This window comes from Streptococcus infantis (assembly GCF_047463655.1).
Classification (GTDB): Bacteria; Bacillota; Bacilli; order Lactobacillales; family Streptococcaceae; genus Streptococcus; species Streptococcus infantis_Z.
Genome location: NZ_JASHDM010000006.1, coordinates 57672 through 108806 on the forward strand (window position 1 = coordinate 57672; position 51135 = coordinate 108806).

The 51135-nt window shown below is 40.2% G+C and carries 50 protein-coding genes, 1 tRNA gene and 1 pseudogene (1 of these 52 cut by a window edge); 14 read left to right on the plus strand and 38 right to left on the minus strand.

All coding sequences use genetic code 11. From position 1 onward, the window contains the following. The 4 genes in view from queC to queF are tightly spaced (at most 17 nt apart) and all read left to right on the plus strand, a layout consistent with a single transcriptional unit that may run on beyond the window. Positions 1-254: the end of a 7-cyano-7-deazaguanine synthase QueC gene (queC, locus tag QM877_RS06200; RefSeq protein ID WP_414317884.1), read on the plus strand. It extends 400 nt beyond the left edge of the window; the window shows 254 of its 654 coding nt (coding positions 401-654); the start codon falls outside the window, past its left edge; it ends in the stop codon at positions 252-254. Then, positions 254-697 (plus strand): 6-carboxytetrahydropterin synthase QueD, encoded by a 444-nt coding sequence (gene queD / locus QM877_RS06205; RefSeq protein ID WP_414317885.1) that lies wholly within the window; start codon positions 254-256, stop codon positions 695-697. Before queC ends, queD begins: the two co-directional genes overlap by 1 nt. Further along, positions 690-1406: a 7-carboxy-7-deazaguanine synthase QueE gene (gene queE, locus QM877_RS06210; RefSeq protein ID WP_414317886.1), complete on the plus strand. Its 717-nt coding sequence runs from the start codon at positions 690-692 to the stop codon at positions 1404-1406. The genes queD and queE overlap by 8 nt, the downstream gene beginning before the upstream one ends. A gap of 17 nt (positions 1407-1423) precedes the next feature. Continuing rightward, on the plus strand, positions 1424-1915 hold the full coding sequence (gene queF, locus QM877_RS06215) for a preQ(1) synthase (RefSeq protein WP_414317887.1): 492 nt from the start codon (positions 1424-1426) through the stop codon (positions 1913-1915). Between the two features lie 217 nt (positions 1916-2132). Here queF and QM877_RS06220 read toward each other — a convergent pair whose 3' ends face one another. From QM877_RS06220 to QM877_RS06230, 3 genes are all read right to left on the minus strand, one after another. Beyond that, the gene (locus QM877_RS06220) at positions 2133-2801 is read right to left on the minus strand and encodes an MIP/aquaporin family protein (protein ID WP_315640473.1); all 669 of its coding nucleotides are present in this window, start codon (positions 2799-2801) and stop codon (positions 2133-2135) included. Between the two features lie 109 nt (positions 2802-2910). After that, positions 2911-3702 carry a DUF2785 domain-containing protein gene (locus QM877_RS06225; protein ID WP_414317888.1) on the minus strand — a complete coding sequence of 264 codons (792 nt, stop codon included), beginning with the start codon at positions 3700-3702 and terminating at the stop codon, positions 2911-2913. Positions 3703-3713: 11 nt separating this feature from the next. After that, positions 3714-4046 carry a winged helix-turn-helix transcriptional regulator gene (locus QM877_RS06230; protein WP_000182730.1) on the minus strand — a complete coding sequence of 111 codons (333 nt, stop codon included), beginning with the start codon at positions 4044-4046 and terminating at the stop codon, positions 3714-3716. A gap of 149 nt (positions 4047-4195) precedes the next feature. On the opposite strand from QM877_RS06230, the gene QM877_RS06235 reads away from it, so the two are divergent. Then, positions 4196-4585 carry a nuclear transport factor 2 family protein gene (locus tag QM877_RS06235; RefSeq protein ID WP_414317889.1) on the plus strand — a complete coding sequence of 130 codons (390 nt, stop codon included), beginning with the start codon at positions 4196-4198 and terminating at the stop codon, positions 4583-4585. A gap of 165 nt (positions 4586-4750) precedes the next feature. Here QM877_RS06235 and pepF read toward each other — a convergent pair whose 3' ends face one another. The 7 genes from pepF to QM877_RS06270 are packed head-to-tail and all read right to left on the minus strand — an operon-like array spanning position 4751 to position 11150. Then, entirely contained in the window at positions 4751-6547 is a 1797-nt protein-coding gene (gene pepF, locus QM877_RS06240; protein WP_414317890.1) for an oligoendopeptidase F, read from the minus strand. 10 nt (positions 6548-6557) lie between these two features. Beyond that, positions 6558-7301 carry a 16S rRNA (uracil(1498)-N(3))-methyltransferase gene (locus QM877_RS06245; protein WP_414311481.1) on the minus strand — a complete coding sequence of 248 codons (744 nt, stop codon included), beginning with the start codon at positions 7299-7301 and terminating at the stop codon, positions 6558-6560. Between the two features lies 1 nt (position 7302). Further along, positions 7303-8253: a 50S ribosomal protein L11 methyltransferase gene (gene prmA, locus QM877_RS06250; RefSeq protein WP_414311480.1), complete on the minus strand. Its 951-nt coding sequence runs from the start codon at positions 8251-8253 to the stop codon at positions 7303-7305. Positions 8254-8263: 10 nt separating this feature from the next. Beyond that, a complete protein-coding gene (locus tag QM877_RS06255; RefSeq protein WP_414317891.1) occupies positions 8264-9163 on the minus strand; it encodes a GIY-YIG nuclease family protein in 900 nt (299 codons plus the stop codon). Next, complete coding sequence (locus QM877_RS06260) at positions 9164-9592, minus strand: NUDIX hydrolase (protein ID WP_414317892.1); 429 nt, start codon at positions 9590-9592, stop codon at positions 9164-9166. 1 nt (position 9593) lies between these two features. Continuing rightward, positions 9594-10661 carry a site-2 protease family protein gene (locus tag QM877_RS06265; RefSeq protein WP_414317893.1) on the minus strand — a complete coding sequence of 356 codons (1068 nt, stop codon included), beginning with the start codon at positions 10659-10661 and terminating at the stop codon, positions 9594-9596. A gap of 18 nt (positions 10662-10679) precedes the next feature. Then, a complete protein-coding gene (locus tag QM877_RS06270; RefSeq protein ID WP_414317894.1) occupies positions 10680-11150 on the minus strand; it encodes a DUF3013 family protein in 471 nt (156 codons plus the stop codon). 115 nt (positions 11151-11265) lie between these two features. On the opposite strand from QM877_RS06270, the gene QM877_RS06275 reads away from it, so the two are divergent. Beyond that, on the plus strand, positions 11266-12537 hold the full coding sequence (locus QM877_RS06275; protein ID WP_414317913.1) for a replication-associated recombination protein A: 1272 nt from the start codon (positions 11266-11268) through the stop codon (positions 12535-12537). A 260-nt stretch (positions 12538-12797) separates the two neighbouring features. Then, positions 12798-12870, plus strand: a tRNA-Lys gene (locus tag QM877_RS06280). A 51-nt stretch (positions 12871-12921) separates the two neighbouring features. On the opposite strand, the gene QM877_RS06285 is transcribed toward QM877_RS06280, so the two are convergent. The 6 genes from QM877_RS06285 to QM877_RS06310 all read right to left on the minus strand — a co-directional run bounded on the left by QM877_RS06285 (position 12922) and on the right by QM877_RS06310 (position 17644). Further along, positions 12922-14064, minus strand: coding sequence for a tyrosine-type recombinase/integrase (locus QM877_RS06285; RefSeq protein WP_414317895.1), 1143 nt, complete (start codon positions 14062-14064; stop codon positions 12922-12924). Positions 14065-14107: 43 nt separating this feature from the next. Then, positions 14108-14449, minus strand: coding sequence for a DUF771 domain-containing protein (locus QM877_RS06290; RefSeq protein WP_414317896.1), 342 nt, complete (start codon positions 14447-14449; stop codon positions 14108-14110). Positions 14450-14523: 74 nt separating this feature from the next. Beyond that, positions 14524-15756 (minus strand): replication initiation factor domain-containing protein, encoded by a 1233-nt coding sequence (locus tag QM877_RS06295; protein WP_414317897.1) that lies wholly within the window; start codon positions 15754-15756, stop codon positions 14524-14526. Positions 15757-16064: 308 nt separating this feature from the next. Continuing rightward, positions 16065-16817, minus strand: coding sequence for a cell division protein FtsK (locus QM877_RS06300; protein ID WP_261079686.1), 753 nt, complete (start codon positions 16815-16817; stop codon positions 16065-16067). Positions 16818-16829: 12 nt separating this feature from the next. After that, positions 16830-17300 (minus strand): RNA-binding protein, encoded by a 471-nt coding sequence (locus QM877_RS06305; protein ID WP_258864233.1) that lies wholly within the window; start codon positions 17298-17300, stop codon positions 16830-16832. 47 nt (positions 17301-17347) lie between these two features. Continuing rightward, positions 17348-17644, minus strand: coding sequence for a hypothetical protein (locus QM877_RS06310; protein ID WP_101776919.1), 297 nt, complete (start codon positions 17642-17644; stop codon positions 17348-17350). A 412-nt stretch (positions 17645-18056) separates the two neighbouring features. Here QM877_RS06310 and QM877_RS06315 point away from each other — a divergent pair, with 412 nt between their 5' ends. Beyond that, the gene (locus tag QM877_RS06315; protein ID WP_414317898.1) at positions 18057-18971 is read left to right on the plus strand and encodes a hypothetical protein; all 915 of its coding nucleotides are present in this window, start codon (positions 18057-18059) and stop codon (positions 18969-18971) included. 40 nt (positions 18972-19011) lie between these two features. Here QM877_RS06315 and QM877_RS06320 read toward each other — a convergent pair whose 3' ends face one another. Beyond that, positions 19012-19347: a helix-turn-helix domain-containing protein gene (locus QM877_RS06320; RefSeq protein ID WP_047206714.1), complete on the minus strand. Its 336-nt coding sequence runs from the start codon at positions 19345-19347 to the stop codon at positions 19012-19014. A 154-nt stretch (positions 19348-19501) separates the two neighbouring features. On the opposite strand from QM877_RS06320, the gene QM877_RS06325 reads away from it, so the two are divergent. After that, on the plus strand, positions 19502-22120 hold the full coding sequence (locus tag QM877_RS06325) for an SEC10/PgrA surface exclusion domain-containing protein (RefSeq protein ID WP_414317914.1): 2619 nt from the start codon (positions 19502-19504) through the stop codon (positions 22118-22120). A gap of 264 nt (positions 22121-22384) precedes the next feature. Here the strand turns inward: QM877_RS06325 and QM877_RS06330 are convergent, their stop codons facing one another. Next, entirely contained in the window at positions 22385-23041 is a 657-nt protein-coding gene (locus QM877_RS06330) for a hypothetical protein (protein WP_414317899.1), read from the minus strand. Between the two features lie 238 nt (positions 23042-23279). Between QM877_RS06330 and QM877_RS06335 the strand changes: the two genes are divergently transcribed. Continuing rightward, complete coding sequence (locus tag QM877_RS06335) at positions 23280-23813, plus strand: hypothetical protein (protein WP_414317900.1); 534 nt, start codon at positions 23280-23282, stop codon at positions 23811-23813. A 184-nt stretch (positions 23814-23997) separates the two neighbouring features. Here the strand turns inward: QM877_RS06335 and QM877_RS06340 are convergent, their stop codons facing one another. From QM877_RS06340 to rpsL, 11 genes are all read right to left on the minus strand, one after another. After that, on the minus strand, positions 23998-24552 hold the full coding sequence (locus QM877_RS06340; protein ID WP_414317901.1) for an ABC transporter substrate-binding protein: 555 nt from the start codon (positions 24550-24552) through the stop codon (positions 23998-24000). A 179-nt stretch (positions 24553-24731) separates the two neighbouring features. Next, the gene (gene queA, locus QM877_RS06345; RefSeq protein ID WP_414317902.1) at positions 24732-25760 is read right to left on the minus strand and encodes a tRNA preQ1(34) S-adenosylmethionine ribosyltransferase-isomerase QueA; all 1029 of its coding nucleotides are present in this window, start codon (positions 25758-25760) and stop codon (positions 24732-24734) included. 39 nt (positions 25761-25799) lie between these two features. Continuing rightward, the gene (locus QM877_RS06350) at positions 25800-26708 is read right to left on the minus strand and encodes a LysR family transcriptional regulator (RefSeq protein WP_075229761.1); all 909 of its coding nucleotides are present in this window, start codon (positions 26706-26708) and stop codon (positions 25800-25802) included. A gap of 171 nt (positions 26709-26879) precedes the next feature. After that, a complete protein-coding gene (locus tag QM877_RS06355) occupies positions 26880-27110 on the minus strand; it encodes a GlsB/YeaQ/YmgE family stress response membrane protein (RefSeq protein WP_000580439.1) in 231 nt (76 codons plus the stop codon). Between the two features lie 9 nt (positions 27111-27119). Next, on the minus strand, positions 27120-28361 hold the full coding sequence (locus tag QM877_RS06360; protein ID WP_414258471.1) for an aminopeptidase: 1242 nt from the start codon (positions 28359-28361) through the stop codon (positions 27120-27122). Between the two features lie 21 nt (positions 28362-28382). After that, on the minus strand, positions 28383-28535 hold the full coding sequence (locus QM877_RS06365) for a hypothetical protein (RefSeq protein ID WP_033687279.1): 153 nt from the start codon (positions 28533-28535) through the stop codon (positions 28383-28385). 13 nt (positions 28536-28548) lie between these two features. Next, the gene (locus tag QM877_RS06370) at positions 28549-29223 is read right to left on the minus strand and encodes a hypothetical protein (protein WP_414317903.1); all 675 of its coding nucleotides are present in this window, start codon (positions 29221-29223) and stop codon (positions 28549-28551) included. Between the two features lie 40 nt (positions 29224-29263). After that, complete coding sequence (locus QM877_RS06375; protein WP_414317904.1) at positions 29264-33658, minus strand: PolC-type DNA polymerase III; 4395 nt, start codon at positions 33656-33658, stop codon at positions 29264-29266. Positions 33659-33771: 113 nt separating this feature from the next. Then, positions 33772-35853, minus strand: coding sequence for an elongation factor G (gene fusA / locus QM877_RS06380; RefSeq protein ID WP_373115081.1), 2082 nt, complete (start codon positions 35851-35853; stop codon positions 33772-33774). Positions 35854-36284: 431 nt separating this feature from the next. After that, positions 36285-36755, minus strand: coding sequence for a 30S ribosomal protein S7 (gene rpsG / locus QM877_RS06385; RefSeq protein ID WP_000087876.1), 471 nt, complete (start codon positions 36753-36755; stop codon positions 36285-36287). A 19-nt stretch (positions 36756-36774) separates the two neighbouring features. Next, positions 36775-37191, minus strand: a complete 417-nt coding sequence (gene rpsL / locus QM877_RS06390; RefSeq protein ID WP_001142333.1) for a 30S ribosomal protein S12 — start codon at positions 37189-37191, stop codon at positions 36775-36777. A 342-nt stretch (positions 37192-37533) separates the two neighbouring features. Between rpsL and QM877_RS06395 the strand changes: the two genes are divergently transcribed. Both QM877_RS06395 and QM877_RS06400 read left to right on the plus strand, forming a co-directional pair. Next, entirely contained in the window at positions 37534-37974 is a 441-nt protein-coding gene (locus QM877_RS06395; protein ID WP_414311490.1) for a LytTR family DNA-binding domain-containing protein, read from the plus strand. Then, entirely contained in the window at positions 37971-38429 is a 459-nt protein-coding gene (locus QM877_RS06400) for a DUF3021 domain-containing protein (protein WP_414311489.1), read from the plus strand. Before QM877_RS06395 ends, QM877_RS06400 begins: the two co-directional genes overlap by 4 nt. Before the next feature lie 41 nt (positions 38430-38470). Here the strand turns inward: QM877_RS06400 and mutS are convergent, their stop codons facing one another. Together mutS and argR are read right to left on the minus strand one after the other, a co-directional pair. Beyond that, complete coding sequence (gene mutS, locus QM877_RS06405) at positions 38471-41002, minus strand: DNA mismatch repair protein MutS (protein WP_414317905.1); 2532 nt, start codon at positions 41000-41002, stop codon at positions 38471-38473. A 47-nt stretch (positions 41003-41049) separates the two neighbouring features. After that, the gene (argR, locus tag QM877_RS06410; protein WP_001231485.1) at positions 41050-41496 is read right to left on the minus strand and encodes an arginine repressor; all 447 of its coding nucleotides are present in this window, start codon (positions 41494-41496) and stop codon (positions 41050-41052) included. A gap of 142 nt (positions 41497-41638) precedes the next feature. Between argR and argS the strand changes: the two genes are divergently transcribed. Together argS and QM877_RS06420 are read left to right on the plus strand one after the other, a co-directional pair. Then, complete coding sequence (argS, locus tag QM877_RS06415) at positions 41639-43330, plus strand: arginine--tRNA ligase (RefSeq protein ID WP_414317906.1); 1692 nt, start codon at positions 41639-41641, stop codon at positions 43328-43330. Between the two features lie 537 nt (positions 43331-43867). After that, a complete protein-coding gene (locus QM877_RS06420) occupies positions 43868-44116 on the plus strand; it encodes a hypothetical protein (protein ID WP_000084856.1) in 249 nt (82 codons plus the stop codon). 316 nt (positions 44117-44432) lie between these two features. On the opposite strand, the gene nrdI is transcribed toward QM877_RS06420, so the two are convergent. From nrdI to QM877_RS06455, 7 genes and pseudogenes are all read right to left on the minus strand, one after another. Next, positions 44433-44900, minus strand: a complete 468-nt coding sequence (nrdI, locus tag QM877_RS06425; RefSeq protein WP_414317907.1) for a class Ib ribonucleoside-diphosphate reductase assembly flavoprotein NrdI — start codon at positions 44898-44900, stop codon at positions 44433-44435. Positions 44901-44971: 71 nt separating this feature from the next. Then, the gene (locus QM877_RS06430; RefSeq protein ID WP_414317908.1) at positions 44972-45505 is read right to left on the minus strand and encodes an ABC transporter permease; all 534 of its coding nucleotides are present in this window, start codon (positions 45503-45505) and stop codon (positions 44972-44974) included. Between the two features lie 61 nt (positions 45506-45566). Then, positions 45567-46853: a response regulator gene (locus tag QM877_RS06435; RefSeq protein ID WP_414317909.1), complete on the minus strand. Its 1287-nt coding sequence runs from the start codon at positions 46851-46853 to the stop codon at positions 45567-45569. A 2-nt stretch (positions 46854-46855) separates the two neighbouring features. Next, positions 46856-48529: a sensor histidine kinase gene (locus QM877_RS06440; RefSeq protein WP_414317910.1), complete on the minus strand. Its 1674-nt coding sequence runs from the start codon at positions 48527-48529 to the stop codon at positions 46856-46858. Then, the gene (locus QM877_RS06445) at positions 48507-49121 is read right to left on the minus strand and encodes a YesL family protein (protein WP_414317911.1); all 615 of its coding nucleotides are present in this window, start codon (positions 49119-49121) and stop codon (positions 48507-48509) included. The genes QM877_RS06440 and QM877_RS06445 overlap by 23 nt, the downstream gene beginning before the upstream one ends. 1093 nt (positions 49122-50214) lie before the next feature. Beyond that, entirely contained in the window at positions 50215-50799 is a 585-nt protein-coding gene (locus QM877_RS06450; protein ID WP_414317912.1) for a DUF2625 family protein, read from the minus strand. A gap of 66 nt (positions 50800-50865) precedes the next feature. Further along, positions 50866-51135 (minus strand): annotated as a pseudogene (locus tag QM877_RS06455) (hypothetical protein); the annotation flags it as partial.

Sequence of the window (51135 nt, forward strand, 5' to 3'; positions counted from 1 at the left end):
TCTTTGTCAAATCACTCAATGTCACGCTCAACCTTGCTATGAATTACGACTTTGTGATCCAAACGCCTCTCATGTGGCTAGACAAGGCTGAAACTTGGGAATTAGCTGACCAACTTGGTGCTTTTGACTACGTTCGTGAGAAGACCTTGACCTGCTACAATGGGATTATTGGTACTGGTTGTGGAGATTGTCCTGCCTGCCATCTACGCCAACATGGTTTAGAGGTTTATCTCTCACAGAAAGGAGAGAGCTAATGTTTTTTGCTCCCAAAGAAATCAAACAAGAAACTGGGGAGTCCCTTGTCTACAATCCTCACAGAACCTTGGTATCAAAAGAGTTCACTTTCGACGCTGCCCACCACCTCTTTCACTATGAGGGAAAGTGCAAATCACTGCACGGCCACACTTATCATCTGCAAATCGCTGTCAGTGGATTTTTAGATGAACGTGGTATGACCTACGATTTTGGGGATATCAAACAAATCTACAAGGACTACTTAGAACCCCGCTTGGATCATCGCTATCTCAATGAAACCCTGCCCTACATGAATACGACTGCTGAAAATATGATTTACTGGATTTTCCAAACCATGAACCAAGAGTTGCCAGATGAACGCGGTCTTCGTTTGGAATACGTTCGCCTCTATGAAACTCCGACTGCCTTTGCGGAGTTTAGACGGGAGTGGTTAGATGACTAGGGAACGTGTACTTAAACTACCAGTTCTAGAAATTTTTGGCCCAACCTTTCAAGGTGAAGGCCGTGCTATCGGCCAGAAAACCATGTTTGTCCGCACTGCAGGTTGCGACTACCACTGCGACTGGTGCGATTCTGCCTTTACTTGGGATGGTTCTGAAAAACCAACTCGCATGACAGCTGATGAAGTGATCACTGAGTTAGACAAACTAGGAAGCTACGACTATGTAACCCTGTCTGGAGGAAATCCTGCCATCCTAGCAGCCAACATGGCCGAGTTAGTCACCAAACTCAAGGAACGTGGGGTCACTCTGGCTGTTGAAACCCAAGGCTCCCGCTGGCAACATTGGTTGAAAGACATCGACCAGGTCACCTTGAGTCCCAAACCTCCTTCTTCCAAGATGGAAGTCAACTTTGAGACCTTGGACTTTATCGTTTCCCAATTGGATCCAGACAAAGTCACCTTTAAAATCCCTGTCTTTGATGATACAGACCTAGCCTTTGCCAAAGGCATTCAAGAACGCTACCAACCAGATGTCCTCTTCTTATCGGCTGGAAATCCTGAGCCCAAGGCTACAGGCAATATTGTCCAAGACCAACTGGACCGCCTCAAAGAACTCTGGGAACGAGTCGCTGCTGACGATAGCTGGGGCAATGTCCGCGTCCTTCCTCAACTCCATACCCTTCTCTACGATAACCAACGTGGTGTTTAAATTAGAAAGAAAAAATCATGTCACAACAAGAAGAAATGAAAAACCTCAGCCTACTGGGCAATAAAGAAACAACCTACATCTTTGACTATCAACCAGAAGTCCTCGAATCCTTTGACAATCGTCATGTGGAAAATGACTATTTCATCAAATTCAACTGTCCTGAATTTACCTCACTGTGCCCAATCACTGCGCAGCCAGACTTTGCAACGATTTATATTTCCTACATTCCTGACAAGCTCTGTGTCGAGTCAAAATCCCTTAAACTCTACCTCTTTAGTTACCGAAACCATGGAGATTTTCATGAAAACTGTATCAACACTATCGGGAAAGACTTGGTCAACTTGCTAGACCCTCGCTATTTAGAAGTCTGGGGAAAATTTACACCTCGCGGTGGTATTTCAATCGACCCTTACTACAACTACGGTAGACCTGGAACCAAGTATGAAGGATTGGCAGAACAACGCCTCTTCAAACACGACCTTTATCCAGAGAAAATTGACAACCGCTAAACTCATACTCAATGAAAATCAAAGAGCAAACTAGGAAGCTAGCCGCAGGTTGCCCAAAGCACTGCTTTGAGGTTGTAGATAGAACTGACGAAGTCAGCTCAAAACACTGTTTTGAGGTTGCAGATGGACGCTGACGTGGTTTGAAGAGATTTTCGAAGAGTATCATACGAAAAAGCCCTGTTCCTCATCATGAGGAGCAAGGCTTTTTGAGTTTCAATTATTCTTCAGTTCCAAGGAAGTTTTTAGCAACAAGAGCTGCAAGAACTCCACCAACGATTGGTGCAAGAATGAAAATCCAAACTTGTTGAAGGGCTGCGCCACCTACCAAGACAGCAGGAGCCAAGCTACGAGCTGGGTTTACTGAAAGTCCAGTGATGTTCAAGCCAGCTAGAATCAAAGCTGTCAATGATAAACCAATTACCAAACCAGCGATTGCACCATTACCTTTGCTTGCTGAAGTGACAGTCATGATGACCAAAACAAACAAGAATGTTGCGATTGTTTCAAATAAGAAACCACCAAAGACAGTTACACCGTTTGCCAAGGCATTTTCACCAAGACTTGCAGTTGACATACCTGAATTTGCCAAGAGGAACAATACAGATCCAGATGCAAGGAAAGCACCAACTACTTGACCAAGAATGTAGTTTACAAGCTCTGAAGATGACAAACGTTTGTTAACAAACATAGCGATAGAAACAGCTGGGTTCAAGTGAGCACCTGAAACAGTTCCGATTGAGAAAGCTGCGACTACGATTGCCAAACCAAAAGCAAGAGCAATCCCAAGGTGTCCAAGGCCTTCAACACCATTTCCAAAAACAACAGCTCCTGTTCCGATGAACACAAGCATAAAAGTACCGATTAATTCAGCAACAAATTTTTTCATGTTAAATCTCCTTTTTTCAAACTATGTATTAGTCTATCAGAAGAAGGAAAGGGTTTCAAGAAATGTGCTTGGAAATTTTGTGTAAGTTTTCACATTAAATAGTCGAAATCTAATATTGAAAAGATTGAATAGCTTCTTTCAAGTCATCTTGTAAACTATTTCTCTGGTCGAGTTGAACATAGACTTCTAAGAGACAGGATCTAAAATTGGAAAATTTATAAAAATCTTCCGTCGCTTCTATCGGGAAATCAAGTGACTTTATCCAAGAGGCTAGTGTCGCTTGATTCACCTTACCTTGCAAAATAGGTTCGTAAAGCACTCTGGCTAAGCGCCATTCCTCATCATCTATAAATCGAATCGAAATTCTTTTAAACAGTTGACCAAGTATGTCAAATACTTCATGAACTCTGTTTATAGAAAAGTCTGGATGACAAACGACTTCAGTCAAGAGATCCGCTCCATGCGCAAAAGCATGTACCCAACCATACTGGCTTGAAAAACCAGTCGTATCCTCTTCTTTTTCAAGGTAGTGCAACCCTTGATCGAGCATCGTATTTCTGATATCAGTTTTAAGCACTTGATAATAAAGAGAGTGTTGGTTGCCATCGGCAGATAAGAGATTGGCATAAATAAGGGCCCTAAAAGAACGTTCAAGCGTTGAAGTTCCTAGCTTATCGAGCTCTTTATCTAGTCCACCATTAGAAACAATCATAGCAGATATAAATTGAAATTGCTCCTTTGTAAATAACTCTTCTTGAATCCCTCTAGCCAAACTGGTAAAAACTAGATCATCGCGAATTTCTGGAGAAGGATCTCCCAAATGGTCAAGCAACCATTGGATTTCTTCCTCATGATAACTTGGTTTTTCTTCTGCGATTTTTCTTAGTAACTCTTGATACATGATCAATACCTCTACATTTCTAGCAACTTGATATAATCCAGACCCCATTTCTCGACAGCATCTAAAACAACTCTGAATTCCTGCCCCATTTCGGTTAAGCTGTACTCAACTCGTGGTGGAACTTCGGCATAGACCTTTCGTTGAACAATCTTATCCTTTTCTAATTGACGGAGATGACGGGTCAAAATAGTTTGAGTAATCCCAGGCAATAATCTCTGCAATTCTTTAAATCGTTTGGTACCCGTACTCAACTGATAAATGATTACCAGGGCCCATTTCCCCGTTAAAACCCTCTGCGTTGTCGCAAATGGACAAATACCATACTCACTCACTTTATTTGTCATAAAATATCTTCTTTCTATTTTTTAAAAAAATTTATCTTTTAGTATCAATAAAAGTACTACTTTTGATACTAGCTATCGAAAAAGTGTCTACTTGTTTTTTCGATTGTAACTGTTATAATTATATCATAAAAAAGAAATGGAGAATAGATATGTCAACAAACTTAGAAATTTTCAATGCTTATAACCAAGCTTTAATTGCTGGTGACTTTCCTGGTGTCTTTGAAACGATGGCAGACGATATTGTCTGGCATCAACCTGGTACTCATAGTATATCTGGTACAGTTGTTGGTAAGGACAAGCTAGGAACTCACCTGGCTACATTTGCTGAGAAAACTAATGGAACCTTTAAGGTGGTAACAAATTGGGTTTCTGACAATAAGAATTTAATCGCAGCCAATGTTACTTTTCTTGGAACACGTGCTGATGGTACTGAACTCAATATGAACGGGATTGACCTCTTCCGTATTGAAGACGGAAAAATCAAAGAAGTTTGGCTCTTCTCTTCAGATCAAGCAGAAGAAGATAGCTTTTGGGGATAATTTAAGAGGCCAGGACAAAAAATTTTGATTTTAGAATTCTTTATTATAAATTTTTAAAATCGATAGATTAGAAAAAAGCGAACAAGACAGAATTCTGAGTGTCAGATAACTCGTTTTGTTCGTTTTTTATATTTAAATTAATCTTTTGTCCTAGACTCTTTTAATTTACTCGCCCAACTGGGCACTGTAGGAGATGATCTGGTCAACTGTGTCTGACAAGAATTGAATGGTATCACGGAGTGGTTTATCTGTTGAAATATCGGCTCCGATAATCATTGCTGACTCAAGTGGTGTTTTGCTACCTCCTGACTTGAGGAGATTGAGCCAGTCTTCAGCTCCAGTTTCTGATTGTTTCAGATGGAGGTAACCTGCAGTCGAGATGACAAGACCAGCAGAGTAAGTGTAACTATACAAGCCCATGTAGTAGTGAGCTTGGCGCATCCAAGTCAGAGCTGCATCATCATCAATCTCAATGGCATCTCCCCAGAAATCCGTCAAGACTTCTTTCATAATGCTGTTGAGCTTGCTTGCTCCGAAAGTTTCTCCTTCTTCAATCAATGTATAAACCTTGCGTTGAAAGGCCGCTTCCAAAAGGTGAGTGATAAAATTATGGAAGTAGGTATCTGTCAAGCGGTGGGCAAGGGCGAAGCGTTTTTGACGTGTATCGTCAGATTGGTGCTCCAAGTAATCACTGAGAAGTAATTCATTGAAGGTTGAAGGTGCTTCGACATAGTAGGTCGACATGTGGGCATTGAAGTAGCTTTGGTGATTGTCCGAAAAGATGAATTGACCAGAATGCCCAATCTCATGAATCAAGGTATAGACATCACTCAAACGGCCTGTCCAGCTCATGAGGACATATGGATGCACGCGATATGGATCAGCCGCATAACCGCCAGAATCCTTGCCACTATTAGCAGCAAAGTCAACCCAGCGTTCTTCTTGATAACGAGCAACTTCCTGACAATATTCCTGCCCCAAAGGTTCTACTGACTTCATAACCAAATCATAGGCATCATCAATGGTCACCTCAGGATTGAGGGCGCTGTCCAAGTCCAATTTCCAGTCTGCAAAGGTCATCTTTTCAAGACCATTCACCTTGGCAACATGCTTGAGGTATCTCTGGGCAACTGGCGCAAAATCCTTCATGATGAGGTCAATCTGGCGGTCAAACATGGCACGGTCCACTTCTTGCTCAGCTAGAAGATAATCAAAAACTGAGTCGTAGCCCTTCATATCTGCCAAGAGTTTTTCAGACTTAACTTGGGCTAGATAGGCAGCAGCAGCCGTATTTTGGTGCTTACGAAGTCCCTCTGAGAAGGAACGGAAAGATTTCTCACGAACCTCAGCATCCTCATGGTTTTGGTAGAAATTCTCATAAGTCACAAAGCTGTTTTTGTAGATCTTGCCATGGGCTTCAAAGTCGGCCATTTCAAAGTCCCCAGCTCGCATCTTAGTGTAAATGTCCTGTGGACTATAGAAAACTTCACCCAGATTGGTCAAGGCCTTCTCCACATCAGCCCCAAGATAGTGGGCTTTTTTGATTTTTGCCTGACGAATAGCTGCCGTTAAGTGAGGCAATTCACCCAAACGCTCCAAGACTTCCTCGTCTGCTTCCACCAAGGCATCGTCAAAGAAGGTCAAGGCTACGCTAGCATCTGTTTCAAATTCCATCCCAGCTTGGGAAATATTGGCAAATTCTTCATTGCTATAGTCTGTCGTCTGAGGCATAAAACCATAGTTTCCAATATGGCTCATCTGAATGTAGATTTGCTCCAATTCTGCAAAGGCCTTCTCGAAATCCTCAAAAGTATGAAGATTACCCTTGTAATCACGGCTAAATTGGTTGATATCTTCGCGAGCCTTTTCGATTGCACGCAAGAAATCCTCACGGTCTTGGTATAGGGCTGTTAAATCCCAAAGTTCCTTCTCTGGAAATTCTGAACGGTGTTTTTGTTCCATTTTCTTCCTCTTATTTCTCTAATTCTAATAAAACGCTAAGGGCTGATAAGGCATAAAGCGGCGCTGTTTCTGCTCTTAGGATCCGAGGTCCAAGTCCTGCCAGAACAGCTCCTTTAGCTTCAAAACTTTCAATTTCTGCGGGTGAAAGACCACCTTCTGGACCAAAGATAAAGAGCAATTTAGCTCCTTTTTCAAGACCAGCGACTACTTGCAAGAGCGCAGCTGCCTCTCCCTCTTTAGCCGACTCTTCATAGGCCACCACGATGCGGTCAAACTGGTCCAGTTGTGCTAGAAAATCTGCCTTTTTCTCAAAAAGGGTGATGCTTGGAACGAAGTTACGCTTGCTTTGCTCGGCTGCTCCAAGGGCGATTTTTTCTAGTTTTTCAATCTTTTTGCCCAATTTTTTGCCATCCCACTTGGCAACGGACCAGTCAGCAGGGAAGGCCCATATCTGGCTAGCACCTAGCTCTGTCACTTTCTGGGAGATAAACTCCAGCTTGTCTCCCTTGGGAAAGCCTGATGCGATGGTCACTTGGACTGGCAGTTCCACATTGTCATCTAATTCTTCGATTAACTCCAACTGACGGGCTTCTACATTTACCACGCGCGCCAAGTGCTTGATCCCATCATCAAAAACTAAGGTCACTTCATCATCTTCTTTCAGGCGCATGACCTGAAACATATGCTTGCTGGTTTCCTTGTCCTCGATGGTGACTGGTGATGTGGCAAGACCTTTTACAAAATATTGCTGCATGCTAGCCTCCAATCACACCGGAGATATCCTTGGTCTTCTTAAAGACGCAGGCATTCCACTCCCCTTGGATCATGTGGGTTTCAAGGAAAAATCCAGCTGACTCAGCCGACTCACGCACCATGTCCCACTTGTCCTTGATAATCCCACTCATGATGAGGTAGCCTTCATCCTTGACCAAACGATAAGCATCCTCTGTCAGATGGATAAGGATATCCGCCAAAATATTGGCCACGATGACGTCTGCCTCAATCTCCACGCCCTTAAGCAAATCTCCTGGTGCTACATGGATGTTTTCCATGCCCGGGTTGAGCTCAATATTTTCCTGAGCGACGCGAACCGCTACATCATCCAAGTCATAGGCAAAGATTTCCTTAGCGCCAAGAAGTGAGCTAGCAATGGAAAGGACCCCTGAACCAGTCCCCACATCCAGCACTGTTTCCCCACCACGAAGAACCTGCTCCAAGGCAAAGAGACTCATCTTGGTGGTCGGGTGGGTTCCTGTCCCAAAGGCCATCCCTGGATCTAGCTTGATAATCTTTTCTCCAACAGTCGCCTCGTAGTCTGTCCATGACGGTACGATGGTTAGGTCATGGGTGATACGAGCTGGTTCATAGTATTTCTTCCAGTTGTCTGCCCAGTCTTCCTCAGCCAAGGCTGTGGTGCCCATCTTGACTTCGCCCAGATCCATAAAGTCGGTCAATTCTGCCAGACGAGCCTGCAAATCAGTCCCCACTGTCGCTACATCAACCGTATCAGGATAGTAGGCGGTCACCACAATTTCTTCTTGTTGCTCGACTTCTGGGAAAATCTCACCGAAGCGGTCCACATTTCCCACATAGTCCATGCTGTCTTCGATTGCCACCCCTTGGGCACCTAGTTCAATCAAGAGGTTAGAGACTAGCTCCTCACCCTCTCGCTTCACTGTAACTTTTAACTCTTGCCATGTTTCCATCTGATTCTCCTTAACAATCCATTGTTTCTTCTAATTCTTTTAAAGTCTTGCCGTCCTTGTTTCTCCAATCCGTTCGTCCATTCGTATTCATTCCTAGCACAAAAGCAGCTGCATAAGATGGATTGGAAAACAGTTGTTTTTCTTGTAAAACACCATCTTTAATCACATTTGATTTGATTAACTCCTCACGCAATTCTTTTAGACTTGCTGGTATTGCGGGTGAATCAACTTCATCAACTTGACTGCCTTCTAAAACAACAAAACCCTCCGAAGTCTGTTCACAGATAGCTTCGATCGTTCTATTTGATTTCTTGGTTTTTCGCTTTAGATAGAGATAAGTTGAATTTTCATCAGAAACATTCTGACCTGTTTTCTTGGTCATAGGAACAAACACTCGGTACCCTAAGGTTCCTACAATCATCAAAGTATTTTCTACAACCTCATCCAACTCAGATTGCTTTTCTTCTGTTACATTCCCAGAATTGGGCTCATTCCCATTTTTTACAATGAAGCGCCCCGCGTCCTTTGCTAGTTGTGTAAATTTATTTTCCAAGTAACTAATTTCTGTGGGACCAAAGGAGTTATTCTGCGTCGTCAAAATAATGACATCATTAAAATAATCTGCATGGCTGTCACGAGTATGTTCCTGAACACGTAAAAGGACACCTTCACCATTTTTGCGATTCGTCGCCTGCCCGATGTAGGTAACATCCTTTTGCTTATCCTCATTACGACCAAATAGGAAATAAATGCCGCTTTGCTTCATTTCATCACGTGATTTTAAATCTGCCAATTGAATTCGAGGAATTTTATAAATCACCCCTGTCCAATTCGACAAGGTACATTTAATTATCCCAGTAACTTCTCCATCCATGAGAAACATATTGATATTCTTACTACGATTTGTCATCTACCTTACTTCCTCCAAATAATCCCTCAATCTCCCCTGCAACTGCGGAACTACTTGACTGGATGTCAAAAATTCCTCAATGTTCATCAGTTTATAAGCCTGTCCTTCATCCCCAAAGGTAATATTGTCAAATTGTTCTTGTCTTAGCTGACCAACCATAAATACTGACTGTCTGCCTTCATAGAGCATGCTGGGATAGACCTTGCTCCAGAGCAGGCAATCTTCGGTCAAATGAATGCCTAGTTCCTCATAAACTTCACGCGCCGTGCATTCAAATGGGCTTTCGTCTCCTTCACGACCACCACCTGGCAACTCCCACATGTTGGGACAAGGGATATCGTCCTTGTCATCACGTAAGATAGTCAAGACCTTATCCCCACAAATCAAGGCAATCTTAGATCCTGTAAAATCAGAAATTTTTATTTCCATATTAGACTCCTTCGGCTAATTCCTTTTCCAGCTTGGCTAACCAGTTTTCATAATATCTTTTCTCATCCCGTAACATCCGGCTGCTATTCATTCTCTGTCTAGCAATCTTCATAGCCTTGTGAGTTTGAACTACATCTTTCTTTACCTTAAATTGATACCAAGCTTGAATGACCTGCATATCTGCTGTTTTTAGAGATAAAAAGGATTTGACCCCTCGAATACTTGCATATTGGTCCGCTTTCTTATTATCTCCTTCTATCAGAGCAATTTGAAGAAGGTATAATTGAGAAATAGTTTTAGACATTGGATTATCTGTTTTCTCTAACACAGACTGAAGCAGTTGCTTTGCAAGCTCCATATTATCATCCAATATGAATACCAATCCCTGAAGAGTCTGAACACTTTCTGCAAAACTCCCTCTCGCCCGTTCATGAACAGGCATAATAAAGTCTTTCAAGTCATACTCTTGAGGAGCAAGCAAAGTTTGGGCAGAATGTCTCAATACCAAGTAGGCGTATTTGGTATTTTCAGGGTGTTGTCGCAATTCCCAAATTTTCGCTCCATCGGTGATCCCGACTGGCAAAGCATTGTTTAGGAAGAAAGACAAATTCAAAAAAATCCAAGTGCCTGCAAAATACCAGCTTCTTGTCAAAAATCCAAACAATATCGCCAATAACATCAAGCCGAGATGAACCAGCAAACCTCCTGATAGCATCAGGATGATTCTTTGATCGCTTTCATCTTCTTTCAGTCCAATATACTGAGCACCAACATTTTTCAGAACGGCTGTTCGACTAAGATGAAACCTACCTGACTTTTTGGTCAAAAGAAAATGTCCTAATCCAAAAGCCACCAGCCGATAGCCTGTCAAGTAGCCACAAAAAGCATGACCCAACTCATGAAGAATAAAGATTACATACATGCTTAAAAGAGCGAAGGCATAACCAAAAGTAAAGACTAAAACTGCGGAATACCCCAACTCTGCAAATGCGATGGTTCCACAAGCAAAAGCCAGCATAATAAAGACAAAAGCTAGCACATAGATCAAATAAGTCCCAATTTTTTTCATAAAATCTCCAACCAACTCCTAGTACCTCGGATAAGGATAAAATTCTCCCTCTTCCAAGCCTGCTTTTCCTTCTTCAAAGACTTCTTGGTTCCATTCCATGACGAATTCTTCTGCTTCTGGGTCTTCCAAAAAGTCCATGAGGGCATCTAGTCCAACCTCTGCAGTATCTTTGAGAAATAGCGCAAAATAAGCTAAGAATTCACGAGAAAAACCTTTCTTAGGCAGGTAAGGGATGACCGTCAAATAGTCTTCTGCATTGACTGTTGACTTGGCAGGGTTGTAAAAAAGCACCGCTTCTTCAAAAAGGATATCATCTGATGATACCTCTCCGTCCTCATCCAACATCTCCACTCCTGCAGAATTTTGCGCCTCAAGCAGAAAACTCACTTCAACCGCATGATTGCGCTTGTCCCAGCTAATCTCAAAGTCAAAGGGAAAGTTCTTTTCCAACTCTTCTTGTAAAACATCTAAAAATCCGTATGTTGCCATTTTGTCCTCTTTCTATACGACTCTTAAATCGCCCCGAATACTCGGAAATATGCTAAAATAGATACTACCATATTACCACATTAGTATCAGAAAATCCATGTTAGAAAGGACTGCTATGCCAGACAATCTCGCGCTTCGTATGCGCCCCAAAACCATCGACCAGGTCATCGGTCAGGAGCATCTGGTTGGCCCAGGTAAGATTATCCGCCGCATGGTGGAGGCAAATCGTCTATCATCCATGATTCTCTATGGACCTCCAGGAATTGGTAAGACCAGTATTGCCTCAGCCATCGCTGGAACGACCAAGTATGCTTTTCGGACCTTCAATGCCACTGTTGATAGTAAAAAACGTCTCCAAGAAATCGCTGAAGAAGCTAAATTCTCAGGTGGCCTTGTGCTGTTACTAGACGAGATTCATCGTCTTGACAAGACTAAACAAGACTTCCTCTTGCCTCTCTTGGAAAGCGGACTGGTCATCATGATTGGGGCGACGACTGAAAATCCTTTCTTTTCTGTCACTCCAGCCATCCGCAGTCGCGTTCAGATTTTTGAACTGGAACCTCTGTCTAACCAAGATGTTAAAGGAGCCATTCAAATAGCCCTGACTGACCCTGAACGAGGCTTTGATTTCCCTGTTGAGTTAGATAATGATGCCCTTGATTTTATCGCAACATCTACCAACGGAGACCTCCGCTCTGCCTTCAATTCGCTTGATTTGGCAGTTCTCTCCACTCCAGAAAACGATGACGGTATCCGTCATATCACGCTTGACATCATGGAAAATAGTCTTCAGAGAAGCTACATCACTATGGACAAGGATGGAGACGGACACTATGATGTTCTATCTGCTCTTCAAAAGTCTATTCGCGGTTCAGATGTCGATGCCAGTCTCCACTATGCTGCTCGCTTGATCGAAGCGGGTGACCTTCCTAGCCTAGCTCGTCGTTTGACTGTGATTGCTTATGAAGATATTGGCTTAGCCAATCCAGAAGCTCAGATTCATACCGTAACTGCTTTGGATGCTGCGCAAAGAATCGGCTTCCCCGAAGCTCGTATTCTCATTGCCAATGTCGTCATTGATTTGGCACTCTCGCCCAAGTCAAACACAGCCTATGTAGCTATGGATAAGGCCCTGGCTGACCTTAAAACATCTGGTCATTTACCAATCCCACGTCACTTGCGAGATGGCCACTATAGCGGTAGCAAGGAATTGGGAAACGCCCAAAACTATCTCTATCCACATAATTATCCTGGTCACTGGGTCAAGCAAGATTATTTACCAGAAAAAATTTGCGACCATAGCTACTTCTCACCAGAAGATACCGGAAAATACGAACGAGCCCTAGCTCAGCGCAAGGAAACCATTGATAAATTACGAAATTTGTGAAATCCTTTCCAAATAATTACATTTACCCCTTGATTTTTTTTGAAAAAGTGGTATTATATAAACATAGAAACGCTGTGGTGTACGACCTCACACTTAAGTGTTGACCGACTATTTTTTGTATTATTAGGGAAACAAAAGTCTTCTAACAGCATGTAGGCCGTCTCACACGGAAACAGCTTCAGTTAGAGCGAGTTGCCCACCTGCTTAATTGCGCGGGTTCAATACAAACCGTGAAGTTTCGGCACCAATACAGCTTTTTTGCCTCCTTAGCTCAGCTGGCAGAGCAGCGGACTCTTAATCCGTGGGTCACAGGTTCGATCCCTGTAGGGGGCATCTAAATCAACAGGAAAAGTCTTGATTTCAAGGCTTTTTTTCTTATCTGTTCTACTTTTGTTCTACCAACTGATACTCACTTAAAAGCTGTCGTATAATCTGATGTTCTTTTTCTTTCTTCTCTTTCAAAAGATGACCATACGTTTCTGTTACCTGTTTTATATTTTTATGGCCCATTACATGAGCAACTACCCAGATATCAATTCCTTTTGCAAGCAACATACTAGCATAAGTATGTCTAATACCCGTAGCAGTTAAATTATATGGAAAAATTTCTAGTTTTTTTAGTAGCGATTGTAAACTTTGATTTACTGCGTTATTACTAGGAACTCCATACACAACATCATAGAAAAGGAAATTTTCTTTTTCCTTAATACCTTGATTCTTATAGACAATCTTTTGTTCTTTCTTTAATAATTTCAAAACCTCAGATGTTTCTTCATCTATAGGCACATCTCGAACAGATGTATCCGTTTTTGGGGGTCTCCATTTATAATTATAGTAGCGCCTATAAGTGTGGATGACTTGATTTTCAAAATCAATGCAATCCCAAGTTAAACCTAAAATCTCTCCGAAACGCATCCCTGTTTTAAAGGAAACAAACAAAAGATAAGGAATTACAGATTTACTGTAATTAAGATGACTTTTTAAATGAACTAAAATCTTATAATAGTCTTCAATATTGTCAATATATTTTTCGTCTGTTGTCTTGCTTTTCTTCATCCCTGAAATAATCGCACCATCAGTAAAATCAACTATATCTAATTGGTCACGTTGAGCAAACTGAATGACTTTTCGGATTTCTGAGTTTAGTCGTGCTACAGTATCTTTTGTAACCCTCTCAGCATACGAGTTCAAAGCTCGTTGATATTGACTAAATCGGATAGAAGTTGCTGGTCTATCCTGAAAAAGCTCCTTTATCAAGTCTCCTCGCTTCTTATGCTTAAAAAGCGTTGATTCACTTTTTCCAAGTGGTCTTACAACAACATCAAACCACTCTTCCCATAACTCATATAAACTAGCTTGCGAATTAATTTTTGCACCTGACATTAATTTTAATTCGATGGCTAAAGCTTCTTTTTCAGCTTCCTTCTTCGTTCTAAATCCACCTTTAGATGCAAGCAGTTTTTTGTTATTATCTACAATTCTATAATCCCATGTACCACCTTTTGTACGTTGTCTAAAAGTTGCCACTAGTTACCTCTTTCATTAGATAACCAAGGTTTTGCCAAGGCTATTATACCATAATTTCTCTGAAGTTATCTTCAAACCATTGTTTGGTTTTACTCGCCAAAAAGAAATAGCGTCCACCTTGATTCTCAGGATATTTCACGAACCCATCTGGATTTAATTCAACATCAATTTCTTTCCGAATTTTTGAGTTATTCAATACATTATCAAGTAACCACGGTCTTGAAACTGATAGAAGTTGTAGAACATCAGATAAGGTCATATATCTACCTTGAGAAGAATTATGTTGTAAATTATCATATTCTTTTCTATCAACTATAATCTTATCTTCTGGCAATTGTATTTCTACATTAATTAAATCAACAGTAATTTTATTTATATCAGTCATAGAAAATTCTCCTTTTTTATGAGATAATAGCTAGAGATGATGAAAATCATCCCTATACTATTTTTCAAGCAATATTACTCTTTGTTTTTAGGTCGTTTCGGAGTGATATTGTTTTTTTGATAGAATAGCTTAAAACTATCTTCAAAATACTCTTTATAATTTAATTGAGAGAGTTCTGATCCAAATTTGTTAAGCCATAGCTCAACATCTTGGTTTGGTATGTAGTTCCACTCATACTCTTGAATTAAACGAATAATAAAATGATTACGAGCCTCTACTCCCCAAATTTTCTCAATTTTCTTTAGAAGTGGATAAAATCCGCTACCTTTTAACAAATAAGAAATGGTTGCTAATAAATCATTATTTCGGGAGTTTAAGGATTCAAGCTCTGGGAAGATACCAAAACCTTTAAGTAAATCACTAGTGAATGGCAACAGTTGACCAGTCTCTGCATCATGGAAACAATATTTATCAATCATTTTGTTGACAATGAGCTTGCTCAAATCTTGAGAGCTATCAATAGCAAGCAACAAGGTTAGAATTTGATTGCTATAAGTACCTTTATAGGAAGCCTCCATGCGTACCCAAGAATTGCAATACTTAGTTAAGTGCATATAGCGACCTTGATTGTCTAATTGTTCCTGATACTTGTTATAGATCCGCAACAGAGCATTTACATTCTTTTTCTTGCTACCAATATATATCGTTTGCGCTTGACCATTCACTTCTTGAGCGCTAATGTTAGAAATATTTTTACGTCCTTTATGATTGGTGATAATATATTTTTTGATTTTTAACCCTTGGTAAAGGTCATTGACAGCCATTGGATAATTAAAGTAATCAATAGCAAGGTCAATACGTGAAAGACGCAAGTCATAATAGTCAGCGTACAGCAGTTGTGCTATATTGTGAACATCAATTGCTTCACTATAATAGTCTTGATAGGAGGCTTTATAGTGAGACAAAGCCGATGCAGAAAATTTCAGGATAATTCCCATCGTGAAATTAGTCTGATGCCAAGCAATCGCAAAATAATAGGGAAGATTCTGAAAGGTAAAGCCATCAGTATAGCCTGCTGGTGAGGTTTTCAGTGGAACATAATCTCCAAATAGAAGTGGGAGGGATAGATTTTCTGCTACTGTTTCAGACAGCGATAAAGCAATTTGATGCCAATTATCAGGATATTCTCCTACAGTATCTTCTGTCGGTTGGATGACAAATGTAGCTTCATCGACACTGGTCATAATGACTGGGTTATGGTCGTTATCTTTTTGAAGATACTTTTCAATTTCATTTTTACAAATCATTTTATTTTCTTTCTATCCGCCTAAAGAGTGAAAGTTAGCCGAGCGGTAAATATTGATTTGGTTAACTATTTATTGTAATGTAGCGAAATTTCTACGCTTTTATTCTCTCACAGTTTCAGGAAGTAATCACCCTAAATAAAAAGTTATAGAATAACGTTGATATAACAGCGTTTTAAGGGGATTGAGCATTTTACCCTAAAGTGGAATTTACAAAGCTTTAGAACAAGGTCAAATGGAACGGGGGTCTTTACATGTCCCCCGTATAATAGCCAGCTAAAGCTGGCGAGGCTGTAAGACCATCTGATTCTCTAAAGTGAATCAGGGTCAACAGCCTCTTCATCAAGAAAATAGCAGTCTGATCGTTGAACAGCCTCCCGAATCAGTTTTTCTAAAGGAGGTATATTGTGACTTGGTACAAGTATATGACGACTATCTTGCCCATCTATCTTCATGTAGCCGACACCTCTTGGATTGTTTCGCACAATGTCATCTTTTTCATCAGAAAAGAGCATTGAGACCGTTTCTTTAGATAATTTGCCTAGTGCAATTACTGTACCTATAGAATCACGTGATAACCCCAAGCTTGCTTTATGGGCATCTTGCTGGGAAATAATAACAAAAATTGAAAAGGATCGTCCTAGTTGAATAAGGCGAGTATAGTCTTTAATAGCTTGTTCACGCTCCTTTTTGTCTAGGCTATTTTGCCACGCATTGAACTCATCGAAGCAAACCACTACAAATTCTCTGGAACTATCGATTCCTTTTTGGCGATTTTCAAGGATTTTTAATCCTAGAGTAAGTAATTCTGAAACCTCATCAAATCGCTTAAATCCTTTACAGCCATTTAGAAAGGCAAAGTCTGTATCAGCTTTGTAATCACCAATAAGGAACGTTGCTTCTGGGTAGGTACAAGCAAACCTTGCTAAAAAGACCTTTGTTGCATAGGTCTTACCTGAGCCTGAGGAGCCTACCAAAAGAGCGTGAGGTACACGCTCAACTGGTATATCCCAGAAAAAATGATTTCTGTACTCAAATAGATTTTTATCAAGAAAGCATTTCATCTGTTAATACTCCTATTTAGAAGTGTAAGAAAACTGAATTTCCAAATTTAGATAATACTGATTATTATACCGTAACAGTTTTCCAAATTGAGGCGTAACAGAAAGCCACTGCCCTTTGTCTGACCAGCTTTCATAGGTTGTAGATTCAGCTATGTATTTGTTAAACTGTATTAAAAAGACTTGTTGAACATAGCTTTCTTCATTGATATCAGGTTTCTTTGATAACATAATTGGAAAACTAACAAGGTGAGAGCTATTGTCATCGTTACTTTGCAAGAATCGAATGTAGCGACTATCAAAAAGAAGTTTTTGACCTGAAACAGTGGCGCTTTCTTCAATTACCTGTTCAATATCTGCTGTGATTGTTGGAAGGTTTAACTGAAGCGTCTGATCCTGTTTCTGCTTTTCTCTAATTTCACTTACCCTAAGAGCTAAATAAAGAAATCCAGCAAATAAGATAATCAACCAAGATATAAACGACATATAATGATTCCTTTCTAAGGATAAGGGGAGATACTCCCCATTACCCATTAAACCAATTCAATAAAAGCAGACTTAGCTTTTACTGAGAGCGCAGCACGGTTCCCATTAGTGTAGGCGTTGATAGAAACATTTTCGAGAATAATTTCTACTTTTTCATCAAATAAAGTCGTAAAGTCAGAGACATTAACTATATCAGCCTTGATATTTGTTTGACTAAATCGACCGTCTGAAGTTCGTACACCAATAGTCAAATTGGTTTGACCAGTGCTGAGACCAGATGTATAGTCTTTTACTGCCGATGCGCCAATAAATCGACCCTGCAATGTTGTTTGTGTAGCTTCCATAGGCTACCTCTTTTCTAACCGTTTTATTAAATACATCAAAAAATTCACGGCTTTTCAAATTTATTGAAGATATGTATTGTGTGATAGCTACCTCACATCTTAATTATTCCATAAAAACTGACAAGACTTTACCTAAATTCACTTAAAATATAAGTAATAATTTTTCTTGGTTTTTTTAAGATTTTTTTGTTTGTTCAAACCATTGTTTAAAGCTTGCTACATAGCACTTTCAGTGGAATAGAATTTATTATTTATCGAGATTATTTGGTTCAAAAAAAAAATAAATTTTTGTAAGATTTTTATTGAAAACGTTTTACCCTAAACTTTTATAAAAACCCGTTAATATCTTGACGTTTAAAATGTATTAATGCTAAAATGATACATAAACTTTTTGTGTAAAGGATGTTTTACTATGGAAGAAGAAAAAAAAGAAGAACGCATGCTTGTTGCAGTTACAGTTAATTTGATGCACAATATGGAAGAATTTAAAGAGTTCAAAAAAGAACAAAGGATTAGTGGAGATTATGAAGCCAAAACTACTTATCTAGTTGAAAAGGTTAACGTGAGCGACAAGACGGCAGAAAATTTGTTGTCTGGTAAGGTAGTTTCTAAAAATAATTATTTAGCTATTTTTCCTTCCTTTGACAAAGATAATATAAACAAAAAATTTACTGCATTAGAAAGATTTGCAGAGACTATTGTGGATGAAATAGGGAAGGGAAATGAAGATTATATTACAGAAGTATCTAATATAATCACTAATAAATTAGGAAAACTTGATTTAAGAAATATGGCAAAAGCTGTATTACCAGATGATAAACAAGCAGAATCATTAAAAAACTCCATAGCATCAAGCTTAAAAAATGTAGAGTTCTCAAATAAGAAAACTAAAAATAATGACTACGCTCTAATTGTATGGATTGATTACTTTTATAAGCATATCTCTGAACGAGATAATCTATTTGAAATTATTAACAAATTAGATACTCTGTCGAAAGCTATTGAATATCTTCCTCTTGTTGAAAAGATATTTGAGTCTGAAGAAAATATTGAAATATTGTCTCGGTTAGATAATCGTCTTGCTTCATTTATGCTAGTTGAACATCTAGAAGAGTTAGGATTATTGGATTGCATTGAAAAAGCAACTAATGGACTAGCGGGGATGAATGAATTTAACATTAAATTTGGAAAAACTTATGATAAATTTGTTTTACTAGATTGGCTATTCAATAATGCTAAGAAAGCATTGAATGGTGAAGATATACCTAAATTTATTCACAGTCAGACTAAAACAGAGCATGATATAAAGGGAGAAACTAAAAATTAAATTAGCAAATTTAAAAAAGCCAAGTTCAAAAATACTTGGCTTAATTTATTTGTTTTAATATATCTCGGAGAGCCTTTATAGTAGGTTCTCTTTTTTCTGTCGGTAGATTTCTAATATCTTCAATGAGTTGTGAAAACTCTCCGCTTTGATTTTGATTTTCAATATTAAAAAAAGTATTCATATCAACTTCAAGTGCTTGTATAATTTTTTCAATGGTTTCAAGCTTAACGTTTAATTGTTTATTTTCTAACCTATATATATAGTTAAAACCCAAATCAGCTTTTTCTGCTAGATATTCTTGTGTCATCCCGCTTTTCAGTCTTAGAAGTCTGATTTGTTTTGCAACAAATTCTCTTAAATTTATTTTTTCAGTCATGATAGTACCTCATAACTATCATACAAGTTTATCTCGTTGAATAAATCATTATCAAAAGACTGAAATTTTTGAAAGAATAATATTTAAAAGACTGTAAAATGTGGTATAATATTATTCATAAAACAGTCTTTTAAGACATAAAGGAGTTTATATGATGGAATCAAACACACAAGGTCACGGAACCATCAAAAAATTGCGCACAGGTGCAGTTATTTCAACGCTTGCAATCTCGGCTCTTGGGGTAACTACTGGGGTATCTGCTAATGAGACTGAGGTAGCAGTTAATGAGCCTGCAACTAGGGTAGTTGCCAAGGACGAGATTAAACCTAAAGTTCCTAGTCAACAAGATGTTGACAAGGCTAAGGCTGAGTCAGAAAAAGCTAATCAGGGTGTAGCTAAGCAGAAGGAAGTTGTTTCAACTACTGAAGCAACGATTGCTAATGCTGAAAAGTCTATCGCTGAAACTAATAAAAAGGTAGAAGAAGCTAAGTCTGTTACACCTGAAAAGGTTGCTGAGGCTAAGTCTGACGCTGAAAAGAAAGCCAGTGAGCTTGCTACGGCTGAAAAGACTGTAGCTGATGCTGACAAGTCTGTATCTGCGACTGCTGAGAAAGTCGAAGACCAAACAAAGGTAGTATCTAATGCTGAGAAAACTGCCACTGCTACAGCTAATAAGGTAGCTGACGCTCAGAAAAAAGTAGATTCTCTTTCATCTACTACTGATGTTGCTCCACTTGAAAAAGAGGTAGTTACACTTACTAACCAAGTCGCCGAAGACACTAAAGCGGTAGAAACTGCTCAGACTAACCTTGACGATGGTAAAAAAGCTCAATCTAACAAAGAACAAGCTATCAAAGACGCTCAAACTGGGGTATCTAGCGCTGAAACTAAGCTAACTCTAGTCACTACAGCCCTTGCTAATGCTAAGGCTGACCAATCTAACAAAGACAAGGCAGTTACTACAGCTAAAGCTGACCTTGAACATGCTAAAGAAGAGCTTGCTAACACTGATGTTGCAGTCAACACTATCATTCTAAGCCAAGAGTATATGTCACTCCTTAAGGAGTACCTTACTACTGGTAAACCAGAAGCACTTTCTCAAAAACTAAAAGAGCTTGCTTTTAAAGAGTTCCAAAAAGTTGGGGATGTAACCTTTGATAACGGAGAGGTCTATCGCTATGACTTACCATTCAATTCAACTAAGAAAGACCAAAATACTAAGGTTGATGTCAATAACCTTGACTACGAAACACGTAAAGAGGTCACTCTATTTGCAGCAGACCTTATCAACCAAATCCGTAAGCAGTTTGGTTCAGCTCCTGTAACTGTAACAGAGGGTTCTCTAAAAGTTGCAGAAGAAGCCACAAAATCCGCAACAACTGGTTTTGGTCACGATTATACTGCTCTAAATAATACAGGCAAGGCTAATGGGGTACTCCTTTCAGAACTTGCAGGTTTCAAGGATGAGTCTATTACTACATTGGCTGGTCTAAAACACGAGATTTACGACAGTATTATCTCAATGTTGTACGATGACTCTCATGTAAAATATGGTCATGCCAAACAACTTGTGGGTATCCATGAATCAAATGAAGGTTACATGCAATATGTTGGTCTTGCTACACGCTCAACTAACACTTTCCCAGCAGCTATCCACTTTGTAGGTACTTCAGACAACGTAATCTCAGACGATTCAACTTTCGATAAAACTGTAGTATCTGCCCCAAGCACTGCCGAGAAAGTTGCCAAACTACAGGAAAAACTCTCATTGGCTCAATCAACTTATGACGACGCAGTCAAAGCCTCTCAAGAAGCTAAATCAACTGTCCAATCAGCTCAAACTGCCTACACCAACGCTGAAACAGCTCTTGCTAATGCTCGTACTAACTTATCTAACGTAGTAGGTAACAAAGTTGATGTTGCATCACTTGAAAAGACTCTTGCTGACGCTCAATCTAAACTAGCACAGGACACTAAAGCTTTGCAAACTGCTAAGGAATCGCTTGCTCTAGCTAAATCAAACGCTACTGACAAAGCTAAGGCTCTTGCCGAAGCTAAAACAGCTCTTGAGACTGCTAAAGCTGAACAATCAGATGCAGACAAGGCTCTTGCCACTGCCAAGGGTGAATTGGAAGTCCTTACTAAAGCTCATGATGTAGCAGTCTTGGCTCGTAAGTCAGCTGGTCAAGACTTTGCTCGCAAACGTGAAGCGTCTAAAGAAGCTACTGACACTCACACAGTTCTTGAACTTGCCCTTACTAAACGTGATGAAGTTCTTAAGGCTTTGGACAAAGAGCTTGCTGATGCTAAATCTAAGCTTGGTGTACTCCGTGTAGAGTTGGAAACTGCTAAGAAAGAATTGGCTCGCCTTGAGGGTATCGCAGAAGTTAAGGCTCGTGGGTATGAGAACTTCAAGCAACTCAAAGCTGACCATGACGCATACCTTGCTGAACAACAACGCTTGCAGGCTTTGAAAGACAAAGAAGATGCAATCCGTAACGAAGGTGGAGAAGTTAAGCCTGTCCTTGATGCTGACGGTAAAGTGGTTGATGTTGTGGATGCGAAGGCACAAAATAAGGCGGTAGTTGCGACAGTGGGAACTAAAGACGATAAAACATATCAAGCTCCTGCACAAGCTACAAATGCAAAAGCAGAACCTAAGAAACAACTTCCAAATACAGGAGAAAAGCGTACTAATACTGCTACCCTTGCGATTATCACAGCTTTATCTTCTATTGGTCTTGTATACCGTAAACGCAAAAAATCACAATAAAAAATAAATCTCCTTACTACCGTAGGGAGATTTTGTGATAAAGAAGAAAAATAATAATCTGTTCTACTTTTGTTCTACCTTTTATTTTTACATACGATTTAGAGAGTGGCAAAACCTTGATTTATCAATATTTTTGTTACTCATTTTTACTTATTTTAACTCTAAATCGACTGTAGGGGGCATCTAAACAACAGGAAAAAGCCTTGAAATCAAGGCTTTTTTTGCTTGTCTAAGTATTTAGGGGCTATCCCCAAAGATAGTTTCTCAATGTTCCACTTCTTCCTTAAATCGTACTTTTCCCTGACTGTATAATCTCATAATCTTCACAAAACGAACTGTATTGTTTTGGTTATACAAAAGAAATACTGAAAAGAATAACAAGCCCGCAAACCATAAAGTATATCCTTCATCAATTGGTCGACCAAATTTTAGAGGAATGGTCAAGAAATACAAAAAATAATAGATAGACACTATATTTACTACAAAGCGACCAAATCGAAAAGCTAGAGTGCCCAGTTGTCTGGGATCAAACTGGTTTTTCACAAACAAATTATGAGATGCTGCATAGTAAAAGACTTTCTCTGTCGTCGGCTGGGCCTTGCGAACATTTTTATAGAGAGCTCGTTCGAGTATGGCAACCAACAAGGAAAACTGCATCAACCAAAAGAGAAGAAGACAAGCTAGACTAAACCAGTTATAGACACCAATAAACTTGAGGGAAAAGAAGCCCGAAATTGCAGGTCCACCTGCTAGTAAGAGAATTACCAATTCAGGAATAAAGGAATTCGTTTCACCAGCTTTTTCAGTATTGAGCAACTTACTCTTTGGAGCAGCTAAAGCCTCTCCTGTCCGTTGGTCATAATAAACCGCTTGACCATCACATTCGCCGATAAAGACACGACGGCGTCCAAAAAAAAACATACATACCTCTTTCTATTTATGAAAATACGTTGTCAAAGTTTGGAATGTTTTTATCCTAGTATACCACAAACCAACTTGCTAGGTCATAGGATAGCAAAGGTTCGCAGCTTACTAAAAGGTTGACAGAACTTCGCTCCATAGGATATGATGGGAATACTTAGAATTTTAACTCTGTACGACCCTGACTCCTTCCACTGAAAAGTCGTTTGCGAGTTCAATTCTATATATGGAGGTTTCTATGAAAATCTATTACTCAAAATATGTCAGCATCGGCTATCTAGTCTTTGCGACGGGTGTATTCTTTCAATTTTTCTTTTTTCTCGCACATGGATTGATCGACTTTTCCCAATTTAATCTTCTCACTGCGGTTCCAACCATCCTCTTTTTCGCTGCTATCTATTCAACGATTGCAGGCATCAAAAGACTTTCTAGTCGCAGGCTTTCCTTTGAATTCACCTTTGAAGGCATTTATGTCTATCCTGGGCTCTTCTTTTACAAGGAAGTCTTCATACCAAAAGAAGAATTGTTGCGAGCATCTTATGTTGAAGTGGATGTCAGCGACCCTGACCATACCAACAGCAAGGCTTACTATTTAGATTTTGACCTGAGAGAGGTCACCCAGCTAGAAGATATTTCTAAGTCAAATGTCATTATCGATACAAGCGTCCTGATATTGCGCCTCTCCCTTAGCCTCTGTCGATTTAGAGAGGAAGAAAAAGCCGAGTTGGCGACCTATCTAAAAGAAAACTACGGAATTGATTTCTTATATTAGCAAGTAAAAAAAGCCCTATAAACAGGACTTTTTTGATATTATCCTTATTATCTTTCACTTTAAAGTGGACTTGTTCATTATCCAACTTAAACGTCGTATAAACTCGAATGATTTAAAATGTATGCTTTGAGAACATTAAAAAAGCAAGGGCTACTCTCCACCCTCACTTCTTCTTTTCTCATGCTTAATTACGATAAAAATGACTATCTTTGTCACTTGGTGATTGGCCGATTGCCAAGACGTCTTGGCTGCCATCCGTACCAGTCAATTCATTTGCTACACCTGCTGGTGTAAAGATGAGGCGTGCACCTTCTCCACCATCGACAAGATGGATTCCTGTTGTGTAGTAGCCATCTTTTTCCTCTACTTGGCCCATTTCATACTGGAAGGTTCCTTTTGAACTTTGAATGGTTACAATTCCATCCTCTGTAACTGTAGCAGTTGTTCCAGCATAGTTTTCCCAAGTTCCAAGGAATTTTGCGTAAGCTTCTGGAGTTTTTTTCTTCTCTTCCTTCTTATCCGTTTGAGTGCTTGCGGAACTTGATGGGCTCGTCTCAGACTTCTGTTCCTCTTTTTGGCTAGCTTCTGTTTTACTTGATGACTCCTTAGTTACTTTAGAAGAAGCCTCTTTGCTTGAAGATGCTGTAGTCTTTTCAGTATTTCCTCCACAAGCAGCAAGTGTCAAAACAGCCAACAAGGCAAGAGCTGAAAGACTGGTGTAGCGCAATATTTTTTTCATGATAATCTCCTTTTAAAATGATGATACAGTCTCATCTGCATCTAAAATAGCTAGCCTGAAATTACATATATTTTTGACGGCTAACCTGTAGTTTTCAGTGTATCATTTATTTCCATATAATTCAATAGCTATTTGACATCAAAAAAGGCTAATCCAATCAGGAATTAGCTCTTCTATTTTTAGTAGATAAACATGGCATCGCCAAAGCTAAAGAAACGGTACTTTTGGTCGATAGCATGTTGATAGGCTTCAAGGACCAATTCACGGCCTGCAAAGGCAGAAACGAGCATGACCAAGGTAGACTTAGGCAAGTGGAAATTAGTAGAAAAAGCATCCACAACCTTCCAGTCATAACCTGGCTTGATAAAGATATTAGTCCAGCCAGAGTCTGCTTGGATTTGCCCTTCAAACTTGCTTCCGATGGTCTCTAGCGTACGAATAGAGGTTGTCCCCACAGCAATGACACGACCACCATTTTCTTTGACCTGACGCAAGGTCGCTGCAGCTTCCTCAGACAATTGATAAAACTCTGAGTGCATCTCATGCTCATCCAAATTATCTACTGAAACAGGTCTAAAAGTCCCAAGTCCAACGTGCAAGGTCAGGTAGACTAGGTGAACGCCTTTTTGCTGGATTTCTTCTAGTAATTCCTTGGTAAAATGCAGGCCTGCAGTTGGGGCTGCTGCTGATCCACTCTCCTTGGCATAGACTGTCTGGTAACGTTCACGGTCATCCAATTTTTCATGGATATAAGGAGGCAAAGGCATTTCTCCAAGACTTTCAAGTACTTCTAAGAAAATCCCCTCATATTCAAAACGGACAATACGGCCGCCATGGGTTAATTCCTCGGTCACAACTGCGCTAAGTCGACCATCACCAAAGATAACACGGGTGCCGACCTTGAGACGTTTGGCTGGTTTTGCCAACACTTCCCATTCGTCTCCTGCTATATTTTTCAAGAGCAAGAGTTCAACGTGACCACCTGTTTCTTCCTTTTGACCATGAAGTCGTGCTGGCAAAACACGGGTATCATTCATCACCAGGGCATCACCTGGCTCTAGCATTTCAATAATGGAGTGAAAGTGGCGATCTTGAAATTCCCCCGTCTGGCGATTGACCATCAAAAGCTTAGAGGCATCGCGCTTTTCCAGAGGAGTCTGAGCAATCAGTTCCTCTGGCAAGTGAAAATCAAAATCATTTGTATTCATTGTAGTCATATTTCCTTTTCTTTTCTAATGTACTTACGATTAGCTATCAAAACGAACTTCTTCAAGCAAATACTCGATGAAGCGTTCACCCATCTTAGATAAGCTAGTTTTCTCATGCTGGATATAAACCAGTTCAATCGGATCATCAATATCAAGTGGAATCGAAACGATATTGTCTCCATTGAGATTACTATTGAGGATACCAGTTGCGATAGTATAGCCGTCCAAACCAATCAAGAGATTGAACAAGGTCGCACGGTCACTAACCACGATGGATTTCTTGTGGTGTTCTTGTGACAAAATCTCTTCTGAAAAATAGAAAGAATTATGGGTTCCTTGGTCATAACTCAAGTATGGGAAGTCTTCTAGGTCTGCTAACTGCACCTTGTCTTTTTTGGCAAGTGGGTTAGACTTGCTGACAAAGATATGGGGCTGCGCTGTAAAGAGAGGATGGGCCACTAGATGATTGTCATCCAACATCTTCGAAAGAACGTCCCGGTTATAGCTATTTAAAAAGAGGACCCCTACTTCACTACGGAAGTTCTTGACATCATCGATAATCTCCCAAGTTCTGGTTTCACGCAAAAAAAGCTCATACTTTTCCATATCGCTCTTCTTGAGCAAGGAAACAAAGGCATTCACTACGAAGGCATAGTGCTGCGAAGACACACTAAAAAGCTCGCGATGAGCGATTGGGTTCTTATAGCGTTCTTCTAGAAGTTGCGTTTGCTCGACAACCTGACGGGCATAGGATAGAAACTCCATCCCATCACGTGTAAGGGTAATTCCCTTAGGATTTCGGATAAAAATCTCAATTCCCATCTCATTTTCTAGGTCACGAACTGCATTTGACAGACTAGGCTGAGTAATGAAAAGTTGCTTGGCAGCTTCATTCATCGAACCAGTCTCTACAATTTTGATAATATAGTGTAATTGTTGAATTCTCATGCTTTTATTGTACCATACTTGAGGCAATATAAAAAGAACCAGTCACTGAAAGCTCTGTGGCTAAGCTTAGATGAGTGCTTTCAAATGACTTTATCTAGCACTTTAAAAAGAGGTTGAAATAATTCCAACCTCCTTTAATCTTTATTATTATACAAGCTTTTTAATCGAAACTTAGCTTCCTCTTTCCCAAAAAATGGCTAGCAAAATCATAGCCCCGAGAACTGATGGGATAATGGCTGTACCGTTTAGGTTTGGCCCCCAAGAACCAAAGATTAATTGTCCTAAAAAGGCACCAATCCAACCAAGAAACATTTTCCCGAAGCAGCCCATTCGTTCGCCACGATTGGTGATAGCTCCTGCTAGTAGTCCGATTAAAAGCCCGACAAACATACTTCCAATCATAGTTTCTCCTTAAATTGCCCAATCTCCATTGCGGAAGAGTGGTACGCGTGTTCCATCCTCACGGATACCATCGATATCCATTTGGCTCGAACCAATCATAAAGTCAACGTGAACATCTGAACGATTAAGTCCTGCAGCTTCCAGCTCTTCTTCACTCATCTCTGCTCCACCAACAACGCTAGTTGCGTAAGCTGCACCAATAGCCAAGTGGTTTGAAGCATTTTCATCAAAAAGGGTGTTAAAGAAGGTAATACCTGACTGAGAAATTGGACTTGGATCTGGTACCAAGGCACATTCACCCAAGGCACGCGCACCAGCATTCTTAAAGACAAGGTCCTTCATTACTTGATCACCTTTTTTAGCTGTGATATCAATGATTTGACCATTTTCAAAAGTCACCTTGATGCCTTCGATAATATTTCCATTGTAGCTAAGAGGTTTTGTAGACGTTACATAACCATCTGCGCGACGGAAGTCAGGAGCTGTAAAGACTTCTTCTGTTGGCATATTTGGCAAGAAACCTTCGCCTTGAGCATTGATCGCTCCGGCAGATTCCCAAACGTGGTTCTTAGGCAAGCCAAGTGTCAAGTCAGTTCCAGGAGCAGTGTAGTGAAGGGCTGAGAATTGCTCTTTGTTCAGCATCTCTGCCTTGCTCTTCAAGATAGCTGCATGTTCTTCCCAAGCCTTAACTGGATCTTCTTCGTAGATACGGCAAGTTTTGAAGATTTGGTCCCAAAGGAGATCGACTGCTTCTTCGTCGCTTGCAGCATTTGGAAAGACTTTCTTAGCCCACTCTAGTCCAGCTGCAGCAGCAACCGTCCAGCTAACCTTGTTGGATTGAGTTGCGATACGCATTGGCTTCATGGCAATTCCCATAGCTTTTGCAGAAGCTGAGAGCTTTTCCGCATCCACTCCGTTCAAGGCACCTGGATCAGAAGAACGAACACCGAGACGACTTGCTTTGTTTTCAAGAAGGTAGTTCATCTCAGCAATCTTGTATTCTGGCACATTGTCCAAACGCTCTAGTGGCGCGTGAAGGAATTTCTCACGGTTTACAAAGTCATCTGCCCATTGAACGATAACTTCGTGAGCTCCAAGTGCATAGGCTTCTTTGACGATTAAGTGAGCCAACTCGCGTTGCTCCACATCGATCGAGAGAGCCAAGGTATGACCAGGTTGCACGTTCACTCCGTTTGCAACCAACAACTTCGCATATTTTTCTAGATTTTCTTTAAAATTTGGTAAAACCATTCTGTTTTCTCTTTTCTATTTTTATTTTTCTTTCAAAGCAGAAAATAATCCTGCTAAAGCAATAGCACTAGACAAGAGTGCTGTCGATAGAAGAATTGTCTGATCAGCAAGTTCCAATTGATACTCAAACACCTTCTCAGCTGGCTTGTCTTCCGCAAAAATTCTTAGTTTCATCAAATGTCCTTTCTTATTCTTCGTACTCTCCTAGATAGAGACGTTGAGCCTCTGGGCTATTCGTGAGGATATCTACATAGGTTTCATAGTCATCAAGTAGGGGCTTTCCCAAAGAGATATCTTGTTCTGGATTTATATTTTTCCCATAAAGATAGCAAAGGTAGAGACGCTCATTGAGTGTTGGAAATACTTCAATGGACATGTGTTCAGCCTGACCTACTCGTTCCCAATCCTGTTCTTTGATATCTGGTATGATATAAGCTTGGAAGAGGCCCATAAGTGGATTATCCTCCGGTTGACCACTGTCCTTATCCGCTAGAACCAAAGAACAGCGTCGACCAAAACCAGCTACTTGGCGCTCCCTTCCCTTTACCGAAACAGTAATAGGATGCCCTCCAATATGGCTATAGATCCATTCTTTGGGTAGTCCATAATCTAACAGGGGGTTAATTTCTTTGACAATCGCTACAGGACTATAGCGTAGAAACTGACGAGTAACTGCTTTACAAAAAAGGATATCCTCCTCTTTCAAGGTCACTCCCTTCCAGTTATTTTCTTCGTTAAAATGGTTGAAAAATACTAGATAGGGATCACGCACCATTTGCGCTAATACGTAAACGCCATTTCGCAAGCGTATGGAAATAACTTTCCCTGGTTTCCAAGGTGTTGCTCTTTTTTTATTTAGCATTATTAGCCAACCTCAAATCTACACAAGACATTGCAAACTATTAAAACAAATCATCAAACAGACTCAACTGGTTGTCCTCTGGCATATTGCCCAGAATTCCCATTTCATCCATCTTTTCAACTAAAGTTGAGGAAAGTCCACCACGCTTGCGGAGTTCTGTTTTAGAAAGGAACTCACCTTCTTGACGAGCTCGCACCAATTGCTTGGCAACGTTCTCTCCAAGACCATCCATAGCGACAAACGGTGGGATGAGGGTGTCTCCATCGATGATGAATTCGGTCGCATCACTGCGGTAGAGGTCCAATTTGCCGAACTTAAAGCCACGTTCCCACATCTCATTGACGATTTCAAGTGTTGTGTAAAGGTCAATTTCTACGTTGGAAGCTTCATTGTTCTTTCGTTTTTCAGCAATTTCTTGCATCTTGCGCTTGATAGCATCCAAGCCTGCCCCCATGGTCTTGATATCAAAGGCCTTGGCACGGATGGAAAAGTAAGCACAATAATAATAAATTGGATGGTGAACCTTGAAGTAGGCTACACGCAAGGCCATCATAACGTAGGCTGCCGCATGGGCTTTAGGGAACATGTACTTAATTTTCCCACAAGATTCGATATACCACTCAGGCACATTGTTGGCCTTCATAGCTTCGATATAACCGTTGCGCTCTTCTTCAGAGATTTTGAGCCACAATCCCTTACGTACACGCTCCATGATAGTAAAGGCCATCTTTGGATCTAGACCAGCGTGCATGAGGTAAACCATGATATCATCCCGACATCCGATAACGGTTGACAGGTCCGCAATTCCAGCCTTAATCAAGTCTTGGGCATTTCCCAACCAAACGTCGGTACCGTGAGACAGACCAGAAAGCTGAAGCAACTCCGCAAAGGTCGTCGGATGGGTTTCATCCACCATGCCTCGAACAAAGTTAGTTCCAAACTCTGGAATTCCAAGCATACCAGTTGAAGTCCCGATTTGATCAGGCGTCACTCCCAGAATATCTGTACCTGAGAAAAGGGCCATGACACCAGGATCATCCATAGGGATATCATTTGGATCAATGCCTGACAAGTCCTGAAGTTTCCGAATCATGGTCGGATCATCATGACCCAGGACATCGAGCTTGAGGACGTTCTCATCGATATCGTGGAAGTTAAAGTGAGTGGTCTGCCATTCAGCAGTTACATCATCTGCAGGATACTGTACTGGTGTAAAATCATAGACATCCATATAGTTAGGGATAACAACGATTCCCCCTGGGTGCTGACCGGTCGTCCGTTTAACACCAGCAGCTCCTTGGGCTAGGCGCTCTACTTCAGCTTCACGGTAGAACTTGCCATAGTCACGCTCGTAACCCTTGACAAATCCATAAGCTGTTTTAGCAGCCACCGTACCTACCGTTCCTGCACGGAAAGCATATTCTTCCCCAAAGATATCACGTACATCCAAGTGGGCGCTCGGCTGATCCTCACCCGAGAAGTTCAAGTCAATATCGGGTACCTTGTCCCCGTCAAAACCAAGGAAGGTCTCGAAAGGAATATCCTGTCCATTCTTGCTGAGCTTGTGGCCACAGTTTGGACAGTCTTTATTTGGCATATCAAATCCTGAACCGTAGGAACCATCCGTGATAAACTCACTATACTGACACTGACCACAGACATAGTGAGGCGAGAGCGGATTAACCTCGGTAATCCCAATCATGGTCGCAACGAAACTAGAACCAACAGAACCACGGGAACCAACCAAGTAACCTCGTTCGTTGGAACGGTGTACTAGCATCTGTGAAGCCAGATATATCACAGCGAAACCATTCCCCAGGATAGAAGTCAATTCTTTTTCAATCCGTAAATCAACGATATCTGGGAGTGGATTTCCATAGATTTCAAAGGCTTTTTTATAGGTTAATTCAGCAACTGTTTCTTCGGCTTTGTCAATGAAAGGTGTGTATAAATCACCCTTTACAACCTCCACAGGTTCAAAGATTTCTGCCAAGGCATTGGTATTTTCAATAACAATCTTGCGAGCCAAGTCTTCCCCTAGAAAGGCAAACTCATCCAACATTTCATTGGTTGTTCTAAAATGCGCCTTTGGTAGCGGAGCTGGTTGGGCAGCTTCTCCATGGCCGATCGTTCGGTTAATCATAGCTCCCTGACCTAGACTTCGCACGATGATTTCACGATAAATCTCATCCTCGGGTTCGAGATAGTGGACATTTCCTGTCGCAAGAACGGGTTTCCCAAGGCGATCTCCAACCTCTATCAGGCTCTTGATTATGGTCTGGAGTTCCTCCATGTCCTTGACCTGCTCTTTGGCAATCAGAGGTGCATAGATAGCTGGAGGCATCACCTCGATAAAGTCATAGTATTTAGCAACTTCGACCGCTGCATCTACACCTTGTGATACAACTGCATCAAAGACTTCACCTTCCGTACAAGCGGATCCCAAGATTAAGCCTTCTCGATGGGCATCCAGTACCGTACGTGGAATCCGTGGTACTCCTTCAAAATACTGGGTATTTGACAGAGAAACCAGCTTAAAGATGTTTTTCAAGCCTACTTGATTTTTTACATAAATGGTCGCATGCTTGACGCGAGCTTTTTTATAAGAATCTGGACTGATTAAATCAAGGTTTAATCGTGCCAAATCTGTCACACCATGTTTTTCTGCTACTTCCTTGATAAAGATAAAGAGCAGACGGCCAGTTGCTTCCGCATCGTAGTTGGCCATGTGATGGTGTTCTAGGGCAACACCAAAACGTTTAGTCAAAGGTCCTAGACCATGACGTTTATACTCAGGATAGAGATTTCTTGCGAATTCTAGCGTATCGATGACGGGCTGAGTGATTTTTGGCAGGCCATGACGTTCATAGTTGGCATTCATAAAGCCAACATCAAAGGTTGCATTGTGGGCGACAAGAACGATATCCTTACAAAATTCTTGGAATTCTTTCAGAACTTGAACCAAGGGTTTTGCATTTTTTACATGATCATCCGTAATTCCTGTCAATTCCGTAGTAAAGGCTGATAAAGGGTGGCCAGGATTGATAAATTCATCAAATTCAGCGACGATATTCCCCTTATACATCTTGGAAGCCGCCACCTGAATCAAGTCATTATAGATAGCTGAAAGTCCTGTCGTTTCCACGTCAAAGACTACATAGGTTGCTTCAGACAAATCCATCTCCACTTCGTTATAGACGATAGAAACACGGTCTTCAACGATATTGGCTTCCATCCCATAGATCAGCTGGATGCCAGCTTTCTTAGCCGCCTTATAGCCATGAGGGAAAGATTGAACATTCCCATGGTCCGTGATTGCTACCGCCTTGTGTCCCCATTTAGCTGCTTTCGCAACGAGTTCTTCAACTTCTGGAAGAGCATCCATGGTCGACATGTTGGTGTGCGCATGGAACTCAACACGACGTTCTCCCTCTGGCATCAAGTCTTTACGTTCATAATGGACAACTTCCTGTACATCTTGCACATTCATGGTTAAGTCTCGCGTGAAATTATTGACCTCAACATTCCCACGAACACGGAGCCAAGAATTTTTCTTGATCATGTCAAATTTTTGGGCTTCTTCTTCATTTTTGACCCATTTTTGCATAGAGAAGCTAGAAGTATAGTCAGTCATCTTGAAGTTAATCAAGACACGACCTGTTCTAGTCACCTTCTGCTCAACATCAAAGACGACTCCTTCAAAAACCAGACGGTTTTCCTCAGTATTAACCTCAATCATTGGAGTAATTTCTGCCTTGTCAAGTTTAGGCTTAGCAGCTGCCTTCTTGGCTTGAAAATCAAAGACAGGCTTATCCTCTACTGGAGGTGGTGGCGCCATCTGTTCCAATTGTTCCATAGCCCGAAGTGTTTCTTCATTGGCAGCTTGGATAATCATTTGATTTTCCGTCTGAAAGGCCTCTTGCTCTTCCCTCGTGAGTTCTTCATTTTTTTCTAAAATGCAGGATAATTTAGGAAAGCCAAAAAGTTCCAACTGTTTGCTAAGATTTGGCAGATGATTTTTTCTAAAATGCTCTGTATCTGCCGCTTCAGAAGCTTCAATAATCAACTGGTCATTTTCAAAGCGAACCTGAAAATTCTGATATATAGAACGAAAACCTTGACTAGCGCAAGGACCATCCGAAAAAGCCTCTCGATAGTAGGCTTGTAAAAGTTCTCTAGAAAATTCCTGATTTCTCGTTTTTATCTCAAAACTAGCCTGATTTCCCGTTTTTGAGAATTCTTCTTTCAAGCCTCTTTTCAACTCTAGAAAAAGTTCAAAAGGCAAGATATTTTCAAAAACAAAATGAAACTCCCAAACTTTGCTTCGTTTATGAACAATAACTTGTTCTATTTCAGCCTTAGAGAAGGCCTCATGATTTCTCATTTCAGCGGGGATTCCCAACTGATTCATTAAAATTTCAAAAGTGGTTGACATCCATTTTCCTCACAATATACTCCTTCTATTTTACCATATTTGAGGCACTTTTACCTATTTCTACCAAACAGAAAAAGAAGCCACAAAGTGACTTCTTTTAAAGTGACGGTGAATTATTCTTCACCTTTGTTTTTCTTAATGATTTCTTCTTGTACTGACTTAGGTACATCTTCGTAGTGGTCGAATACCATCATGAATGTACCACGTCCTTGTGATGCAGAACGAAGAACTGTTGCGTAACCGAACATTTCAGCAAGTGGAACGTAAGCACGAACGATTTGGCTGTTACCGTGTGCTTCCATACCATCTACACGTCCACGACGAGCAGTTACGTGACCCATAACATCACCAAGGTTTTCTTCTGGAACAGTGATTGTTACAAGCATCATTGGTTCAAGGATAGCTGGTTGTGCAGTCTTAGCAGCTTCTTTAAGTGCAAGAGATGCAGCGATCTTGAAGGCAGTTTCAGATGAGTCGACATCGTGGTATGAACCATCGTAAAGCTTAGCTTTAACGTCAACCATTGGGTAACCAGCAAGAACACCGTTAGCCATAGATTCTACCAAACCTTTTTCAACCGCTGGGATAAATTCACGAGGAACCACACCACCGACGATTGCGTTTTCGAATTCGAATCCTTTTCCTTCTTCGTTTGGAGTAAATTCAATCCATACATCACCGAACTGACCTTTACCACCAGACTGACGTTTGAAGAATCCACGTGCTTGAGTAGAAGCGCGGAATGTTTCACGGTAAGATACTTGAGGAGCACCTACGTTCGCTTCAACTTTGAACTCACGACGCATACGGTCAACAAGGACGTCAAGGTGAAGCTCACCCATACCAGAGATAACTGTTTCACCAGTTTCAACGTTAGTTTCAACGCGGAATGTTGGATCTTCTTCAGCCAATTTTTGAAGGGCGATACCCATCTTGTCTTGGTCTGCTTTTGATTTAGGTTCAACCATCAATTGGATAACTGGTTCTGGAACGTTGATTGACTCAAGGATGATTTTAGCTTTTTCATCTGTCAATGAGTCACCAGTTGTAGTGTCTTTCAAACCAACGGCAGCAGCGATATCACCTGAGTAAACAGTGTCGATTTCTTGACGGCTGTTAGCGTGCATTTGAAGAATACGTCCGATACGTTCACGTTTACCTTTAGAAGTGTTCAATACGTATGAACCTGATTGAAGAACACCTGAGTAAACACGGAAGAATGTCAAACGACCTACGAATGGGTCAGTCATGATCTTGAAGGCAAGAGCTGCAAATGGCTCTTCATCAGATGCTGGACGAGTTTCTTCTTCTTCTGTATCTGGGTTGATACCTTTGATCGCTGGGATGTCAAGTGGGCTTGGAAGGTAGTCGATAACCGCATCAAGCATCAATTGAACACCTTTGTTCTTGAAGGCAGAACCACACAATACTGGGAAGAATTCAACGTTGATAGTCGCTTTACGGATACCAGCTTTCAATTCTTCGTTAGTGATTTCTTCACCTTCGAGGTATTTCATCATCAATTCTTCGTCAGTTTCAGCAACTGCTTCGATCAATTTTTCACGGTATTCTTGAGCTTGGTCAAGGTATTCAGCTGGAATATCTTCTTCAAGGATATCTGTACCAAGGTCGTTAGTATAGATTTCAGCTTTCATCTTGATCAAGTCGATGATCCCACGGAAGTCATCTTCAGCACCGATTGGCAATTGAATTGGGTGTGCATTTGCTTGAAGACGATCGTGAAGTGTGCTTACTGAGTAAAGGAAGTCAGCACCGATTTTGTCCATTTTGTTGGCAAATACGATACGAGGAACTCCGTACTCAGTTGCTTGACGCCAAACTGTTTCAGTTTGAGGCTCAACACCTGATTGTGAGTCAAGAACTGTAACCGCACCGTCCAATACACGAAGAGAACGTTGTACTTCGATTGTGAAGTCCACGTGTCCTGGTGTGTCGATGATGTTTACGCGGTGGTTATTCCATTGAGCTGTTGTCGCAGCAGATGTGATAGTGATACCACGTTCTTGCTCTTGCTCCATCCAGTCCATTTGTGACGCACCTTCGTGAGTTTCACCGATTTTATGGATTTTACCAGTGTAGTAAAGGATACGCTCAGTTGTAGTTGTTTTACCAGCATCGACGTGAGCCATGATACCGATATTACGAGTTTTTTCAAGTGAAAATTCGCGTGCCATGAGGTTTGTTTCTCCTATATTTTTTATTTCTATTCTATTATAACACGATTTCAATAAAAACGGATAGGCAGGACCCACCCGTTCTCAATGTTTTCATGTTATTGTTGGTTTCAACTTGTAGATAAGTTGAATTGAACTTGGGCTATAGTTAATTAGCCGATATTAGCTCAATTGAACCCGGGCTAAAAGCTCAAGTTAACTGATTTGAACCCGAGCGAGGCCCGGTGCAAAAAAGATAAACTGCTTTGTGTTCACGGAACACTGTATCAGTTTCCTATTTTTGCCTTGGGTCTTTACCGCTCTTGGTATCATAATCTAGTTGAGCTCAAGCTAAAAGTCTGGAGAAAAAGATGAATCTCATTGGTTGCAATCGCAACCTGCTTCGATTCCCTATTTTCTCTGGGACTTTCTTAACGCTTTCGCATCCTATATTACCAACGGAAGTGTGCGAAGGCACGGTTAGCTTCAGCCATACGGTGAGTGTCTTCACGTTTCTTAACTGCTGCACCAGTGTTGTTAGCAGCATCCAAGATTTCTTTTGCAAGACGGTCTTGCATTGTGTGTTCACCACGAAGGCGAGCGATTGTTACCAACCAACGAAGTCCAAGTGTTGTACGACGTTCTGGACGAACTTCAACTGGGACTTGGTAGTTAGAACCACCAACACGACGTGCACGTACTTCAAGTACAGGCATGATGTTTTCCATAGCTGTTTCAAATACTTCAAGTGCATCGTTACCAGTAACTTCTTTGATTTGTTCAAAAGCACCGTAAACGATTGAAGCAGCTGTACCACGTTTACCGTCAAGCATAACGCGGTTGATAAGACGAGTAACTAATTGTGAATTGTAAAGCGGATCTGGCAATACGTCACGTTTTGGAGCTCTATTTTTACGACTCATTTCTCTTCATCCCCTTTCCTTATGCTTTTTTCGGACGTTTAGTACCGTATTTAGAACGGCCTTGTTTACGATCGTTAACACCTGCAGTATCAAGTGCACCACGGACGATATGGTAACGTACCCCTGGAAGGTCTTTTACACGTCCACCGCGAAGAAGCACCACACTGTGCTCTTGCAAGTTGTGTCCGATACCTGGGATGTAGGCAGTAACTTCGATAAGGTTGCTCAAACGTACACGAGCAAATTTACGAAGGGCAGAGTTAGGTTTTTTAGGTGTCATTGTTCCAACACGAGTTGCAACACCACGTTTTTGTGGTGAAGAAACGTTTGTTTGAACTTTTTTATGACTGTTGTAACCAACGTTCAAAGCTGGTGATTTAGATTTTTCTACTTTTGATTTACGCGGTTTGCGAACCAATTGGTTAATTGTAGGCATCTACATTCTCCTGTGTTTTTTTATTTTTGGTGATGATACACTTGGTGACAGCTATCATCTGTGTGTACTTTTGCAACATTTGTCAGCACGTCCCTGTACACTCTTGAGAGACCAAAAGTAAAAAGTACCGTCTATTATTGTACCACGTTTTTTCTATTTTTGTCAATATATTTCTTCCTATTTTTTGACTTCTTTACTCTAAAAATTCTATGAAAACGATCACCTACCAGATAGGCTCTTCAACCAACCACTTAGACAAGCGACCTTGTATTTGTCAAGAAAATGGTGTTTAATAGATTTGTAAGTAAGAGATCTCTATTACAATTTTATAAAGGAGAAATTATGAAAGTCAGACTTGACATTGATCAACAATACGCCGAAGAACAAGTCATCATAGAGGCACCATCTTTGTCCCCTAGAGTTCAAAAAGTTCAAGACTTTGTTCAATCACTGGATCAAAAAGAAACTCTTAAAGGAAAATTCCAAGACCAGGTCTACTTGATTCAGATTAGTAAGATTCAACGTATATATATTGAAAATCGCAAAGTCTTAGCTGAAACGGATAGCCAAACCTATGCGCTCGACATTCGTCTTTACCAAGCAAGTGAAATTCTACCTGCTTCCTTTATCCAAATTTCCCAATCGGAAATTGTCAACATCGACGCTATCAGTCATCTTAAACTAACCTCTAACGGCTTGATTGAAATTTATCTTAAAAACGACAGTTTCACCTACTCATCTCGCCGTTACCTCAAAGCTATTAAGGAGAAATTAGAACTATGAAAAAACAAGTATTTCACGATGCCACAACTGGTATCCTCATCGGCCTCATCCTATCTATTATCTTTTCTTTTATCCACTCACCAAGCAACTACGCACCTCTCAGCCCCAACTCTTTGATTGGTCAATTCATGACCCAACATCAGGTGCATGGATCACTCGTCTTACTTTACTGTCTGCTTATCTGGGCAGCGATTGGAGTCCTCTTTAGTTTTGGCGGTCGTCTATTCGCTCAAGATTGGAGCCTTCTTCGTGCGACTGTCACTCACTTCTTCCTTATGTTGCTAGGTTTTGTACCTCTAGCAATCCTAGCAGGATGGTTCCCGCTTCACTGGACTTTCATCCTTCAACTCATCCCAGAGTTTGCAATCGTCTACTTCATCATCTGGATTGTTCTCTACAAGAGAGAATCTAAAAAAGTTGCACACATCAATCAACTATTGTCTCAAAAACACTAATATACAAGAAACCCACTCACAAAACGGAGTGGGTTTTTAACTTATAATTTTTGCTTCAGCTCTAACAAGAGATTCATGGCTTGCATAGGTGTTATATTGTAAACATCTATATTTGCCAACTCTGTCAGGATTGGATTTTCTTCTTTTTCATCAAAAAGCGACATCTGCTCATTGACAGTATTTTGTTTGGTAGGAATTGGACTTTCCTGACCCTGGCTTTCTAATTGAGTTAAAATCGCATCTGCCCTTGCTAGTAAGTCTGCTGGCAAACCTGCAATCTTGGCAACGTGAATACCGTATGATTTGTCTGCTGGACCTGGTTCAATCTTATGAAGGAAAGTGACCTGACCATTTTGCTCAAGCGTAGCCACGTGAACATTAACTAGATGTTCAAGACTAGATTCTAAGCTGGTCAATTCATGGTAGTGAGTTGCAAAGAGAGTCTTGGCTCCGATATGTTCATGAATATACTCGATAATTGCCTGGGCCAAGGCCATGCCATCATAAGTTGCCGTTCCGCGTCCAAGCTCATCAAAGAGAATGAGAGAATTCTCAGTCGCATGCGCAATGGCATTATTGGCCTCCATCATCTCGACCATAAAGGTGGACTGGCCTGAAACCAAGTCATCTGCTGCCCCGATACGGGTAAAAATTGCATCAAAAATTGGCAAGTGAGCACGTTCTGCCGGTACATAAGAACCCATCTGAGCCATGACTGCTGTCATAGCTAGCTGACGCATATAGGTTGACTTCCCGCTCATGTTAGGCCCTGTAATCAGTTGGATGCTAGTATCTTCATCCATTTGGATACTGTTGGGAATATAGGTCTGGGCTCCCATGACCTTCTCAACGACAGCGTGACGACCTTTTTGAATGTCAATTCGCGAATCCTGACCAAACTCTGGACGGATCAAGTGCTGATTTTCTGCTACTACCGCTAGTCCTTGTAAGACATCGACAGTAGCGATTCCTTGGGCCAGGGCTTGTAGACGTTGGATATACTTACCAACTTCTTCACGGATACGCATAAAGATTTCATATTCAAGGCTGGCTGACTTCTCACGCGCTTCTAGCATCTCACCTTCGATACGCGCCAACTCCTCTGTCCCAAAGCGTTCTGAATTTTTCAGCGTAGCCTTACGGAAAAAGTGGGCTGGTACATTTCCTAGTTGCGAGTTTGTGACATGGAAATAGTAGCCATCCTTTTTATTGTAATCAATCTTGAGCGTACTGATGCCAGAGTTTTCTCTTTCCTTAGCCTCAATTTCAGCAATCCAGCTGGTTCCTTCTCTAAGCACCCGACGATACTTGTCCAAGGTTTCATCAAAGCCCGTTCGAATAATACCACCTTCGGTAATCACGTGAGGAGCTTCAGGCGCAATAGCTGCGCTAATAAGACTTTCCAACTCAGGGATAGCATCGAGTTGTGCGATAAGATAGGCGAGAGCTGGTTGCTCCATTCCTTCTAAAATTGCTCGAATTCGTGGAACACTGGCCAAGGTAGTCGCTAATTGCAAAAGATCCTTGGGATTGCTTTTCCCAAAAGATACTCGACTTGCCAGACGCTCGATATCGTAGACTCCCTTTAGACTTTCCGTCAAATCACTACGTTCAAAGAAATAATCCAGAAAGACCTGTACAACCTCCTGACGTTCAAGGATACGATCCTTGTCAATCAAGGGGCGATGAATCCAAGAGCGTAGGAGACGCATTCCCATGGCAGTCTTGGTTTCATCTAACAACCAGAAAAGGCTCCCTTGTTTCTTGCCAGAACGAGCATTTTCTACTAGATCTAAACTAGCCTTGGTTGCAAAATCCATCTGCAAGAAATCCTTAATTTCATAACGGACAACTGGCTTCAAGTGATTCAACTCTCTCATCTGAGTCCGATGAACATACTGAAGAAGCTTACTGCTGGCAGCTTGTTCAACAGGCGCCAAGCGTGGATCCAGCAGATGGATGTCTTCAAATGATTCTTGCTCGTAGGAAAGTACCAAATTCATTTGACGGCCGAGAATCTGTTCTTCCTCTTCAGTTAAGGCATAGCCGATGACGACTTCCCTTGCCTTAAGATTTCGAATTTCACCACAGACCAGGGTAAAATCTAATAAACCTGTCACATAGAAATCACCCGTCACCAGATCCATATAAGCCAAGCCAAATTGCTGACCGTCACGGTCGATGGCCACCAAAAAGTTGTTTTGACTATCTGGTTTACTACTATCGACGACTGTACCAGGGGTAATCACCTGCACAACCTCGCGCTTAACAACCCCTACTGCCTGCTTAGGATCCTCCATCTGCTCAGCAATGGCAACCTTGTAGCCACGCTCAACTAAAACATCGATATACTGTTGTGCTGAGTGATAAGGAACTCCAGCCATGGGAATAGGATTGTCAGCATTCTTATTGCGACTGGTTAGTGAAATTTCTAGTATCTGGGCAGCATTGACTGCATCTTCGTAAAATAACTCATAAAAATCACCCATACGAAAGAGCAAAAAAGCATCTGGATATTGTTTTTTTATATCCACATACTGTTGCATGCCAGGTGATAATTTTTCTGTCATCATCCATTCTCTCCTTGTTAAAAATAGTCTTGAGAGAGACTCCCAAGACCTTATCTATCCTTCATCAAATCTAGCAAACGATCTTCCATGAGTTTAGCAACATGCTGATCTCGGCAGATTACCAAGAGAGTATTGGCACCCGCAACTGTTCCTAAAATCCATTCATCCTTGTTGGCATCGACAACATTGGCTAAAACTGCGGCTTCACCCAATTTAGTGTGCAAAACTAAGGTAAACTCAGCTCTTGCAACACCCTCCAAATGATGGGACAAAAACTCAACCAGGTCAATCTTCTCTGTCTCATTTGCTAGTACGTAGTAGACCTTATCATTTTTCTTAACCTTGGTCAAGCCCAGTTCGCGAAGGTCACGCGACAATGTCGTTTGCGTCACAAAAACATTGCGTGCTTCCAACCGATCCTGGATTTCTTTTTGAGTCCCTAATTTTTCCTCAGTGATCATCTGCTTGATCAACTGATGACGTTCTCTTTTTCTCATAACATCCTCTCGATTGAATATTTATAACATTTTACAACTATTTAATAAGAACATTATACCAAAAAAACCGAATATTTCAAAAAAATTCTTATCATTCCTCAAAATTGTGATAAAATAGAAGAAAAGTCCAAAGGAGTTTATAATGAATACAAAACAATTGATCGCTAGCGAATTGGCTAGCGTCATTGATAGCCTGGATCAAGAGGCTATTTTAAATTTACTAGAACAACCAAAAAACTCTGACATGGGAGACATCGCCTTCCCTGCCTTTACTCTAGCAAAAGTTGAGAGAAAAGCTCCACAAATGATTGCAGCAGATATCGCTGAAAAAATCAATAGTCAAGCCTTTGAAAAAGTCGTCGCTACTGGACCTTATGTTAACTTCTTCCTTGATAAAAATGCCATTTCTGCTCAAGTATTACAAGCTGTTATCACTGAAAAAGAACACTATGCTGACCAAAATATTGGTAAACAAGAAAATGTTGTTATCGACATGTCTAGTCCCAATATTGCTAAACCATTCTCTATTGGTCACCTGCGCTCAACTGTTATCGGAGATAGCTTGTCACATATTTTCCAAAAAATCGGTTATCAAACAGTCAAGGTCAACCATTTGGGAGACTGGGGTAAACAGTTTGGGATGCTGATTGTTGCCTACAAAAAATGGGGTGACGAAGAAGCTGTAAAAGCTCATCCGATTGATGAACTTCTTAAACTCTATGTTCGCATCAATGCTGAAGCTGAAAATGACCCTAGCTTGGATGAAGAAGCACGCGAATGGTTCCGTAAACTTGAAAATGGAGATGAGGAAGCTCTCGCACTTTGGCAATGGTTCCGTGATGAAAGTTTGGTGGAATTTAACCGCCTTTACAATGAATTGAAGGTTGACTTTGACAGCTACAACGGGGAAGCCTTCTACAATGACAAGATGGATGCAGTTGTAGATATCCTTTCTGAAAAAGGACTTCTTGTTGAATCAGAAGGTGCCCAAGTTGTTAATCTTGAAAAATATGGAATTGAACACCCAGCTCTTATCAAGAAATCTGACGGTGCAACTCTCTACATCACACGTGACTTGGCCGCTGCCCTTTACCGTAAAAACGAATACCAATTTGCTAAATCGATCTATGTCGTCGGTCAAGAACAATCTGCTCACTTTAAACAACTCAAGGCTGTCTTGCAAGAGATGGGTTACGATTGGAGTCAAGATATTGTCCATGTTCCTTTTGGATTGGTAACAAAAGAAGGCAAGAAACTCTCTACTCGTAAAGGGAATGTTATCTTACTAGAGCCTACTGTCGCAGAAGCCATCAGCCGTGCCAAAGCGCAAATCGAAGCCAAAAATCCTGAACTTGAAAACAAAGACCAAGTCGCTCATGCTGTTGGAGTTGGAGCCATTAAATTCTATGACCTTAAAACTGACCGTACAAATGGATACGACTTCGACCTTGAAGCTATGGTATCCTTTGAAGGCGAGACTGGTCCTTATGTTCAATACGCCTATGCTCGTATCCAATCCATCTTGCGCAAAGCGGATTTCAAACCTGAAGCAGATGCCAACTATAGCTTGAACGACGCTGAAAGTTGGGAAATCATTAAACTCATCCAAGATTTCCCACGTATTATCAACCGTGCGGCGGATAACTTTGAACCTTCTATCATTGCTAAATTTGCAATTAGCTTAGCGCAAGCCTTTAACAAATATTACGCTCACACTCGCATCTTGGATGAAAGTCCAGAACGCGACAGTCGTTTAGCCCTCAGCTATGCAACTGCAGTTGTCCTCAAAGAAGCACTTCGTTTGTTGGGTGTAGAAGCACCAGAGAAGATGTAAATCGCCAAAGTTACTTGATTGCAAAGCAATCTAAGTAACTAACGCCAAATCCTATAAGGGATTTGGCTAGGCGCTTCACTAGTTTTAGGACATAAATATGATCGATTTATGTCCTAAAACGTCGTAATCTTCAAGTTACTGAAATTAAAGTTCCTAATTGTTAGACGCTAGCCGCTTTTATGCGGACTAGCTAACTGCTTCACTAGTCATGGCCTCTAAATATAATCGCTTTAGAGGGCCACGACGTCGTAAATGAGGCGACTTGCCTAAACGCTTTACTAATTTATCTGAACAATAACATCGATTTGGTTAGGTTCATGTCGCAATCTTAATGTTACTGAATTGCAGAGCGATCTAAGCAACCGATCCTAAACCTCTACGGACTTTTATTTGGTACTAGGGGCGGAGTGCATTACATCCACTATTTTAGATTAGCGATCACTTGCCTAATTTCTATATTGTCATTACTTGAAAAGCGAAAAATCTTTTTCGCTTTTCTCTTGCTATTAATTTCTTTATCACTTAGGGAGAGACTTTATGAGCCAATATGCTTATATTTTAGTTGTTATCAGTCTTGTCGCTCTTTTTCTCATCAACAAATACGAAAAGGAAAAACTACAAAGACTTCTACAAGAACAGCTGTTAAAGGATGAATCTTTTCGCGCTACTATCAAGGAAAAGATTCAAACAACAGAAAACATCAACGATGTCATTGACTACATCAATAAAGGATATCGTTTGGGAATCATGATTTCAAAGGAAATTGTTGAAGACATCAGAAAATAAAAAAAGGATTCGAGATAGTATTTCTCGAGTCCTTTTCTATTTTTTCCTGAGAACTAAAATTCCCACCAGTATAACAATCCCTAATGATGCCATGGTTCCGTATGCTGACAAACTTTCATCAAGAAATTTCTTGGAGAACTGCAACAGAGCGAACTCTAAGAGTAGCAAAGCACTGCATAGCATAATTTCCTTGAAGCTTGGTTTGCGTTTTATATACTTTAAAAATGATCTCTGTAATTTACTCATTTCGACTATTCCCTTTTGAAGTAAATCCTTTATTCATGGAATAAAACTCTTCCTCAGAAAATCTGACCTCTTACAAAGCTTCTAATTCATAGAGTTCCGCAATAATCCCTGCGACCTTCTTGATATCTCCCAGCATTCCACGCATCTCAAAGTCTGCTAGAACGGGGAAACCAAAGCGTTGGCTGTATTGTTTAGCCGTCAAACAGTATTGGTTGTTAAAATTACGATTGCCTGATCCTACGACACCAAAACATTTGCTGGCATTGTCACCATAAGCGATAAAGTCCCCTACTGGAGTGGTCAAAATCTCCACATCTCCATTGTCAACACCATTGCCACCTTCTAAATAAGTCGGTAGAAAAGCCACGTATGGGTTGGTCACTTCAAAGAAATCTTCTCCTTCCTTGACCAAATCTTTAATATGAATTTTTTCTACTTCAATGTTGTCATACTGTTCTAATAGGTAAGCCTTCAATCGTGTTACGAAACTCTCCGTATTTCCGCTCAGACTGATATAGACTAAGGAAATTTTTTTCATTTTCTCCTCCTTTTTGAATCATAAAAAATAACTACCAAGATTGTATCTTGATAGTTATGCTTTGTCAACTCTTAGGCAAGTTCTTCCTCTTCTTGAGTTTCTGTCAATTCTTTTTGCTGACGCCACATTTTATAGAAGACGATTGCTAGGAAGATAACATTTAGTACAATCCCAAAAATGGCTGAACCTTTGGCACCAAGCTCCGCTCCCATACGGATGTTAGGATCTGTAAAAAGTGAAACCGCATCCTGAACGCCGATAAAGTTGTAGATAGAACCAACGATGGCAACGAAGACATAAGCAAGATAAGTGTAGTTAGCCAATTGAAGGTTTTTACGAATAAGGAAAACCAAAGCCACAACAACTAGAATAACAGATAAGACAACCAAGAGAATGCTGAAGACAGAATGGCCATGCTCCGATACCTTAATGGTGTAATCAACGAGCTCCTTAGCATAAGTAGCATTAACACCTGATGCTGATGTTTCTAGATTGCTCATCCCCTCCGCAGTAGGTACTGGAGATATGATTCCAAATAGTGACATTGCTGAGAGTAAGGCTGATAAAATCAGTAATACCCATAGATAGATTGGTTTCTTTTTCATCAAAGTAACCTCCTCATAATTTTTTAATTATTATAGCATATTTTACGAAGGAGAACAACTGTTACAAGTTCGTTTCCACCTGTTTACGGTAGGCTTTAGGAGACTTCCCACACAGTTTTCGAAAAACCTTATAGAAATAACCTACATTACTGTAACCAACTGTATAGCAAATGTCCTCAATACTATCATTAGTAGATAGCAAGAGCTGTTGGGCAGCCTTAATTCGTTGCTTATTGAGAAGCTCAGCAAAGGTGGAATTGGTTTCCTTCTTGATTAGCTGACCCAAATAAACGGGATTGATAAAGAGAGCCTTGCTGATATCCTTGAGGGAAAGTTCTTTTTTGTAGTCTCTACCAATGACCTCGAGCACGCTAACTACATTTTCATTCATGCGATATTGACCAAAGAAGGATGTCAAGGTTTCCTTGGTATAAGCGACTAAGTCCTCAAAAGTTGTAATGGCGTGGATGTTCTTGACAATATCTGTCATGTCGTCTGCTTTCAAATGCTCAAAGAGATGAAAAACATCCATAACAAACTGAGTAAAGAGCTGCTTGGTAATGGATACCCTTGGTGTATTTTCAAGGACAATCTTCTCAAGCAAGGTCAATTCATCAATAATCTGCTGAAGATTTCCCTGGATGATCACTCGATAAATGGGTTCGTAGTAAGAAAAGAGACTTTCAGACTGATCTAAATTGACCGAACCATAAAAGAGTGTCTTTTCAACATCACGCTTCCACTTTTCAAAGTTGACTTGATAAGGTGCCTCAAAAGGCATGACCAACAAGCCCTCAAATTCCTGATCTGCAAGGATAATTTGCCAATCTTGCCCCAGAACGTAGTAAGGAATGACAAAATTCCCTTGTTGTTCCTTGGAAAGTCCGATCCACCAATTTTCTTTTTGGCTGAGATGAGCCTTGAATGCTTCTTCATCTAGTTGCTGACTCAATATTTCTGGCTCATGAGATTTTTCACCAAGCTGACTGGCAATCTTTTCAAGCAAGCGTTCAAGCTCAACCTTATCGACTGGTTTGACCAGATAATCAACGACATTGAGATTCATGGCTTTTTTGACATAGTCAAATTCTTGGTAGCCTGAAAGGAGGATATAGTAAGCATTTGGCAACAACTCCTTCATCTCCCCAATCATCTCAAGCCCTGTTTTGTCAGGCATATTGACATCAGAAATGACAATATCTACGGGATGTTCTCGTACGTAGTTCAGAGCGTCGTCAGCATGATTGGCTGTTGCAACGACTTCCATATCCCATTTGTCAAAAGGAATCAAACGCTTGAGTCCTTCGGTAATCATGTACTCGTCGTCCACTAATAGTACTTTATACATCTTTATCCTTTCTCCTCATCCTGAATAGTAATTCGATAACGAACACCTTGGTGTTCCATTGATTCTACACTAATGTTATAGCGATCGCCAAAGTAGAGTACAAAGCGCTCATGCACATTGACAATCCCAATGGACTGGCGTTTCCCACTATAATCCACCGTATGCTCGAAGGTTCTTTGAGCTAATTTATCCTGGATCTCTGCTAGCTTATCATCAGGCATTCCACGCCCATTATCGGTTACCAAGATTTCGACATATCCTTCTTTTTTCAAGGCCTTGATACTAATCACATTATCTGTACGTCGATGATCAACTCCGTGGGCAAAATAATTTTCCACCAAGGGTTGGAGGGTGAATTTTGGAATGCGCATTTCTTCCAATCCAGGGTCGATTTTAAATCCGTAAGCAATGGATTTTGGATAACGCACCATACAGAGATAACTGTACTTCCGACAAAATTCCACTTCTTGCTTTAATGTTGTTTCTCGCTCATCAGAGATGTTGTTGCGCAAGAGACTACTGAATTCGTAGATAATATCTGCCAATTCGTTCTGATCTTCCATGACTGCATACATCCGCAAAAACTCCAGAGTATTGTACATAAAATGTGGATTTATCTGAGCTTGTAGGGCGCGCATATTGGCATCTTTTTGACTCAGTTCAAGTTGATAAATATCATGGATATTTCTCTCCAATCGATCCAACATATCATTTGTTGTCTCAGCGATTACAAGCAATTCCTGGTCTTTTTTCGTGAGATCAATTCTTTTACCTTGTTCCCCTTGCGCAATATCATGGATAGTTTCCACTAGATCAACAACCTGCGTTTGATACTTCGAAAATGTTTTTTTCAAGGTTACATATAAAATAACGATAAAGAGGAGACTCAAAGCAAGAATAAAAATCGAACTAGAGATACTACCACTAAGGACATAATCCCTCGGAACTGCAACCTGCACCTGATATCCATGAACAGTCTCATCTTGCAACCATTCCTCTCGATCACGTTTTTCACCTAGGTGAAACATATCCGTTTCAAAAGGAGAGGTGATGCTCACAGCAATTGGGATATTTCCTCTGGTATTGTCAATAGCCTTATAAAAAACATCGGAAGATACAGAGACATAAATAACACCAAGAGCTTGATCCGATACTGGATCGGATACAGGAATGGCGAAACTATTAGCATCTGGCTTAAAGGCATCTGCAGAAACCTTGTAACCACTACGATTGTCCCTCTTCGAAACATAAACTTCTGTCGAGTCTTGCAAGACAAAGGCTACACCCGTTACAAAATCATTGCGCACATAGAGGTCATCGATATTTTCATAAATGGATACCGAAATATAGGGTGAGGCTTTACGCTCCAGTTGCCAATAGAAATAATCCGGTGTACTGAGGCTAAAATACTTATAAATTCCCTCGATTCGCGCTTGATTATCTACTAAACTTTGGGCTGAACGCGCTGATTCTCGATAATAATACTCAACCTCACTCACTGTCCGAGTCAAAACCCGCTGGGAAACCTGTCTTGCTTCTTTTTCTCGACTATCCCAGTTCACATAGGAAATCAACAGGGCAAAACTAGCAATGATGACAATCATCACCCAAGTATAGGTTCGAAGGAGTGAATGAAGCCAAAATTGTTTCATTCTATTTGGACGCCAATTTTTCATGAATGCTTTCATAAACAGGCTCCAATAAATCACTAATAAAGAAATGCCACATACCAATCCCTACAAAAATGATAAGGGCTGGCATATAGAACCCAATAATGGCTAACAAGACGCTACCAAGAAGAACTTTAGCCACTGCTGACAAGCTCATAAAAATTCCGATAAAGGCAAGCTTTAAGGTATTTTGATAGGATAAGTCAAAATAAACTTGCAATTTTAGAGAAACTGTATAAGCCAAAAATACCACGGCTACCAAAAAGATATTTAGAAAGGTTGCAGCCAAGTGAATAATGGTCTGATGCGGCAATTGGATCATGAGATACAAACCATAAATCAAGATCAAGTCAAGTCCCATAAAGGTGTAGAAACTGAGATTGCTTTTTACAAAATTGCTCTTATAAAGAGTCCATGCCTCTTTAAAACCATAGGCACGGTAAGAATAGCCATGTTCTGCAAATAAGCTCATGATAGTCGCACTAGCTGGCGCTATACCAAAAACCACACCTCCTGCTAGTGTCAATAACCAAAAATAAGCCGTTGCAATCATCCCCAAAAAGAAACGATGAAAGACTAGCTCAATAAAATTTCCCACGGTTTGCCTCCAAAAAAATAATCTAGAACTATTATAACATATTTCAAGCGCTCTCAAAAAAGAAGAGGATAGAAAAGGTAGTGAGAGTTGAACTTGCTACCTTTTTAGTAGCAAGTCCGAAGTAAGCATCCATCCTTGTCAAAGGTGTACAAATGAATAAGTATATATAGTTGTTTAATAAAGGTATTTGTACTATAATAAAGATAGAGATACCGATTAATGATCAAAGTTATTTCCAGAGAAGATAAACTTATTTTCAGATTAAATAATTACTCTTCAACTTAATTATTGGCTTGGTAAAATAACGACAGGAGTATGGACCATGACTATTTTTATTTTAAGAACTACCGTGTTTTGGATTGCTCTTATTTTGAGTCTTTTCTCTGATAAATTGTTCAAACAACATGCAAAAATCGTAAAAATAATTTGCACTATAATCATGTTAGTCGTATCATTAACATATCTGTTCTAAGTCATTTTAAGAATACAGGAATTTGTTCGTCCTGTATTCTTTTCTTCTGCCAAAATGTACATTGATCAAATAAATGACAAGTTGGTAAAATTAATATGTAATTTCAAAACAAGATAAAAACGCTCTAGACAATGTGTCTAGAGCGTTTCTCTATATATCCGAACATCTAATTTATTTCACAAAGAATGTAGTTTTTCGGTTAATTTTTATTGCAATACATCGAAATTTTAAAATTCAAGAATCGCGTTAAATCAAGGTTTTTAAACATCTAATAATATGCTTTTCTTTTATTTTAAAGACTTTTTGCCCGACCTTATTTCATTGTGAGATTTGTTATCTACACTATTTGCCTTTTTCTTTTATCAAGCAATATGTGAGGCCCACTGATGAAATTACTGACATAAGGATTCTCCTTTTAATTTTTTTCTATTTTTGTTTATCATATATTTAAATGTTTGTCTATCAGTCACACATTCGTAATACACATTTATACAAAAAAGCTTTTTGCTTTGGAAGCCTTTAATAATAACAGTTTACATTAATGATTATTTCCCATTTAATACTATTTTACTGTATGTACTAATTTCAAATATCTTTTTCATGCATTGTACCCTTTATTTATCACATCCTTAACTGTCTATAAAAATCAGCATTCATTTCTAACAATTCTTTAAAGGGAACTATTTTTCTAGCTGCACCTGATGGAGTGTATTCCATTGACCAAATAAAAGGATAGGTCAAAACAACTTCATTTTTTTCAAGCGATAAATCTAATGTGAACAAATCTGGTACTATCAGTTCTTGATAAAATGTGTCTAACTGATTTGTCGTCACCCAATATAAAAAGTCCTTATAATCTATCTCCAAATCCTCCCATTCTAATGTATCGGGAGCGAAATATTCTATTGCATTTAATTTTTCAATATTTATTGCAAATAGACCACCCAAGATATCATAAGCTATCAAACAACGATTCGAGTTATAACATTTTGAAAACAATTCATTACAGTAGCTGAATCCATTCTCTGAATCATTCCCCAAGATTTTTAAATAACCATTCACAGTTACATAAGAAAAATGTTCTAAGATAAACTTCAGTTCTTGTGGTCTTTCTATACTATCCGTTAGTTTTTTGTTAAATTCAAGGAATTTAATATCATTAGAACTTTTATCAAATTCTGCAATAATCTTTTTCGTAGTTAACATTTTATTCGTCTACCCTATCCCATTCAATTTTTCACTCTTGCTTCATTTTTATTTATATGCACAACATTAAAGAAGCTCAATCGCAGATACTTCATTATCTAAATCAACAAATTCAAACTTCTCAGGATATTGCAGATAATCAATACATTTTTTAAAAGGCTCTATAATTTCTGTAGTGGGTAAAACCACCATAGGAATTATGGAGCCTTTTTTGTTGTAGAAAAAAAGTCCCATAAGACCTATAATGAAAAGCGACCAAACCATCATTAGAAAGAATCTTATGGAACAATTAAATTTTATCACAAACTTACTCGGAATTAAAGACAAGAACATCAA

Coding starts and splice junctions, on each gene's coding strand:
- QM877_RS06295 (WP_414317897.1), bottom strand. CDS start 15,756: ATGATTTGTAAAAATGAAATTGAAAAGTATCTTCAAAAAGATAACGAC.
- QM877_RS06265 (WP_414317893.1), bottom strand. CDS start 10,661: ATGAAAAAAATTGGGACTTATTTGATCTATGTGCTAGCTTTTGTCTTT.
- QM877_RS06320 (WP_047206714.1), bottom strand. CDS start 19,347: ATGACTGAAAAAATAAATTTAAGAGAATTTGTTGCAAAACAAATCAGA.
- pepF (WP_414317890.1), bottom strand. CDS start 6,547: ATGGAACAAAAACACCGTTCAGAATTTCCAGAGAAGGAACTTTGGGAT.
- QM877_RS06330 (WP_414317899.1), bottom strand. CDS start 23,041: ATGTTTTTTTTTGGACGCCGTCGTGTCTTTATCGGCGAATGTGATGGT.
- QM877_RS06300 (WP_261079686.1), bottom strand. CDS start 16,817: ATGAAATGCTTTCTTGATAAAAATCTATTTGAGTACAGAAATCATTTT.
- argS (WP_414317906.1), top strand. CDS start 41,639: ATGAATACAAAACAATTGATCGCTAGCGAATTGGCTAGCGTCATTGAT.
- QM877_RS06275 (WP_414317913.1), top strand. CDS start 11,266: ATGCCAGACAATCTCGCGCTTCGTATGCGCCCCAAAACCATCGACCAG.
- QM877_RS06290 (WP_414317896.1), bottom strand. CDS start 14,449: ATGACTGATATAAATAAAATTACTGTTGATTTAATTAATGTAGAAATA.
- queD (WP_414317885.1), top strand. CDS start 254: ATGTTTTTTGCTCCCAAAGAAATCAAACAAGAAACTGGGGAGTCCCTT.
- QM877_RS06340 (WP_414317901.1), bottom strand. CDS start 24,552: ATGAAAAAAATATTGCGCTACACCAGTCTTTCAGCTCTTGCCTTGTTG.
- QM877_RS06305 (WP_258864233.1), bottom strand. CDS start 17,300: ATGTCGTTTATATCTTGGTTGATTATCTTATTTGCTGGATTTCTTTAT.
- prmA (WP_414311480.1), bottom strand. CDS start 8,253: ATGGAAACATGGCAAGAGTTAAAAGTTACAGTGAAGCGAGAGGGTGAG.
- QM877_RS06440 (WP_414317910.1), bottom strand. CDS start 48,529: ATGAAAAATTGGCGTCCAAATAGAATGAAACAATTTTGGCTTCATTCA.
- QM877_RS06395 (WP_414311490.1), top strand. CDS start 37,534: ATGAAAGTCAGACTTGACATTGATCAACAATACGCCGAAGAACAAGTC.
- QM877_RS06350 (WP_075229761.1), bottom strand. CDS start 26,708: ATGAGAATTCAACAATTACACTATATTATCAAAATTGTAGAGACTGGT.
- QM877_RS06225 (WP_414317888.1), bottom strand. CDS start 3,702: ATGTATCAAGAGTTACTAAGAAAAATCGCAGAAGAAAAACCAAGTTAT.
- queE (WP_414317886.1), top strand. CDS start 690: ATGACTAGGGAACGTGTACTTAAACTACCAGTTCTAGAAATTTTTGGC.
- argR (WP_001231485.1), bottom strand. CDS start 41,496: ATGAGAAAAAGAGAACGTCATCAGTTGATCAAGCAGATGATCACTGAG.
- QM877_RS06245 (WP_414311481.1), bottom strand. CDS start 7,301: ATGCAGCAATATTTTGTAAAAGGTCTTGCCACATCACCAGTCACCATC.
- fusA (WP_373115081.1), bottom strand. CDS start 35,853: ATGGCACGCGAATTTTCACTTGAAAAAACTCGTAATATCGGTATCATG.
- QM877_RS06360 (WP_414258471.1), bottom strand. CDS start 28,361: ATGGTTTTACCAAATTTTAAAGAAAATCTAGAAAAATATGCGAAGTTG.
- nrdI (WP_414317907.1), bottom strand. CDS start 44,900: ATGAAAAAAATTTCCTTAGTCTATATCAGTCTGAGCGGAAATACGGAG.
- QM877_RS06310 (WP_101776919.1), bottom strand. CDS start 17,644: ATGGAAGCTACACAAACAACATTGCAGGGTCGATTTATTGGCGCATCG.
- QM877_RS06430 (WP_414317908.1), bottom strand. CDS start 45,505: ATGAAAAAGAAACCAATCTATCTATGGGTATTACTGATTTTATCAGCC.
- QM877_RS06270 (WP_414317894.1), bottom strand. CDS start 11,150: ATGGCAACATACGGATTTTTAGATGTTTTACAAGAAGAGTTGGAAAAG.
- QM877_RS06355 (WP_000580439.1), bottom strand. CDS start 27,110: ATGATTGGAAGTATGTTTGTCGGGCTTTTAATCGGACTACTAGCAGGA.
- QM877_RS06435 (WP_414317909.1), bottom strand. CDS start 46,853: ATGTATAAAGTACTATTAGTGGACGACGAGTACATGATTACCGAAGGA.
- QM877_RS06420 (WP_000084856.1), top strand. CDS start 43,868: ATGAGCCAATATGCTTATATTTTAGTTGTTATCAGTCTTGTCGCTCTT.
- QM877_RS06315 (WP_414317898.1), top strand. CDS start 18,057: ATGGAAGAAGAAAAAAAAGAAGAACGCATGCTTGTTGCAGTTACAGTT.
- QM877_RS06255 (WP_414317891.1), bottom strand. CDS start 9,163: ATGACAAATCGTAGTAAGAATATCAATATGTTTCTCATGGATGGAGAA.
- QM877_RS06230 (WP_000182730.1), bottom strand. CDS start 4,046: ATGACAAATAAAGTGAGTGAGTATGGTATTTGTCCATTTGCGACAACG.
- QM877_RS06450 (WP_414317912.1), bottom strand. CDS start 50,799: ATGTTAACTACGAAAAAGATTATTGCAGAATTTGATAAAAGTTCTAAT.
- mutS (WP_414317905.1), bottom strand. CDS start 41,002: ATGATGACAGAAAAATTATCACCTGGCATGCAACAGTATGTGGATATA.
- QM877_RS06260 (WP_414317892.1), bottom strand. CDS start 9,592: ATGGAAATAAAAATTTCTGATTTTACAGGATCTAAGATTGCCTTGATT.
- QM877_RS06400 (WP_414311489.1), top strand. CDS start 37,971: ATGAAAAAACAAGTATTTCACGATGCCACAACTGGTATCCTCATCGGC.
- QM877_RS06375 (WP_414317904.1), bottom strand. CDS start 33,658: ATGTCAACCACTTTTGAAATTTTAATGAATCAGTTGGGAATCCCCGCT.
- QM877_RS06220 (WP_315640473.1), bottom strand. CDS start 2,801: ATGAAAAAATTTGTTGCTGAATTAATCGGTACTTTTATGCTTGTGTTC.
- rpsL (WP_001142333.1), bottom strand. CDS start 37,191: ATGCCTACAATTAACCAATTGGTTCGCAAACCGCGTAAATCAAAAGTA.
- rpsG (WP_000087876.1), bottom strand. CDS start 36,755: ATGAGTCGTAAAAATAGAGCTCCAAAACGTGACGTATTGCCAGATCCG.
- QM877_RS06365 (WP_033687279.1), bottom strand. CDS start 28,535: ATGAAACTAAGAATTTTTGCGGAAGACAAGCCAGCTGAGAAGGTGTTT.
- QM877_RS06325 (WP_414317914.1), top strand. CDS start 19,502: ATGGAATCAAACACACAAGGTCACGGAACCATCAAAAAATTGCGCACA.
- queF (WP_414317887.1), top strand. CDS start 1,424: ATGTCACAACAAGAAGAAATGAAAAACCTCAGCCTACTGGGCAATAAA.
- QM877_RS06335 (WP_414317900.1), top strand. CDS start 23,280: ATGAAAATCTATTACTCAAAATATGTCAGCATCGGCTATCTAGTCTTT.
- QM877_RS06235 (WP_414317889.1), top strand. CDS start 4,196: ATGTCAACAAACTTAGAAATTTTCAATGCTTATAACCAAGCTTTAATT.
- queA (WP_414317902.1), bottom strand. CDS start 25,760: ATGAATACAAATGATTTTGATTTTCACTTGCCAGAGGAACTGATTGCT.
- QM877_RS06370 (WP_414317903.1), bottom strand. CDS start 29,223: ATGCTAAATAAAAAAAGAGCAACACCTTGGAAACCAGGGAAAGTTATT.